General features: G+C 65.3%; 76 protein-coding genes (1 of these 76 only partly in view). 21 read left to right on the top strand and 55 right to left on the bottom strand.

Annotated features, from left to right (window positions below):
- Both VIM61_00385 and VIM61_00390 read left to right on the top strand, forming a co-directional pair.
- Positions 1–810: phosphotransferase (locus VIM61_00385; GenBank protein ID HEY8898858.1), on the top strand; the 810-nt coding region annotated here is incomplete at its 5' end.
- Between the two features lie 6 nt (positions 811–816).
- Positions 817–2025 carry an FAD-binding oxidoreductase gene (locus tag VIM61_00390; GenBank protein HEY8898859.1) on the top strand — a complete coding sequence of 403 codons (1209 nt, stop codon included), beginning with the start codon at positions 817–819 and terminating at the stop codon, positions 2023–2025.
- Here VIM61_00390 and VIM61_00395 read toward each other — a convergent pair.
- The 46 genes from VIM61_00395 to VIM61_00620 form a co-directional block, all read right to left on the bottom strand.
- Positions 2022–3116 carry a hypothetical protein gene (locus tag VIM61_00395; GenBank protein HEY8898860.1) on the bottom strand — a complete coding sequence of 365 codons (1095 nt, stop codon included), beginning with the start codon at positions 3114–3116 and terminating at the stop codon, positions 2022–2024. The two genes, VIM61_00390 and VIM61_00395, sit on opposite strands and share 4 nt — an antisense overlap.
- Positions 3117–3143: 27 nt before the next feature.
- Entirely contained in the window at positions 3144–3902 is a 759-nt protein-coding gene (locus VIM61_00400; GenBank protein HEY8898861.1) for a hypothetical protein, read from the bottom strand.
- Positions 3899–4591, bottom strand: coding sequence for a hypothetical protein (locus VIM61_00405; GenBank protein ID HEY8898862.1), 693 nt, complete (start codon positions 4589–4591; stop codon positions 3899–3901). Before VIM61_00405 ends, VIM61_00400 begins: the two co-directional genes overlap by 4 nt.
- On the bottom strand, positions 4584–6608 hold the full coding sequence (locus VIM61_00410; protein HEY8898863.1) for a LamG-like jellyroll fold domain-containing protein: 2025 nt from the start codon (positions 6606–6608) through the stop codon (positions 4584–4586). Before VIM61_00410 ends, VIM61_00405 begins: the two co-directional genes overlap by 8 nt.
- A gap of 106 nt (positions 6609–6714) precedes the next feature.
- The gene (locus VIM61_00415; GenBank protein ID HEY8898864.1) at positions 6715–7113 is read right to left on the bottom strand and encodes a hypothetical protein; all 399 of its coding nucleotides are present in this window, start codon (positions 7111–7113) and stop codon (positions 6715–6717) included.
- Positions 7110–7517 carry a hypothetical protein gene (locus tag VIM61_00420; GenBank protein ID HEY8898865.1) on the bottom strand — a complete coding sequence of 136 codons (408 nt, stop codon included), beginning with the start codon at positions 7515–7517 and terminating at the stop codon, positions 7110–7112. The genes VIM61_00415 and VIM61_00420 overlap by 4 nt, the downstream gene beginning before the upstream one ends.
- A gap of 422 nt (positions 7518–7939) precedes the next feature.
- On the bottom strand, positions 7940–8524 hold the full coding sequence (locus VIM61_00425; GenBank protein HEY8898866.1) for a hypothetical protein: 585 nt from the start codon (positions 8522–8524) through the stop codon (positions 7940–7942).
- Positions 8524–9321 carry a hypothetical protein gene (locus VIM61_00430; protein HEY8898867.1) on the bottom strand — a complete coding sequence of 266 codons (798 nt, stop codon included), beginning with the start codon at positions 9319–9321 and terminating at the stop codon, positions 8524–8526. Before VIM61_00430 ends, VIM61_00425 begins: the two co-directional genes overlap by 1 nt.
- A 2-nt stretch (positions 9322–9323) precedes the next feature.
- Entirely contained in the window at positions 9324–10922 is a 1599-nt protein-coding gene (locus VIM61_00435; GenBank protein HEY8898868.1) for a tape measure protein, read from the bottom strand.
- 36 nt (positions 10923–10958) lie between these two features.
- A complete protein-coding gene (locus tag VIM61_00440) occupies positions 10959–11120 on the bottom strand; it encodes a hypothetical protein (protein ID HEY8898869.1) in 162 nt (53 codons plus the stop codon).
- 26 nt (positions 11121–11146) lie between these two features.
- A complete protein-coding gene (locus VIM61_00445) occupies positions 11147–11659 on the bottom strand; it encodes a hypothetical protein (protein HEY8898870.1) in 513 nt (170 codons plus the stop codon).
- Between the two features lie 5 nt (positions 11660–11664).
- A complete protein-coding gene (locus VIM61_00450; GenBank protein ID HEY8898871.1) occupies positions 11665–12003 on the bottom strand; it encodes a hypothetical protein in 339 nt (112 codons plus the stop codon).
- 4 nt (positions 12004–12007) lie between these two features.
- Positions 12008–12520: a hypothetical protein gene (locus tag VIM61_00455; GenBank protein HEY8898872.1), complete on the bottom strand. Its 513-nt coding sequence runs from the start codon at positions 12518–12520 to the stop codon at positions 12008–12010.
- Positions 12517–12939 (bottom strand): phage protein Gp36 family protein, encoded by a 423-nt coding sequence (locus VIM61_00460; protein ID HEY8898873.1) that lies wholly within the window; start codon positions 12937–12939, stop codon positions 12517–12519. The genes VIM61_00455 and VIM61_00460 overlap by 4 nt, the downstream gene beginning before the upstream one ends.
- An 81-nt stretch (positions 12940–13020) precedes the next feature.
- Positions 13021–13947, bottom strand: a complete 927-nt coding sequence (locus VIM61_00465; GenBank protein ID HEY8898874.1) for a Mu-like prophage major head subunit gpT family protein — start codon at positions 13945–13947, stop codon at positions 13021–13023.
- Between the two features lie 39 nt (positions 13948–13986).
- Entirely contained in the window at positions 13987–14490 is a 504-nt protein-coding gene (locus VIM61_00470; protein ID HEY8898875.1) for a hypothetical protein, read from the bottom strand.
- A 34-nt stretch (positions 14491–14524) separates the two neighbouring features.
- A complete protein-coding gene (locus VIM61_00475; protein HEY8898876.1) occupies positions 14525–15502 on the bottom strand; it encodes a phage protease in 978 nt (325 codons plus the stop codon).
- A gap of 60 nt (positions 15503–15562) precedes the next feature.
- Complete coding sequence (locus tag VIM61_00480; protein HEY8898877.1) at positions 15563–16009, bottom strand: phage virion morphogenesis protein; 447 nt, start codon at positions 16007–16009, stop codon at positions 15563–15565.
- Positions 16009–16215, bottom strand: coding sequence for a hypothetical protein (locus tag VIM61_00485; GenBank protein HEY8898878.1), 207 nt, complete (start codon positions 16213–16215; stop codon positions 16009–16011). Before VIM61_00485 ends, VIM61_00480 begins: the two co-directional genes overlap by 1 nt.
- Complete coding sequence (locus VIM61_00490) at positions 16212–16421, bottom strand: hypothetical protein (protein HEY8898879.1); 210 nt, start codon at positions 16419–16421, stop codon at positions 16212–16214. The genes VIM61_00485 and VIM61_00490 overlap by 4 nt, the downstream gene beginning before the upstream one ends.
- Before the next feature lie 7 nt (positions 16422–16428).
- A complete protein-coding gene (locus VIM61_00495; GenBank protein ID HEY8898880.1) occupies positions 16429–16590 on the bottom strand; it encodes a hypothetical protein in 162 nt (53 codons plus the stop codon).
- Positions 16590–18149 (bottom strand): phage minor head protein, encoded by a 1560-nt coding sequence (locus VIM61_00500; GenBank protein HEY8898881.1) that lies wholly within the window; start codon positions 18147–18149, stop codon positions 16590–16592. The genes VIM61_00495 and VIM61_00500 overlap by 1 nt, the downstream gene beginning before the upstream one ends.
- Positions 18150–18151: 2 nt before the next feature.
- Entirely contained in the window at positions 18152–19153 is a 1002-nt protein-coding gene (locus VIM61_00505; GenBank protein ID HEY8898882.1) for a reverse transcriptase domain-containing protein, read from the bottom strand.
- Complete coding sequence (locus tag VIM61_00510; protein ID HEY8898883.1) at positions 19153–20058, bottom strand: DNA cytosine methyltransferase; 906 nt, start codon at positions 20056–20058, stop codon at positions 19153–19155. The genes VIM61_00505 and VIM61_00510 overlap by 1 nt, the downstream gene beginning before the upstream one ends.
- Before the next feature lie 286 nt (positions 20059–20344).
- Positions 20345–20737, bottom strand: coding sequence for a diversity-generating retroelement protein Avd (avd, locus tag VIM61_00515; GenBank protein ID HEY8898884.1), 393 nt, complete (start codon positions 20735–20737; stop codon positions 20345–20347).
- A gap of 29 nt (positions 20738–20766) precedes the next feature.
- Positions 20767–21582 (bottom strand): hypothetical protein, encoded by an 816-nt coding sequence (locus VIM61_00520; protein ID HEY8898885.1) that lies wholly within the window; start codon positions 21580–21582, stop codon positions 20767–20769.
- A 51-nt stretch (positions 21583–21633) separates the two neighbouring features.
- Positions 21634–22377: a hypothetical protein gene (locus VIM61_00525; GenBank protein ID HEY8898886.1), complete on the bottom strand. Its 744-nt coding sequence runs from the start codon at positions 22375–22377 to the stop codon at positions 21634–21636.
- A 48-nt stretch (positions 22378–22425) separates the two neighbouring features.
- Positions 22426–22986 carry a hypothetical protein gene (locus VIM61_00530; protein HEY8898887.1) on the bottom strand — a complete coding sequence of 187 codons (561 nt, stop codon included), beginning with the start codon at positions 22984–22986 and terminating at the stop codon, positions 22426–22428.
- A gap of 12 nt (positions 22987–22998) precedes the next feature.
- A complete protein-coding gene (locus VIM61_00535) occupies positions 22999–23433 on the bottom strand; it encodes a hypothetical protein (protein HEY8898888.1) in 435 nt (144 codons plus the stop codon).
- Positions 23430–23792 carry a hypothetical protein gene (locus VIM61_00540; protein ID HEY8898889.1) on the bottom strand — a complete coding sequence of 121 codons (363 nt, stop codon included), beginning with the start codon at positions 23790–23792 and terminating at the stop codon, positions 23430–23432. The genes VIM61_00535 and VIM61_00540 overlap by 4 nt, the downstream gene beginning before the upstream one ends.
- A gap of 3 nt (positions 23793–23795) precedes the next feature.
- Complete coding sequence (locus VIM61_00545) at positions 23796–24323, bottom strand: hypothetical protein (GenBank protein HEY8898890.1); 528 nt, start codon at positions 24321–24323, stop codon at positions 23796–23798.
- Between the two features lie 8 nt (positions 24324–24331).
- Positions 24332–24514, bottom strand: a complete 183-nt coding sequence (locus VIM61_00550; GenBank protein ID HEY8898891.1) for a hypothetical protein — start codon at positions 24512–24514, stop codon at positions 24332–24334.
- A gap of 2 nt (positions 24515–24516) precedes the next feature.
- Positions 24517–24681: a hypothetical protein gene (locus VIM61_00555; GenBank protein ID HEY8898892.1), complete on the bottom strand. Its 165-nt coding sequence runs from the start codon at positions 24679–24681 to the stop codon at positions 24517–24519.
- Positions 24678–24965 (bottom strand): hypothetical protein, encoded by a 288-nt coding sequence (locus VIM61_00560; GenBank protein HEY8898893.1) that lies wholly within the window; start codon positions 24963–24965, stop codon positions 24678–24680. Before VIM61_00560 ends, VIM61_00555 begins: the two co-directional genes overlap by 4 nt.
- Entirely contained in the window at positions 24962–25576 is a 615-nt protein-coding gene (locus VIM61_00565) for a DUF3164 family protein (protein ID HEY8898894.1), read from the bottom strand. Before VIM61_00565 ends, VIM61_00560 begins: the two co-directional genes overlap by 4 nt.
- The gene (locus VIM61_00570; GenBank protein ID HEY8898895.1) at positions 25573–25785 is read right to left on the bottom strand and encodes a hypothetical protein; all 213 of its coding nucleotides are present in this window, start codon (positions 25783–25785) and stop codon (positions 25573–25575) included. Before VIM61_00570 ends, VIM61_00565 begins: the two co-directional genes overlap by 4 nt.
- On the bottom strand, positions 25782–26198 hold the full coding sequence (locus VIM61_00575) for a hypothetical protein (GenBank protein ID HEY8898896.1): 417 nt from the start codon (positions 26196–26198) through the stop codon (positions 25782–25784). Before VIM61_00575 ends, VIM61_00570 begins: the two co-directional genes overlap by 4 nt.
- Positions 26195–26422, bottom strand: a complete 228-nt coding sequence (locus VIM61_00580) for a hypothetical protein (protein ID HEY8898897.1) — start codon at positions 26420–26422, stop codon at positions 26195–26197. The genes VIM61_00575 and VIM61_00580 overlap by 4 nt, the downstream gene beginning before the upstream one ends.
- The gene (locus VIM61_00585) at positions 26419–27435 is read right to left on the bottom strand and encodes an ATP-binding protein (GenBank protein HEY8898898.1); all 1017 of its coding nucleotides are present in this window, start codon (positions 27433–27435) and stop codon (positions 26419–26421) included. Before VIM61_00585 ends, VIM61_00580 begins: the two co-directional genes overlap by 4 nt.
- On the bottom strand, positions 27425–27691 hold the full coding sequence (locus tag VIM61_00590) for a hypothetical protein (protein HEY8898899.1): 267 nt from the start codon (positions 27689–27691) through the stop codon (positions 27425–27427). The genes VIM61_00585 and VIM61_00590 overlap by 11 nt, the downstream gene beginning before the upstream one ends.
- A 37-nt stretch (positions 27692–27728) precedes the next feature.
- Complete coding sequence (locus VIM61_00595) at positions 27729–29657, bottom strand: hypothetical protein (protein HEY8898900.1); 1929 nt, start codon at positions 29655–29657, stop codon at positions 27729–27731.
- A 47-nt stretch (positions 29658–29704) separates the two neighbouring features.
- Positions 29705–29899, bottom strand: a complete 195-nt coding sequence (locus VIM61_00600; GenBank protein ID HEY8898901.1) for a hypothetical protein — start codon at positions 29897–29899, stop codon at positions 29705–29707.
- On the bottom strand, positions 29896–30702 hold the full coding sequence (locus VIM61_00605; protein HEY8898902.1) for a ParB N-terminal domain-containing protein: 807 nt from the start codon (positions 30700–30702) through the stop codon (positions 29896–29898). Before VIM61_00605 ends, VIM61_00600 begins: the two co-directional genes overlap by 4 nt.
- A 3-nt stretch (positions 30703–30705) precedes the next feature.
- A complete protein-coding gene (locus VIM61_00610) occupies positions 30706–30918 on the bottom strand; it encodes a hypothetical protein (protein HEY8898903.1) in 213 nt (70 codons plus the stop codon).
- A complete protein-coding gene (locus VIM61_00615) occupies positions 30915–31091 on the bottom strand; it encodes a winged helix-turn-helix transcriptional regulator (GenBank protein ID HEY8898904.1) in 177 nt (58 codons plus the stop codon). Before VIM61_00615 ends, VIM61_00610 begins: the two co-directional genes overlap by 4 nt.
- A 291-nt stretch (positions 31092–31382) precedes the next feature.
- Complete coding sequence (locus VIM61_00620; GenBank protein ID HEY8898905.1) at positions 31383–31514, bottom strand: hypothetical protein; 132 nt, start codon at positions 31512–31514, stop codon at positions 31383–31385.
- 42 nt (positions 31515–31556) lie between these two features.
- On the opposite strand from VIM61_00620, the gene VIM61_00625 reads away from it, so the two are divergent.
- The 14 genes from VIM61_00625 to VIM61_00690 all read left to right on the top strand — a co-directional run bounded on the left by VIM61_00625 (position 31557) and on the right by VIM61_00690 (position 39210).
- Positions 31557–32084 carry a S24 family peptidase gene (locus tag VIM61_00625; GenBank protein ID HEY8898906.1) on the top strand — a complete coding sequence of 176 codons (528 nt, stop codon included), beginning with the start codon at positions 31557–31559 and terminating at the stop codon, positions 32082–32084.
- Positions 32081–32431, top strand: a complete 351-nt coding sequence (locus tag VIM61_00630; GenBank protein HEY8898907.1) for a hypothetical protein — start codon at positions 32081–32083, stop codon at positions 32429–32431. Before VIM61_00625 ends, VIM61_00630 begins: the two co-directional genes overlap by 4 nt.
- A 75-nt stretch (positions 32432–32506) precedes the next feature.
- A complete protein-coding gene (locus VIM61_00635) occupies positions 32507–32920 on the top strand; it encodes a hypothetical protein (protein HEY8898908.1) in 414 nt (137 codons plus the stop codon).
- Positions 32921–33193 carry a hypothetical protein gene (locus VIM61_00640; protein ID HEY8898909.1) on the top strand — a complete coding sequence of 91 codons (273 nt, stop codon included), beginning with the start codon at positions 32921–32923 and terminating at the stop codon, positions 33191–33193. It abuts the gene before it with no gap.
- Positions 33190–33828: a hypothetical protein gene (locus VIM61_00645; GenBank protein HEY8898910.1), complete on the top strand. Its 639-nt coding sequence runs from the start codon at positions 33190–33192 to the stop codon at positions 33826–33828. Before VIM61_00640 ends, VIM61_00645 begins: the two co-directional genes overlap by 4 nt.
- A complete protein-coding gene (locus VIM61_00650) occupies positions 33825–34091 on the top strand; it encodes a hypothetical protein (protein HEY8898911.1) in 267 nt (88 codons plus the stop codon). Before VIM61_00645 ends, VIM61_00650 begins: the two co-directional genes overlap by 4 nt.
- On the top strand, positions 34088–34624 hold the full coding sequence (locus VIM61_00655) for a CHAP domain-containing protein (protein ID HEY8898912.1): 537 nt from the start codon (positions 34088–34090) through the stop codon (positions 34622–34624). The genes VIM61_00650 and VIM61_00655 overlap by 4 nt, the downstream gene beginning before the upstream one ends.
- Positions 34625–34697: 73 nt before the next feature.
- Positions 34698–34871 (top strand): hypothetical protein, encoded by a 174-nt coding sequence (locus VIM61_00660; protein ID HEY8898913.1) that lies wholly within the window; start codon positions 34698–34700, stop codon positions 34869–34871.
- Between the two features lie 70 nt (positions 34872–34941).
- Complete coding sequence (locus VIM61_00665; protein ID HEY8898914.1) at positions 34942–35607, top strand: hypothetical protein; 666 nt, start codon at positions 34942–34944, stop codon at positions 35605–35607.
- The gene (locus tag VIM61_00670) at positions 35604–35789 is read left to right on the top strand and encodes a hypothetical protein (protein HEY8898915.1); all 186 of its coding nucleotides are present in this window, start codon (positions 35604–35606) and stop codon (positions 35787–35789) included. The genes VIM61_00665 and VIM61_00670 overlap by 4 nt, the downstream gene beginning before the upstream one ends.
- Entirely contained in the window at positions 35786–36031 is a 246-nt protein-coding gene (locus VIM61_00675; protein HEY8898916.1) for a hypothetical protein, read from the top strand. Before VIM61_00670 ends, VIM61_00675 begins: the two co-directional genes overlap by 4 nt.
- Complete coding sequence (locus tag VIM61_00680) at positions 36028–36948, top strand: hypothetical protein (protein ID HEY8898917.1); 921 nt, start codon at positions 36028–36030, stop codon at positions 36946–36948. Before VIM61_00675 ends, VIM61_00680 begins: the two co-directional genes overlap by 4 nt.
- The gene (locus tag VIM61_00685; protein HEY8898918.1) at positions 36945–37670 is read left to right on the top strand and encodes a hypothetical protein; all 726 of its coding nucleotides are present in this window, start codon (positions 36945–36947) and stop codon (positions 37668–37670) included. The genes VIM61_00680 and VIM61_00685 overlap by 4 nt, the downstream gene beginning before the upstream one ends.
- A complete protein-coding gene (locus tag VIM61_00690; protein HEY8898919.1) occupies positions 37663–39210 on the top strand; it encodes a DUF935 family protein in 1548 nt (515 codons plus the stop codon). Before VIM61_00685 ends, VIM61_00690 begins: the two co-directional genes overlap by 8 nt.
- A 123-nt stretch (positions 39211–39333) precedes the next feature.
- On the opposite strand, the gene VIM61_00695 is transcribed toward VIM61_00690, so the two are convergent.
- From VIM61_00695 to VIM61_00725, 7 genes are read right to left on the bottom strand one after another with little or no spacing between them, the layout of a single operon-like run.
- Complete coding sequence (locus VIM61_00695; GenBank protein HEY8898920.1) at positions 39334–40278, bottom strand: hypothetical protein; 945 nt, start codon at positions 40276–40278, stop codon at positions 39334–39336.
- A 1-nt stretch (position 40279) separates the two neighbouring features.
- Positions 40280–41053 carry a 3-oxoacyl-ACP reductase FabG gene (gene fabG, locus VIM61_00700; protein ID HEY8898921.1) on the bottom strand — a complete coding sequence of 258 codons (774 nt, stop codon included), beginning with the start codon at positions 41051–41053 and terminating at the stop codon, positions 40280–40282.
- Positions 41054–41066: 13 nt separating this feature from the next.
- Positions 41067–42464, bottom strand: coding sequence for an acyl-CoA dehydrogenase family protein (locus tag VIM61_00705; GenBank protein HEY8898922.1), 1398 nt, complete (start codon positions 42462–42464; stop codon positions 41067–41069).
- Positions 42461–43480: a DUF3445 domain-containing protein gene (locus VIM61_00710; protein HEY8898923.1), complete on the bottom strand. Its 1020-nt coding sequence runs from the start codon at positions 43478–43480 to the stop codon at positions 42461–42463. The genes VIM61_00705 and VIM61_00710 overlap by 4 nt, the downstream gene beginning before the upstream one ends.
- Positions 43477–44427: a PDR/VanB family oxidoreductase gene (locus tag VIM61_00715; protein HEY8898924.1), complete on the bottom strand. Its 951-nt coding sequence runs from the start codon at positions 44425–44427 to the stop codon at positions 43477–43479. Before VIM61_00715 ends, VIM61_00710 begins: the two co-directional genes overlap by 4 nt.
- Positions 44424–44963, bottom strand: coding sequence for a dimethylamine monooxygenase subunit DmmA family protein (locus VIM61_00720; GenBank protein ID HEY8898925.1), 540 nt, complete (start codon positions 44961–44963; stop codon positions 44424–44426). Before VIM61_00720 ends, VIM61_00715 begins: the two co-directional genes overlap by 4 nt.
- A 25-nt stretch (positions 44964–44988) precedes the next feature.
- The gene (locus tag VIM61_00725) at positions 44989–45459 is read right to left on the bottom strand and encodes a hypothetical protein (protein ID HEY8898926.1); all 471 of its coding nucleotides are present in this window, start codon (positions 45457–45459) and stop codon (positions 44989–44991) included.
- A 201-nt stretch (positions 45460–45660) separates the two neighbouring features.
- On the opposite strand from VIM61_00725, the gene VIM61_00730 reads away from it, so the two are divergent.
- Positions 45661–45999: a P-II family nitrogen regulator gene (locus VIM61_00730; protein ID HEY8898927.1), complete on the top strand. Its 339-nt coding sequence runs from the start codon at positions 45661–45663 to the stop codon at positions 45997–45999.
- Here the strand turns inward: VIM61_00730 and VIM61_00735 are convergent.
- Positions 45996–47063 carry an alkene reductase gene (locus VIM61_00735; GenBank protein ID HEY8898928.1) on the bottom strand — a complete coding sequence of 356 codons (1068 nt, stop codon included), beginning with the start codon at positions 47061–47063 and terminating at the stop codon, positions 45996–45998. The two genes, VIM61_00730 and VIM61_00735, sit on opposite strands and share 4 nt — an antisense overlap.
- A 104-nt stretch (positions 47064–47167) precedes the next feature.
- Here VIM61_00735 and VIM61_00740 point away from each other — a divergent pair, with 104 nt between their 5' ends.
- The gene (locus VIM61_00740) at positions 47168–47482 is read left to right on the top strand and encodes a helix-turn-helix transcriptional regulator (protein ID HEY8898929.1); all 315 of its coding nucleotides are present in this window, start codon (positions 47168–47170) and stop codon (positions 47480–47482) included.
- On the opposite strand, the gene trpS is transcribed toward VIM61_00740, so the two are convergent.
- Entirely contained in the window at positions 47479–48441 is a 963-nt protein-coding gene (trpS, locus tag VIM61_00745) for a tryptophan--tRNA ligase (GenBank protein HEY8898930.1), read from the bottom strand. The two genes, VIM61_00740 and trpS, sit on opposite strands and share 4 nt — an antisense overlap.
- A 22-nt stretch (positions 48442–48463) precedes the next feature.
- Here trpS and VIM61_00750 point away from each other — a divergent pair, with 22 nt between their 5' ends.
- The 3 genes in view from VIM61_00750 to VIM61_00760 are tightly spaced (at most 18 nt apart) and all read left to right on the top strand, a layout consistent with a single transcriptional unit that may run on beyond the window.
- Positions 48464–50908: a ligase-associated DNA damage response DEXH box helicase gene (locus VIM61_00750; GenBank protein HEY8898931.1), complete on the top strand. Its 2445-nt coding sequence runs from the start codon at positions 48464–48466 to the stop codon at positions 50906–50908.
- On the top strand, positions 50905–51555 hold the full coding sequence (gene pdeM / locus VIM61_00755) for a ligase-associated DNA damage response endonuclease PdeM (protein ID HEY8898932.1): 651 nt from the start codon (positions 50905–50907) through the stop codon (positions 51553–51555). The genes VIM61_00750 and pdeM overlap by 4 nt, the downstream gene beginning before the upstream one ends.
- A gap of 18 nt (positions 51556–51573) precedes the next feature.
- Positions 51574–52287: the 5' portion of a dienelactone hydrolase family protein gene (locus tag VIM61_00760; protein ID HEY8898933.1), read on the top strand. Its footprint extends 18 nt past the window's final position; only the first 714 of its 732 coding nucleotides appear in the window; the start codon lies at positions 51574–51576; its stop codon lies off the right edge, out of view.

Consider the following 52287-nt stretch of genomic DNA (forward strand, 5'->3'; position numbering starts at 1 on the left):
CGCGTCGAGCTCGATGGCGAAGCGCGATGGGTCGCCCGCCTCTTCGGCGCCCGCACGGGCGAACTCGGGATCGACCGCGAGGTCGAGTTTCACGCGATCTCCGCTGCCGCCGCCCAGGGTTTCGCCCCGCAGGTAGTCGCCTGGTGGCCCGACGACGGCATGCTCGTCACCACGTTCGTCGCGGGCGAAACCCTGTCCCCCCTCACCGCGAGCGAGCCCGCGGCGCTCATGGAGATCGCTGCCGCGCTTCGTCATCATCACGAGGGCCCTCCCTGCGGCGGCCGCTTTCTCGCGGCGGAAATCGTCGATGACTATCTCGGACGATGCCGCGCCGCGGGGGTGAAGCTCCCCGCCGAGATCGGGGCCGCGCTCGCCCGCATCCGCGCGATCTCCGGCGCCACCGCCGCACGACGTGAGGCGGACGGCCTGCGCTCCTGCCACAATGATCTTCTGCCGGGAAATTTCCTCCGCACGAACGACGGCGCCATCTGCATCATCGACTGGGAATACGCCGGCATGGGCGACCGATTTTTCGATCTGGGCAATCTCGCGGTGAATCTCGAGTTCGACGAGGCGGCCTGCGAGAATCTCCTCGCGGCGTATTTCGGCGAATACTCGGCCGCCGACCGCGCGCACCTTCACCTCATGCGCGTCGCCTCCGATCTGCGCGAGGCGATGTGGGGCTTTCTCCAGACCGCAATTTCCGACCTCGACGAGGACTTCGAGACCTATGGCCGCAGGCATCTCTATCGATTCCTCGCGAACGCTTCCGACCCACGCTTCGCCCGCTGGCTGGTCACCCTGCGCTGAGATCTCATGAGCCATCGTTACGACGCCATCGTCATCGGCAGCGGCATCTGCGGCACGAGCCTCGCATTTCATCTCTCCCGCCGCGGCGCGGAGCGCGTGCTGGTCCTCGAACAGGGCGCCCTCTGCAGCGGCACCACCTCCCACGCCCCCGGCCTCGCCGGGCAACTCCGCGCCGACCTCGCGCTCATGCGCATCCTGCGGGAGAGCATCGGCGTCTATGCGGAGTCTGGCGGGGGCGGCTATCAGGCCGTTGGCAGCCTGCGCCTTGCCTCGTCACCGGCCCGATTGCGCGAGCTCGAACGTCAGAAGATTGCGGCCGACGAGGCCGGGCTCGGCAACGCTTTGCTCTCCACCGCCGAGGCGCAATCGCGATTTCCGCTGCTCGATCCGACCGGCGTCGAGGGCGCACTCTGGATTCCTTCCGACGGTTCCGCCGATGCGGTCGCGCTCACGACGTCGCTCCGCCACCACGCGGAATCCCTCGACGTGGAGTTCTGCGCCGGTCTGCGCGTCACCGGCCTGCCGCCGGGAGTGGTCGAAATCGGCGCGGAACGTCTGGAAGCCCCGGTGATCGTGCTCGCGACGGGCATCTGGTCCGGCCCGCTCGCGCGTCTCGCCGGCGTGCATTTGCCGGTCGTTCCGATGCAGCATCAGGTCGTGTGGACCGAGGAGCTCGACATCCTCGATGCCGACAATCCCCTGCCGAACCTCCGCGATCCCGACCACCTCGTGTATTTCCGCCAGGACGGCCGCCGGTTTGTGCTCGGCGGCTACGAACGCAGCCCGCGTCCGCTCGATCCCGCGCTCATCGGCGCTGGCCCCAACCCCAGCGTGCGCTCCTTCGACGCCGCGCACTTTGCGCCGCTCCTCGCCGGCGGGCAGGCCCGCGTCCCGCTCTTCCGCGAACCGGCGGCCCCGTTTTCGAGGACCCTCAACGGCCTCGAGTCCTTCACGCCCGACGGGCACTTTCTCCTCGGCCGCTTCCCGCAACGCCCGGACCTCTGGGCCGCATGCGGATTCTGCGCGCACGGCGTCTCGGGGTCCGGCGGCGTCGGCAAATACGTCGCCGACTGGATCACCGACGGAGCGCCCCCCTTCCCGGCCGATCACATGGATGTCTCGCGTTACCAGGCGCAGCCGCTGTCATTCGCAGAGGCCGCGGAGGCCGTCTGCGGCATCTATTCGACCTACTACGACATCGACCGCAGCGTTTAGCCGCAGCCGCACTTCGAAATTTCCACGCTGCTCCTGGAAACCGCCGGTGGGAGGTGAATGGTGGGGTTGCGGTCGAAGAACCCCACCGGCTTGAGGTGGAAGCCGATGTAGCTGCACGGCATAACGGGCCAGTCTTCCGGGCGCGGGATGTGATGCGCGTTCAGCGTGATCCAGCAGACGACATTCGTGCTCTCGATGGAGCGCTTTTTCTCGATCCACGCAGGCAGGCCATCGATGACCTCGGGAGAACGCTGGTTCGGATAATCGCCTACGGCGTAACGCTCGGCGGCGTCGTAGGGCGTGACCCACAGGTGGTGGTCCATGAAGCCCGCGCGGCGGCGCACCGTCGCCTGTGGCGAGACGAAGGGAAAGGCGTTTTCCGCAAGCATGATCTTGTAGGCCGTCGGCTCGCCGAGAGCGTTGCGACTGCTCGGATTCACCACCTTCCAATACCGCGCGCTCTCGAGGTTCATGTCACGCGCGCATTCCGTGGTGAGCGGCATCGACTCGGCATAGAACGCGTTGCCGTAGGGGTTCGCGTCGCCAGGGGGCTCGCTGCGCGTGTTGACCTCGTGGACGGTGTTCGTCGCACCGTCGAGAAGCATGTCGAGACGCACGGAGAAAATGTGCTGGTGAATCGGCGCGTAGAGACCGGGCGCGACGAGCGTGCCGTAGGGACGCTTCTCACCGGGCGGACGCGCTCCGGTATTGATGATACCGGTGAGCTTGATCTCGTGCTGGATCGTGCCGTCGAGATAGAAATACCAGAAGAAGCCGTATTCGTAATTGCCCACCGTCGAGACGAAGGAAATGACGAGCCGGCGGGAACGGCGAAGCTCGGTCTCGTTCGTGCGCCAGTCGACGTGTTTCCACAGGAAGCCGTAGTCCTCCTCGTGGAGACAAATGGCGTTCTTGATCGTCATCGGTTCGCCCCGACTCGTGACGAGATGCGCGTCGAAATAACGAATCACCCCGAGGCAATCGCAGCCGAGCGCGAGGGAGTTCGCGAGCATGCCGATGCCGTATTCGCCACAGTCGAAGGCGTTCTTGCGGGCGTGATGTAACCGCGCGAAAAGTTTGAAATGGGTCAGCGGACCCCGCGCGAAAGGGTCGCGGCGCTATCGCGAATCTCTCGCGACTCTCGGTCGGATTTTGGTGACCGGGGTGGCGTTTGCCCCGAGGTTCATCAGGCGCTTCATGCCGTCCTCGCGGATCCAGAAGATTTGCGGGCCTTCGGGGAGGACGTCGAAGGGGGCGTAGCCGAGCCAGCTCTGCTGCCCGTAGTAGCGGGCGGGGAGGAGCACCTTGCGCCCGCGCAGGAGCACGCGCTCCTCGGGGCGATACCACAGCGCCGGCCAGGCGTGGCCGCCGCGCAGGGCGCTCGCCGGGTCGACCGTCACCTCTCCGGTCGCCTCGTCGGGAGCGTCCATCGACCGCAGCCAGGGGCCGCCGATCACGGCGGGCCCGACGAGGGCGACGCGGGCGTAAAGCTCGCGCTCCCAGAGCAGGTCGAGCGCGGGCGGGCGGGCGATGTAGCCCTTGCGTGCAAGCCAGCGGCAGGCGGTCCACACGTCGGTGCCAGCCTCGGGGTCGTTGTCGTTGCGGCGATCGGCATCGTGGCCGACGGCCCAGTCCCACAACCGATCGGCGAAGGCCTCGCCGAGGTCGCCGTAGGTGGGCGCGGGCGTGGCGCGCAGGATGTGCGTGAGGCTGTAGCCGACGCAGTGCGTCGTCATACGCTGGGAGATCGGGCGGCCTGGCTTGATGATGACGGGATTTCGCGTGCGTGGCGCGCTGGCGGCGGCGGGCTCCTGCGCCCGCGGGCTGGCCATTGGCTTGACGAGCCGCGCGAGCGGCATGAGGGGCGGGAGCGTCATGGCGTGGGCAGGGTGATGGCTGCGACTTCCTCGGGCGTGGTCGCGGCGCCGACGGCGGCGAGCGCGGCGGCGGCGCAGACCTCGAGCGCCTGGATTTGCTGGCCGTAGCTCACGAGCGCTGCGAGCAGGGCGGAGTTTGCGAGCGTGTGGAGGGTGCCGTCCTGCGCGACGAGCGGCGTCTCGGCCGCGAGGATCGCGGCCTTGGCCGTGTCGTCCGCCGCGCCCAGGAGCGCCGTCTGAATGATCGTGGCAAGCCCGGTAAATTTGTTCCGCCATGCGGGCACTCCAGAGAGCGCAAACTCCGCACCGGCGGGCGTGATGCCGGCGGCGAGGGCCTCGGAGAGCGCGGTGTTGATCTCGCGCACCTTGGCGGCCTTCGCCCTGGCAAGCTTTTGCTCGGCGCTGATCGGCGCGAGCACGTAGGCCGCGATCTCGGCGGCGACGGCCTCGGGCGTCTCGCCACTGGCTGGGCAGCCGAGCGTGCGCGAGTCGAGCGGGTAGTCGCCGGAGTCCTCGTCGGCCGGGCCGGAGGCAAGCTGGAACACGGCCTGCCCGCCCTCGACGCGGAGGATGCGCACGGCGGGCGTTTCCCAGGTGAGGACCGAGCCGACGAGCGCGGCCGTGGAGACTGGCGCGGCGAAAGCGACGGTCGTCGGGTAGAGAGGAGGAGTGGAGACGAAATCAGACATCGAAGTGGAAAATGATTTTTCCCGTGCCGCTGAAGTCGGGGATCCAGCCCCAGATCTCGCCGGTCGTGTTGCGCGGGACTGACTGGAAGCAAAAGTCGCTGCTCGGGTCTTGCGGCGTTAGAACGAAGAGGCCGAAGTAGTCGTTGGCGTAAGGCCAATTGTAAAATTGGGCCGTGCCCGAGCTGTTCCAGGCAAGTTGCATGCCCGACTCCCACTCGCCGTCGGAGAAAATCTCGATGCGCGACAGACGCGCGCCGATCGGCAGGCGGGCGAGAAGCATCGCCGAGACGCTGCCATTGAGGGCAACCTCGCAAGATCCGCGCGAAGCAGGATTGACGATCTCGACGCCGGTCGCCTGAAGATTGAGGCCGTAGGCCGTGCCTGGCCGCGGGCCGATCTGGTAGCCGGCGCATTGGTCGGCATCCATCGGCGCCGCGAGCACGCCGAGCGGGATCAATTCCGCGTCGTCAATGAGGACATCGAGATTCGCGGACGGGAACCCCACATTGAAATTGAGGACTGATCGCTGAGCGACGAACTCTAACGTGTATTTTGCCCACGCCCCGGTCAGGACAATTGTGGCGTAAGTCGTGGAGTTGATGTTGTCGCCGATCTGCACGGCGTTTCCTGCGAGCGACTTCGCCCAAAAGGTGAGGCGATACCGTTTTCCGGCCGTCAATGGGCCTGCGCCCGAGGTGCCGTAATAGGCCCACGCGCCATTGGCTCCAGAGGCCGCAGTCAGGCGCAGAGCGCGGCCGCCGGTGTGGACATCGGAGGTCGATTGAGCAACCGATCCTCCGCCATAGGTATCAGTTGACCAGCCGGTAAACGCCGCGCCGCTGCCCGTCTCGAAGCCGCCGTTGGAGAGCAGGCTCGTCATGCTCACGCCCAGCTCGCTCGGCAGAGGGAGGCCGGCGCGATTGTAGAGCGCGAGGACTTCGTCGGCTGACAGGGCGCGGTTGAAGGGGAATGGCCGCGCGAGCAGGCCGGCAAAATAGTAGCCAGAGCCGGTAGATCCCACATTCAGCGTGGCGACGCTGTAGTTGCTCGCATCGACGGTCGTCCCCGCTGCGATACGGTCGATGTAATACGTGCCCGTCGTGCCGTTTCGCACGTAAGCGACGTGGTGCCACGCTCCAGTGCTGACGGTCGCGGTCGAGGCGGTCAGATTTGCGACGCCGCTAAATACTGCCTGCACGGCTCCCGATGTCGTGAGTTTTAACCCAAACCCGTTCGCCCCGCCGGGCCACAGAATGACCGCGTCTGCGCTCGGCAGAGCGCTGATTTCCAGCCACAGCGCAACGGCGAAATCGCCTGTCCCGACCGCCGGGATGCCGCCTCCCGAAAACGTCGCATATCCCGTCCCGTCGAACGAGATCGCCTTCCCGGCGATGTGCGCGGCGTGGGCGGCGGCGCGAGCGGTGGCCTCGGCGGCGAGCGAGGCTGCCGTGGCGAGCGAGCTGGGCGCGGGATATTCGGGGCCGGCGGGGTCTGGCGCGCCCTCGCCGTTGTAGACCTGGCGACGGAGGAGGCAGGCATGCTGGAAGCTGGTGCGCTGGGTATTGTCCGCGTTCTGGATCTCGACCTCGTTGACCGTGGCGATCGTGGTCTTGGTCGAAGAAAGTGCGGTGAAAGCCGCGGCGACCTCTTCGGTGTTCGTGTCGAGGTCGGCGATGTAATACCAGCCAGCCTCATCGTTGCCCTGCTCCTCGAAGGCGTCGGAGTAATAGAGGAGGGTCGAGCCGCCGAGGACGCTGGCGAGCTTTCCCGAGAAGACGATGGTGCTGCCAGGCTCGAGGCGGACGACCTCGACGGGAGCCGAGGGGTTGCCGGTCTCCTGCACGAAGATGAGGCGCAGGGGGAAGGCGTCGTTCTGGACGAAGTCGGCCTGGCGCAGGGCCGTCAGCCCGCTTTGGCTGGCGAGCGCGGTATTCGCGCCGCGCTCGGAGAGGTTGATGATGATTTCGAGGTAGCGGTCCCAGGCCATGTCGTAAGCGGGAGATTGGTGAGTTTGCACGCCGGCCACGAACGGCCGTGCGGACGGTGCGAGCAGAGCAGGGCGCGAGCGGCGCGACTAACAAGGCTGCGGAGCCTGCAAGGACTCCAATTTGCCCGCGGCCGGATCACCAAAGGCCGCGCGGGCAGGCCGTCGAGCGCCAGGTCACTTTCCGCGGGAGGAAGCAGCCGCACGCGGCGCACGTCTTGTCTGCCTGTCGATACTGGCCGCAGCGGTCACTCTGGCAGATCTCGAGCCGCCGGGCTGCCTCGGCGCTCGAGGGTGGTCGCTGGCCCTTCACCGTGGCGCCGGCCTCGGCAACGAGCTGGCGAGCGAACGTCGCGGTCCGTTCCGGGATGCCAGGCAGCGGCGGGGTGAGGATCTCGGCCGGCGGAGCGAGCCTCCAGCGGTTAAGGGGGCAAGTTTCGAGCGGGCCGCCGAAGTCGAGCGAGCCTGCCCGGCGCGCCTCACACGGGGCGGGACAGGCCCGGCAAATGGCGGCGCGATGATCGGCAAGGGTCTTCATGCCGGGAATCCGTTCGGCCCGCCGTCCGCGACTGGGTCGTAGTCCGGGAGAAAGCTATAGGCGAGGATCGCGATGGTTCGAGCCCCCGTTTCAGCAGGGAGTTCAATATCCTCTTCGCCCGTCTCGATTGGCGTCTCCCATTCCTCGACAGGCACGCAAGGATTGCTAGTCGCCTGCCACACATAAGGAGTTAAGTTCGTGACAACAGGATCGCCATAGCCCGGGGTATACGTCTCTTGTAGCCAGACCTTCAGATAACATGTTGGCGAAGGCGGGTGGACGATTTTGTATTGAGCTTTCGTTGCCGAGAACGAAGCAATCCCGAACCTTGCAAAACTTGCACTTGCCTCCCCGTCCCCCCAAGCGCCGAAGTCTGGAAAGTGCTCCTCTGCCTCGGCCTTCACACTCGCCAAAGTCACTTCCTCGGAAAAGACGACGGATTCACTACCATAGTCGTAAGCACCAAATTCATCGCTCCAGTCCCATTCATAACCCCATGAGGTTGCGGTGACTATGCGCGGGCCTTTAATGGGAGTGGGGCCGCGGGAAGAAGTTAATGCCCCTCCGCAATCTTCGTCGCAAGTCGGCTCTTCCCCCGACCAGTCTATAGCAGTTTCACAAGTTCCGCCTCCTGAGTCGCTGTCAGAACCAGAGTCGGGTCCTCCACCGCCAAAAGCCCATGACCAGACGCCCACTTGCTTCCGGAAGGCGGCGCTTCCGTCATACCAAATGTTTCGATAATAGCACCCCGGCACATAGAGGTAGCTCGATCTCGAAAGGAGCGTCGGGACGCAGGCTGGAGTATCGCAGCAGTTACAAGACATTGTTAGCTCCCCCCCTCCGAAGTGATCGTGAACACAAATTCCATCGGATTGCTGAACCAGACCGGGCAGAGCGTCCCTTCGATCGGGCCGTAGCGCGTGTTGAATACAGTGAGCGCGGGCGAGGTGTAGTTGTATTCTCCGATTTTGAGGAAAATCGTCTCCTCGTCGTTCTCCGGCATTTCTGCCCCGTGATCGATTGCGATCTCTGTGATCGCACCCCCGTCGAGAGTCATCTCCGCCCACACGATATTGTCGCCTGCTTTCGGCGTAAGGAGTAATGGCGGGTCGTCCATTTCCGAAAATCCGGTCGGCTCGATGAACATGATCTCGCTCTTGACGACTCGGACGCGTGGCAACGGCGGGGTGCCTGGCTGCGAGGTGGCGACCAGCTCGAAACCGCGTCGCACGCGCGAAATTGGAATGGTCGCAGGCGGCGGCGAGCCGGCGAGCCGCGCGATCGTGACTCCGTTCGGCCCCTGCCGGACGCCGGTGCCGCGCACGCGCAGGCTGCGGAGGCAGCTGGTCACGCCCTGCGCCCAGGCAAGGATGTCGTCACCACGGCGGGGTGTGTCGGGGATCGAGGGCATTAGCCGTAGACGAGGCCGTAGAGAGTGGCGTCGCTGCCGCGGCGGCCCTCCCATTCCTTGGATTGCCGGAAGCGGCCGTTCTCACGGGTGGAGCGGTCGGCGGCTTTGAAATAAGTCCACCCGCCGGAAGGGACACCGCAGGACGAGGGCGGGGCCTCAACGTTCAAAATACTCGTCGCCCCGTTCGGGCGCTTTGCAGTGTAGGTGGTCGCCCGGGCGATCGGGAAGACGTGCTCGTAGTCGTTCCAGCCGGATTCCTTGAGGGACTTGTAGTTCGACAGGCTCCACGTGCCTCCGTTGACATCCTGCACATCGAGGGCGGCCCAGTGGTCCCACGTGCGCTGGGCCACGGTCTTGTCGCCGGCATCGTCGGGGGATTCGAACCGCGGGTTGCTGGTCGAGTTGTAGGCCTTGTCGGGAAACTCGTAATATGGGCGATCTTCCTTGAGATTCGGGCACTTCGGGTGCCGCTCGATCGGTCGGCTCTCGGTGCCCCAGTCGCGTTCGTAGATTGCATCGTCGCCGCCGGCCGGCGTCGCGGGGGGGCCGCTGAAGTAGAGCGTCATCTTTCCCTCGTTGGACTGGCCGGGCTCGAGCGTAATGCGGGCGATCGTAAGGCCGCCGGCGACCTTGGGATGCGCCGCCGCGAGACTCGGCAGATTGCGACGCAGGGCTTCGTAGAGGCCGGTGGCTTCGATCTTCGCCGTCGTGCCGTCGAGCGTGTAATCGTAAAAGGGCCGCTTCCATTCGATGCGGTCCTTGTTGTTGTTCTTCCCGATCTTGGTGACTGGAGGCATGGCTAGAATACGGAGCCGGCGTTCGCGCCCTGCTGGTTGATGATCTGCACGGGAATGGGCTTTTGCGTGAGCTTGCGCACGTCGCTGGCGATCGTGCTGCCGAGCTGGCCGCGCTCCGCCGTGGTGTCGAATACCTTCGGGGCTGCCGCGTAGGCGGCGCTGAATTGGTTCTTCGCCTCGAGTGCCGCGCCGGCGATCGTCTTGAGCGCCGCGCCGAAGTCGAAGCTCGTCGGCACGTTCTCCGCGACGCCGCCGAGCGCGCGGCCGATGCGGGAGTTCGAGTTGCCGAGGATGATGCCGGCCTGGATGCCCTGAGCGCTGGCGAGGTTGCGGTTGCTGCCGGCGAGGGCCTGCATCTCCTTGCCGAGCGCGCCCTTGCCGGGGATGTTCCCGAGGATCTGGCCGAAGACATCGAGCAGCTCGGCCTTGACGGCGGTGATGATGGCGAGGAACGAGACCTTGAAGCCCTCGAGCGTCTGGGGATCCGTGAGCGCCTCGAGCACGAGCGCGATGCCTTTACCGAGGCCACTGAGGATGCCGGAGAAAATGCCGGCGAAGCCTGCGCCCAGCGCCGGAAGCGCCTTGCCAAGGAAGCCGATCCCGATGCCGAGCACCTTCTGGAGCAGCGGGCCGAAGCTCGTCGTTCCGGCGGTGAAGGCGGCGACGTAGTTGTTCACCGCCTCCTTGAAGGCGATGGTGAGCGAGAGGCCGATCACCTTGCCGAGGTCGCCTCCCTTGATGACAGCGAACGCCGCAGTGAGGCCGCCGGCGAGATTCTCGCCGATGCTTCCGGCGATGGGGGCAAGCCTGCCGAGGAGGTCTGTGGCCTCGATCAGGACCGGCTTCAGCGCGCTCGCGACGGGTGCGCCGAAGCGCCGCAGGAACTCGTCCCAGGCGTCGCCGAGAGTCGAGGCGAGGCCGGCGAAGACACGGCTCTGCGCGGAGGTGTTTCCGAAGAAGCGCCCGCCGGCCGACGTGGCCGAGCGGAAAGCGGCGGCCATCATGTCGGCAGTGATGTTGCCCTTCTCCATGTCCTCGCGGAGGTCGACCATGGAGCGGCCGGTCGTGCGTGCCATCTCCTGGAGCGGGTTGAACCCGGCGTTGATGAGCTGGAGCAGATCCTGCCCCTGAAGCTTGCCGGCGCTCGTCGCCTGGGAAAACGCGAGCGTGAGGCTGTCGAGCTTCTCCTGCGACGTGCCGGCGATGTCGCCGAGCATCTTGAGCGTGGGCACGACTTGATCGCTGGCGACGCCGAACGCGAGCAATGTCTTCGCATTCGAGGCGAGCCCGGCAGTGCCGAAGGGCGTGACATTCGCGAACTGCCGAAGCTCGCCGAGCAGGGCCTTGGCCTTCGCGCCGCTGCCGAGCATCACGGCGAACTCGGCATTCATACTCTCCATGTCCGCCGCGAGCGTGATGGGCCGCTTGAGTGTGTCGACGATGCCGTCGAGGATGCCCTTCGCACTGGCGAGACCGGTGAGCACGTTCCCGGCCTGGCTGCCCACGGAGAGCAGCCCGCGCAATGCGCCCTGGGCGGCCTTGAGCGGGTTGATGAACCCGCCGGCGCCGAGCTGGAGTGTGTAGGAGAGGACGGTGGCCATCAGGTGTCGAGAGGCGAGAGTCGAGAGACGAGAGCTTTACGCGCGAAGCGCATCGAGCACGTCGAGATCGGCGTAGGTTGGCCCGCGCAGTTCGCGGCCTTCTCGGGCCATGGCCGCAGCCTCGAGGCACCACAGCTCGGCCAGCGGCACTTCCCACCAGATCTGTTCCCGAGTGAGGCTCGGGTAGCGGTGGAGCACGCGCTCATAGAGCTGGAGGATCCAGCCTAGGCCGGCGTCGCGGGGGCCAAGGTGTCCAAAGGGTCCTTCCCGGCGACCTCCGGCGCAGCGTTGAGATCCACGCCCGGCATCGTCGCGAGACCGTCGCGGATGAGCTGCGTGACCTTCGCTGTGATCTCGGCGAGGGCAGCGACCGTCATGCCCGACGTGGCCTCGAAGGCCGCGTCGTCGAACTTGTCCATGCCCTGGGCGATCAGCCCGCGCGCCTGGCGCGGGAACGCGAAGATGTAGAAGGCGCGCTGCTGATCGGCGATCTTCACCTCGCGATCCTCCTTGCCGAGCATCACGGCGATGAGCGGGTGGTCGATCGCCTCGAGCATGCCGAGGATGCCGAGGCCGCACTGCGAGACCTCGTAGCCGCAGATCGTGATGTTCGCCGGGTAGAAGGTCTTGAGCACGCGGGAGGGCGTGCGTCCGGCGCCCTTCGCGAGGGCGCCTTGCGTGTTGAGCACGAACTTTTCCTGCTCGGGCGTGAGTTTGGGAAGGTCGGTTTTGGCCATAGAATTTAGCTGAGGGCGCGGTATTTCGTGGCGCGGATGGAGACGCGCTGGGCGTCCTTGTTCGCCCAACGCAGCTCGCACTCGTCGACGAGCGCGTCGACGACGCCGGCGATGGTGATCTCGTCGCCGCGCGCGGGCAGGTCCACGCTCGACTGCATGAGCGCCTCGAACTCGCACTCGTCCTTGTCGTCGAAATAGATCACGCAGAACGTCTCGCCGTCCTCGTCCTGAAGCTCGACCTTCTCGCCGCCGAGCTTCGTGCTGGCGCTCTGAATGACGCCGAGGCCGGCGACGTCGCCGGTGCCCCACGTGATAAGATTGTTACCTTTGATGACTGCGGCCATGGGATCAGATTGCGACGGGTTGGATTTCAGGCTCGGGGAGAGCGGTGTAAATTTGGAAGGTGAGGCGGTAGGCGTGCAGTGGCGCGCCGTCGGTATCGAGCACGGCCTGCCGGCCGGTGTATTCGAAGCGCTCGCTCGTCAGCTCTGCTGGAAGCGAGAGGCCGCGGACGTGGTCGCGCACGTCCTGGCATTTCACGAGCAGGGCAGGCTTGCCGTGTTTGCCGAGCCACGCGCCGGCCTTGGCTTTGCCGGGCAGGCCCGCGCTCATCGCGGCGTAGATGGCGATCGTCTGCTTGATGATGCCGGTCTCGGGCTGGTCCTCATTCGCTGGGGCGTCGCCTTCGTCTGAAAGGACGAGGCGCAGGGCGTTCGGCGCGCTGGAGAGCATCTCGAGCACCTGAGCGAGATCGCCCGCGACGGAGATGTCGGCGCGGTCCTCGGTGCCGAGGCCGAAGCGCGCCTCGAGCGACTCGAGCAGGAGGCGGAGAAGGTCGACATTATTAATGGCGACGCTCATACCGCGAGACTCCGGCTGGCCGTGCGCGAGGGCTCGGCAATGATGACGGCGCCGAGCTTCGCGACGGTCGGGAAATCCGTGGGCGCGGGCGAGAGGTTCGAGCCGATCGCCTGGAGCTGTTTTCGCAGGGCGTTTGCCTGGGCGGCCCAGGGGTTCTTGTCGTCCTCGACCCCGCGGCGCTTGTAGATCAGCTCACACGCGAATGTGCGCGCCGCGAGCGAGACGAGCGAAGGGAGCGGCGCAGCGAACGGCACCGTGAAACGCGCGGAGAGAAGGCCGTCGATCTGCTCGCCCGCCTGGGCGGCGACGAGGTCGAAAATGCCCGCGTCCTCGGCGCCGTCGTTGTCGTCGTCGAGCGCCTCGAGCAAATGCGCCGCCGGAATGGCGCCGCGCAGATTGTCGAGAGTGAGGTAGGGCATCGGAGAAGTGGCTTGGCTGATTTGAGGCCCGCCCTTGCCCGGGCGAGCCTCCCTATCAACCGGGGTTGATTTGGTTGAGAATTAGGCGAGGGCGTCCGCGCCGGTGGAGCCGTAGGCAAACTCCGGAAGGCCGTAACCGACGTTGTAGCGGCCGTAGGCCTGGTAGAGGTATTCGCCCTTGAGGAGCACATGGCTGTCGTTGTCGTTCGTCACCATGTTGGTCGAGGGCTGCAGTTCGGTCTGCACGATCACGGGTTTGATCTGCTTGCCGGCTTCGATGAGGAACCAGGCCGTGTCGCTGTAGGAGGCCAACTCGGGAATCACGAGCGGCCGAGCCGTGCCCTTGTTCACGTTGGTCTGCGACGCGGTTCCCTCAGCATTGGGGATCGTGTCGGCGATGAGGATCTCGCGAGCTTTCGCTTCCAGGGCGGGAGGCACGACGAGCACGAGGTCCGCACCGAGACGCATCGCGCGGCCCTCGGCATTCAGGCGGCCCTTGAGATTGGCGCGGGCCGTTTCGAAGGTGGAAGCGGCGAGGACGTGCGTGTCTTTGTTCGTGAACTTAACCGCCTTCGCGTGGGCCTTCTTGTCGGTGTCGAAGAAGTTTTTGCCGGTGTAGTCCTTGCTTGCAAATCCCTCCGAGAGGAGTTTCGCGACGAGCTCGCCGGGGTGCATTCGAGCCGCCTCGCCCATCGTGGTGACGAGCGGCGTGTAGACGCCGAGCTTGTCCCGCTGGATGTCGACGCGCTTCACAGGAATGGTGTCGTGCCACTCCTTGTTTTTGATCGTCCAACCGTGGCGGACGAGGTTCTTGAGCGTGACCTCGCCCAGGAGTTCCTCCATACCCGGAATGGCGCCGAGCCAGTGGTATTCCTCCTCCGCGCCAGTGGAGGACGACTCCATGGCGAGTTGAAGGAACCAGGGGTCGGGGATGCCCTGGTAGGCTTTGTCGAAAAGTTTCTGGAACCCTTTTTTAACGGAGTTCAGTGCTGCGGTGCTGATTTCCATGGCGGTGATTGATGTCGGTGTGAGTGAGTGGGGTGAGGGTTATTTGACGAGCCCCTGCGCCTGAAGGATCGCGAGGAGAGCGGTCTTGAGCGCAGCGAGGTCGGCCGCGCCGGTAATGGTGTCGGCGCTGGGCACGCGAGCTGCGAACCGCGTATCGACCCAGACCCCGTCGCTTGCGACGGCGACCACGCGGCCGGCAACGACCTTGTGCGTGCTGGTCTCGGCGACCGTCTGAAAGTCCTCGACGAAGCAGTCCTTGCCGATGTCGTCCGCGTCGACGGCGTTCGTCGCGGAGTTCGCGTATTTGAAGATGCCCTTCTTGACATCCGCGGAGACGTCGCCAGCGGAGCCGCTGGAATTATCGACATCGGCTTCGCATCGGCCTGCCACCCGCAAGCCGGCGGTGTCTGCGGCCTGGACAAGATAACCACTGCTGTTCGTGGCGAGGAGGATCCCTGCGTAGAGCGCAGTGGCAGCGGCGACAGGAAGAGTGGTGACGAGGCCCGGACGCTCCGGGGTGTTGATGGCGGAAGTAGCAGGCATGGCGATTTAGGCGATTGGTGCTTTGAGTTGAGGGTTAGGCGGCCTTGTAGTCCGCCTCGGTGAGGCCGAGCTGCTCGGCAACGGCTTTATCTTCGGCGCTCATGGCGACGACCTTGTCGGCGGCATTGGCGAGGCCGGAGGGCGTGCGCTGGGCGAGCGGGACGACGCCCTCGGGGAGGTCGGCGATGACCTTGGCGAGGTGCTCGAGCGGCAGGTCCTTCACAGACTGCGGGACGAGCTTTCCTGCGCGGAGGGCGGCATCGAGCAGGGAGTCGCGCTGACCGGCCTCCATGAGCTTCGTAAGTTTCTCAACGGAGAGCGAAAGCGCCTCGACCTTCGGATCTGCGGCGCCCTCCTCCTTCTTGCTGAATTTCTCGGCGGCGGCGTTGATCTCGTCGTCGGTCGCCGTGGCGGGATCGAGGCCGAGGATGGTGCAGAGGAGCTTTTTGGGATCCATGGATTTTTCGGATTTGGCGGGTTCGTTGGTGATGGAGAGAGGGGCGAGGAATTGCGCGGAAAGCGCGGCGACGAAAGGGGAGGACTTCAGCTTGCCTTGCGTGCAGAGGGCGACGCTGTGAACGAGGACAACTTCGTTGTTCTCGTCGAGGAGCGGCGTGGGCGAGATGTCGGGGTAGTTGCGGGCGTTCGCCTCGCCGGAAGGAGTCCAGGCAAGGCCTGTGAAATAAACGCCGTCGCCCTCGATCACCTCGACAGCGCCGAAGGCGGCATGCTCGCGGGGGTCGGCCTTGAAGTTCGGGTGACCCTTCAGCGATTGATGATTGTAGTCGAAAACGATCTGGTCGAAGCCGAGGGCCTCCTGATTCGCCTTCAGGCTGGAAAGGGTCTTGGCGCCAACGAGAATCGGCTTGCCGTCGATCTGCTCATTCGCGCCCCAGTTGAAGAGCTTGATGCGACTCGGAAGGGTCTCTCCAGGGAGCGCGCTCTCCGCGGCGCGGCAAGGGACGAGCCGACCCTTTGCGGCGAGAGATTTGGCGAGCGCTGTGTTTGGCACGGCGCGCACCTTGGCAGAGGCCGCAGTCGGCCTCTAGTATGGCTGCGGAGCCTGCGAAAACTACGAAATGCCGAGCTTTCGACGGAGCGCCGCCTCCACGCGGTCGCGGCCGAGCGGGGTCAGGCGGCCACGTGTGTCGAATGGAAAGAACGGGCGATACATGCGCCCCTTGCCGGCCTGATGATAGACGGCGTAGGAGCGATCCGTGCCGATGGTGACGGCGCGATTCGAGAGCGATGTGATGCGCGGCGACCGCGCGAGGACGGCATCGCGAATGAGAACGGCCAGGCTCTTGCGGCGGCGGGCCTTGTCCTTGATCGTGGCCGGCGAGAGCGACGCCCAGGGCGCGGGGCGCACGGCGGACTCCCGGAAGGCCCGCTTGGCAAGACTCTCGATCACAAGCCCGGCGGCCTGGAGTGCGGGCGCGGCATCCTTCGCAGCTTTGAGCTTGCGCACGATGTCTGGCGAGATCTGGTCGCTGTCGCGGCGGAGTGTGAAGAAGGGCATCAGATCTCGATCTGTGGATAGACCTTCACAAAAACCCTGTGAATGGCCTGCCGATCGGCATATCCCGAGTCCACTTGAATCACATCCGCTGATCCGAGAAAGACGACTGTCTTGCCGGCGTGATCGGCCGCGGGAGACTCAACCCGATCTCCAGGCTTGTAGGGCGACGAAGGGCCGCGGAACGTTAACGTGAAATCCGATTTCATTTCGAGATGCGCTCAGGAGCGTCCCCATGCGTCTTCTCCAAATTGGGACCCCACTCGCCAAGAATCACGAAAACGCTCGCGCCGGCGGGCACGAAATACGCTCCAGCTTCCTCCCGGTCGTAGCCATCATCCCAAACAAAAGTGACGTCAGAGGCGCCGGAATTTTTCAACTCGTCGAGCTTTTGGATCAAGCGATCAATTTTCATTTTCAGGTTATTCCATCTCGACCACGTCACTCTCGCCGTCGATCTGGCCGAGGATCTCGGCGGCGACTTCTTCGTTGCCGTGCAGGAGCGCGAGCGCGGATAGGGCGTCGTGGCGCTCCATCTGGCCGGCGGCATACGCATTTTGAATGTCGAGGGATTGCTCGTTCATCAGGCCCATCCTTTCGCGGTGAAAAATGCGTCCATCGCCTGGGCGATCGGCGCGAAATCATGCTCGTCCCATTGCCGCCAGGATTCAAGACTCTGACTGACGGCATCGAGATCGCGGAGCAGTTCCTTGTCGCCGGAGCGCAGGGCGATCCATTGCGCGTAGGCGCGGGCGAAGATTTCGTGGCGCTGGAGGAAGTAGGCCTTCCGCTTCATCGGCAGGTGACTGGCGATGATCTCGCCGACGGCCTGCGACTTGCCGGCGGCGGCCATAATGCCGGCCAGCCCGCCCGCGTCGGAAGCGAATCGCCCGGCCTTTCCGAGCACCTGATGATCGAGAAAATGCCCGATCTCGTGCGCCGCCGTGAGGCGTGGCCACGGGCCGGAGATCCGCACGCCAATGCCGCCGGCCGAGCCGTCGTGGCGGAAGCGGTATTCGCCGAGGGCGGTCTTCCCCGTCTTCGCGTCGACCGCGATCTTCGGCAGCGCGCCGTCGTCGTGCACGGCATCGATCGCGGCGAGCGTGGTCTTCACGATCTGGCGGATCTGAGGGCCGCCCTGGACGGAGAGCGCGGCGCTCACGGGCGCGGAGCGCTGCCGGCCGGGCACGGCGCCGGGCGCCGGCGTGGCCCCGGCGGCGGTCTTTGCCAGCTTGCCGGAGGCGACCAGCGCCTTGCCGCCGAGCCACTCCCAGACGGTGGCACCCGCCTCGGGAATGCCGGTGGCCTGCGCCCACTTCTCAAACTTCGCCCACACGTCCGCATCATAGCGAGCCCGAAGCGTGTCGAGCGGGATGCGCAGTTCGCTCGGGCTCCATTCGTAACCGTCGGCCTTGCCCTTCTCGCGCTGGGTGCGGAGGTCGAAGATCTGGTTCGGACCGAGCACGAGCTTGCGCTCCTGTTCGACCTTTGCAAGGGCGGGGCCGTCGAGCACGTCGCGCTCCTCGAGCGGCCGCTTCGCCTCGGCGCGGCGCAGGTCATCGACTTCATCTTCCATCATGGGGACGACCTGGCACCGGCAGCCCCATTCCCACGGCGGGAAGTGATTCTTCCAAAACTCCGAGTTTGCTGGCAACACCTTACCGTCGAGCGCGGCGTGCGTGTCGCGCACTTTCGCGTCGCCCATCGATTGATATTTCCAGAACGGGAACACGTCGCGCTGTGCATCCATCGTGCGATAGCTGGCGGCGGCATAGGCTTGGAAGCCGTGAATCCGCAGGAGGAGCTCCGCCCGGCCCTCGGCGTGCCGGCGGGCGTCGTCCTTGGTCATATAGATCGGGTTTCCGTTCTCGTCGTAGCCGGCGCGCTTACCGACGAACGATGGCGCGATCTCGTCGACAATCTGCCGCTTTTGCTGATCCCAGTCCGCCCCCGCCGGAATCTCGGCGACGAGATCGCGAACGCGCTGGAGCGTGTCGTGATGCTCGATTCCCGCCATTGTGAAGGCGCGGGCGCGCAGCTCCGGGAGCAGCTCGCCGAAGATCTTCGCGGCGATTGCAGGCTTCGCCTTGATAAAGGCAATGGCCTCGTCGTGCGGCGTTGGCTCGAGCAGGAAATCAGGCATGGTCAGTTGAGATGAGGCTTGGCGGATTCGACGAGTCCCAGACTCCGGAAGAGGTTGCGGGCGTTGGCGTGGCCGGCGTGGCCGCGCCAGGCGGGCAGGAAGCGGTCGATGGCGGCCTGATCGCCGCGCGCGCGGAGGATGCGTAGCGTGCGTTTGGCGCGCTTCACGCTGTCGCGCCGCAAGAGGCGGTGGGTGGGCCACATGCGGAAGCCGAGGAAATTCACGCCCCGGCTGATCGGCTGAATACTCCATTTGGAGAAGCGCAGGCCCATGACGTCGGAAACGACGCGGTCGATGTGGCCCTTGAGGAAGTGCAGCTCGTCGAGGCTGCTCGCGAAGATGACGGTATCGTCCATGTAGCGCGTGGCCGTGGTGACGCCGGCTTCGTGGACGAGGAATCGGTCGAGAATGTGGCCGTAAAGATTGGCGAAAAGCTGGCTCGTGAGATTTCCGATGGGCAGGCCGCGCCCTTCGGTGGGGACGATCGCTTCGATGAGGCGAAGCGTGCGTGCACAGGTGATCTTGCGGCGAATCTCCCGGTGCAGGACGGCCCGGTCGATGGAGGCGAAGTATTTCGAGAAGTCCATCTTGAGGCAGAAGACGGGGCCGCGCTCGGCGAGGCGGCGCATGTGCATCTGGGCGCGATTCGCGCCGTAGTGCGTGCCCTTCCCTTTCCGGCAGGCGGCGGCCATCGGGAGCAGCATGGCGTCGAAGATGGGCTCGATGACGTTGCAGAGCGCGTGCTGGACGACGCGGTCGTAAAACGGCAGAGCCATGATCTCGCGGGCCTTTGGCTCGAAAACCGTGAATGTGTGGTAGGGCGGCACGACGTAAGTCTCCGCCTCCAGCGCCCAGGCGATGCGCGAGAGATTTGCCTCGGCGTGCTCTTTGAACTGGAGATGGCCGGGCGTCATGCGCTTGTCGCGACGGGCACGGCGGTAAGCCTCGCGAAGATTGTCCGCGTCGATGATCTGCTCGAAGAGATTGCGGTGTTTCTTGCCCATTACGCGGCCTTGAGTGCGTTGATAATGTCGGTCGCGACAGGCGGACAAACGGCGTTTCCGAGCATCATGAGCGCGTCCTTCTGTCGAGTTGGGAGTTTGTAGACGGCAGGGAACCCCATGGCTTTGCGGCATTCCTCTATGGAGAACATCCGCATCCGATCTCCATCAACAATGGCCCATCGATCACGGGTTGTGATTGTGCCGACAGGCCGCTGGAGCGAGCGGCCGCCACGCTCGTTCCCGTAGTAAGCAGTGAGGAACCGTGCACCATGAGTGGCGCGCCCGGCCTCGACTCGAGTGAGCGTTGCGCTTGAGCGACCCGGCTTGTCGACCGACGACCAGCGTCCGGAATTGAAATCGACGATATTTTCCGCGCCGACGTGCTGCCGAATTGGAAGCTTGAGTTGCAGCGGCGAAGCGCTGCGCGTGCCAATAATAAAGACTCGGCGGCGATGCTGCGGCACGCCGAAATCGGCAGCGTCCACAATGTGAGGTGAGAGCGAGTAGCCGAGCGCCTGCAAGGCGATGGACCATGCCGGGTAGAGAGCCCATTTTAAAAACTCGGGAACATTCTCAACGACGATGTGGTCCGGTTTGTGGAACTCGGCGCAGGATACAACAGCCCACGCGGTGGAGCGCTGTTTGTCGTGATGGGGCCGGTCCTTTCCCCGCGCGCGCGTGTGTCCTTGGCAGCATGGCGAGGCCAGAAGGACATCGTGCTTCGGAACGGCCGACCAGTCAGCTTGATGAAGATCCTGACACGAATGTCGGGCATGCGGGTGATTGGCATGGTGATATTCCACGGCGGCCGGCCAGTGGTTGGCCGCCCAGACGACTTGAACTCCGGCAGCGCTTGCGCCAGCGGTGAAGCCGCCGAGGCCGGAAAATAGATCGATCGCGGTCATTTCGGGCAAAGCGAGGCGCGAGATTCGACGACGGCTTTCGCCGCGCTACTCCTCGTTTTCCTCATGGGGTTGGGTGTTTGCCGAAGCGGGATGAACGGGCTGACCACCTGATTTTTCAGAAGTCGGCCCCGGTGGCCTGGAGTTGACCGGGCCGGGAGCGAGAGACCTGTTGACGTGGAAGTCACAGCGGCCGCGAGCGCCGATGTTGTCGTTGGAGTTGTTGGCGTTGTCGTTGTTGAGCCGGCGAGGGCCAGCGTCGGACGTCCTCCAATTGCCGCTACCCCGTTCATCCCTTTTTCGCGGCCTCCCTCGCCGTTTTGATCCACGCGCCGAGCATTTTGCCGACCTCCGCCAAGTGAACGGCGGCCGTCTTGTGCTGGTTCTGCGAAATCAATTCCCGTTTGGGAGCGGCGAGGAACCGCAAATAGAACCGCAGGAGGCCGAGGCCGGCGTCTGCGGTGTAAAGTCGTGAGAGTTGCCTGGATTTGCCGGCCTCGACGAAAAGCTCGACCTGACCGAAGGCCGCTCGCTGCACGGCGTCGCGCAAGATGGCATGCTTGCGCGGGATGCCGAGCAGGATCGGATAGACGTAGTCCAGGAACGTCTCGTAGCGCTCGACGATGGCGAGCTGCTGGTTGCAGACGTATTCGTCCTGGATGAGTCGGGAGTCGGGTTTCATTTTTCGTCGCGCTTCGCTTTCGCTACGCGCTAGGCAAGGATCAGGTGGTCACAGCGGCCGCGAGCGCCGATGCCGCCGTAGGAGACGCTGGCGAAGACGTAGAAGAGCCGGCGAGGGCCAGCGTCGGACGTCCGCCAATAGCCGCCCAGGATGGCGATCCATCCCGAGGGGCGGATGTCGCGACTCCAGGTCCACATGCAGCCGGTCACCTGTTCGACGCCGACCGTGCTGCGCAGGCCCTTGATGTGACCGGTCTTTTTCGGGTCCTTGCCGGCAGACTGATTTTCGACGACGCCGATCGCGGCCAGCTCGAACTCGGCGGCGCTGAGGAGCTGCTTGCCATGAGCGGCGAGCAGATCCCGAGCGGTCCAGAAATTGAACCGTTCAGCGCGGATGCCAGGGCCGACGAGCGGCGGATTGTCGCCGTCCGCGATGACTGCTCCGGCTCGACTGGTGCCCTCGGTGAAGGCGTTCGCGCCGGTGAGGTAGATGTCGACCCAGAACGTGTCGCCGACGAGCACCATGCCGCGCGGGTCGGGTGCGGAGGGGCGGAACGCGGCGTCCCAGATGGAAGCCTCGACGATCTTGCCGTCGAGGCCCACATGGAACCCGCCAGCGGCGTGCTCCGTGACAAAGTCCTCGTCGTAAGGCGCGGCCTCCGCCCGGAGTTTCCCGGCCTTTTCGACGAGGAGGTAGTCGGTGCCTTTGGCGAGAACCTTCGGAACGATGATCTCGGCGGCTCCGGGAATATCTTCGATTTCGACGCCGGGATTCACGGCGAGGTTGCCGCTATCGTTCACGTAGAACGCGCGGGCGTGAGTGTTTGGTTTCGTGAGTGTTTTCATGGAATTGGATTTTTGGAATTTGCGGCGGACGCGCTTCGCTTTCGCTACGCGCTAGGCAAGGATCAGGTGGTCACAGCGGCCGCGAGCGCCGATGAAGTCGTTGGAGTAGTAGGCGAAGTCGAAGTCGAGCCGGCGAGGGCCAGCGTCGGACGTCCTCCAATTGCCGCCCGAAAGGAGTGCGTAGCGGTCGCTGTCGATGTCGCGCGTCCACGTCCACATGGCGCCCGTGACCTGCTCAAGGCCTACGGTGCTTCGCAGGCCGTCGACGTGAGCAGTCAGCTCGGGGCGCTCGCCGCAGGTCTTGCCTTCGGTCGCGCCGGCCGCCGCGACCGAGAACTCGCCCGCGCTCAGGAGCTGCTTGCCCTGGGCGGCGAGCAAAGCGGTCGCGGCCCACCAGCTGATGTCTCGCGCGATCTTCGCGCCAGGGCGGCTCGTGCCGTCCTCGGCCGTGAGGTAGATGTCCACCCAGCCGACGCCGGGCACGAAGACCATGCCGCGCGGATCGGGCGCAGACGGGCGGAACTTCGTGTCCCAGATCGAGGCCGGCACGATCGCACCGTCAAGGCCGACGTGGAAGCCGCCGACCTCACCAGGGATGCGAGCCATGCTGGCCGCCAGATCGCCGGAGTCGGTGGGGTGAATCGAGTAATCGACGCCTGGCGCGAGCGCGGGCAAGGCGACGAAGGGATTGATCGGCGGGATGTCGTCGAAGGTGACGCCGTCTTTAATGACGAGGCCGCCGCCTTTGACCTCGAAGGCGGGGGTGAATGGGTCTGCTTTTGATGTGATTTTCACTGGTATGGTGTTGGTTGCTCCCGACGCACCATGCCGCCGGGAAATTGGTTACTCTCGGCAGCCTTCGCGACAGGCGCGCTGGAGCTGGCCAGGGAGTTCGTTGAAGGTTTTGTCCCGATAATCGGCAGCGTGGTCGGGGTATTGGTCTTCCAAATAGGCGCGCCACCCGGGCGGAGCGGCGTCTACTGTTTTACTGGCGCCGGCGGCTTTTCGCGCGCCCTTGCCGCGCATCATGCGTGCCTCGGCGACATCGCTCTCGAATTGGTCGGGCTGGAGGAGATTCACCAGGCGAAGCGCTCCCGGATTGCGCTTGTCGCGCTCTATCTGGCTGCGGAGATAGACGCAGACGATGCGGACATCCTCGCCGATGGCATCCGCATCGCGGCCGCGGTCGACGTAGAGATCCCACCACAGGCGTTGGAACTCGGGACGGAGCGCGAGCGGCAGGCCGGAGTAGCGGCAGAACTTCGCATGGAGCCCGGCGACGATTGCCGGGCCGTCCTCAACGTGGCTCTCGCCGCGCTTCGCCGCGGCCTGTAGCGCGTTTTCCGGCGCTAGGTGCCGCTGGACAGCGGAGGCAGCGGCTTCTGCGGAATTTCGGGGCTTCATGGAATTGTTGATTCAGCTCCAGGGCGCGCGGAATTTCTGGACGCGCTCGGGCGTCCAAAAATCGGGATCCTTGGTGGCCTCGAGATGAGCGAAGAGAGAGTCAATGCTCACAAGGATCCTCCCAGGCGAAGGCTGAGAGCCGTCGACGAAGCCGGCCGTGATGAGGCGGCGGATCGTGTCGTAGCTGATACCGACGAGCTTCAGGATCTCACTGATCGGGACCTGGGTGTCGTAGATCCGGACAACTGGCGCAAAGGTGCCGTCGCCAAGTTTCTGCCAGGTGAAGACCCCGGAGCGTCGCGACTCCGGCGCCTCGGTAAGATAGACCGCCTTTTCGCCAGGCGCGGCGGAGACAGTCGTTAGAGACTCCCCTCGCCGAAAACACGGCGTCTTCCCGGTTCCGTTGGCGCGAGCGGGCATGTTGATGATCGCGACGTCGTTCTTCATAGGAGGTTGAGCTGGCGGGGGACGGCTTCGGCTTTGCGGCGGTTGAACTCGTGACGAGCCTCGACCCACGAGAGCGCCTCGTAGGTGCCCTCCCGGCTGGAGGCATGTCGGTCGGAATCTTCGACGGGGTGGGCACTGCCGCCTGCGGCGGATCGAGGAGCGAGGGTGACAAACCCGATCTGGCAAAGCTCCGTCACGCGCGGGCGGACGTTGAGGATGTCCCAGCCCATCGCCTTCGCGAGGTCGCGCGTGGTCGCCGGGCCATGGCGAAGCAGGGCCATGTAGACGGCGTTCCGGTCTTTATTGAGCCGGCCGGCAATGTCCTCCCAGGTCGCGTTGCGGTAGTCGATGGGCTGCATGGTTCAAAACGGAATGTTGCTGTCGTCGACGTCGGAGAAGTCCTCGACAGGCGCGGGCAGCGGTGCGCGGCGAGGTGCGGCGGGTTTGCGGTTCCGGATGGTGAAGACCAGACGCCAGAGCTGCTTCTCGGAGGCGTCTTCGAGCGAGCAGCGGTATTGCGTGCGGCAGATCGCGGCGGCGTAGGCTGGCGACAGACCTTTCGCGGCGCACTCGTGCATGAGCTTGTGGAGAGCGACGCGCTGCGGCTCCGTCTCGCGACGCATGTGCGCCTGCATGGCGGCGACGGGCTTGCCGGCAAGGTCGAGGAAATGGGCCTTCAGCGGCAGGTAGTCGCCTTGCGAGGCCTCGCTGATGCGCCGTCCGCAGCATTTGATGGCTTGGGCGTGCCGCCAGAGATCGAACTTTGTCTCACCGCGGACGATCTGCGGCTGTTTCGCGAAGGCCTCGCGAGAGAGCATGGCGAGGCGCTGCTTCTGCTGGCTCGAGAGCGGGGCAGCGACGCAACTGCGGTCGACGGAATCGGCTGGCACGCGGGAGTTCACGGCAAGACTTCCTCCAGGGCTGCGGCGAAGCGCTCGTGCAGGCGACCTTCTTCGACCTGATCGAACGGGCGAGGCGTGAAGCCAGCGTAGATGCCGCCGAGCGTGCGGCTAATGCGTTGCGAACGCTCGGCGTGCCAATCGCGAAGCTCCCGCAGGACGGCGATGGTTTTCTCGTCCATGGTCAGAACCTCCGATGCGGGGGGATGTGCTGGCCGCGCTCGCGGCGTGGGCGCCAGAGAATTGCTCCGACGGCGAGGCCGGCGCCGATCTGCACGAGCGAGAGCGCGAGCATCACGGCGTAGCCGGAGAAGGTGAACTCGGTGAGAGAGTCGAGGATCTGCTTCATGGCTGGGAGGATTTCGGGTTGCACCGGGCGACCAGCCACTCGGCGAGGTCGGCTGGACCGTGGAAGTTGCGGACGTTGAAGGCGCTCTTGATCGAGATCATCGGCGACTGGAGGTCGAACCGGATGCTGACCGCGAAGTCGTTCGTGCCGGCATTGCCGAAGGCCGTGGCCTCGCGAATGAGCGCCTCCAGGACGAATTGCGTGACCTCGCGCTCCGAGAGCGGCTCGGCGGGCGGCAGGGTGAGGGCGCGGCGTGCGCGCACAGTGGCGCTGGCGGCGTTCATGCGTTTGCTAGATCGAGGTTGATCTGACGGTAGGCGCCGGCATCGTCGCGTTTGTAGATGCGGATATAGCTGCGCGTGCTGCTCACCTGAAGGCTGTCGCCAATAGCCTCCATGGCGCGTGCCCAGCGACCGTCTTTGATGTCGAGCTTTCGTAAACTCAGGATGCGAGCGGTATCGATCTTGCCCGTGCGGTCGACCTGAAAGGCGTCGCCGATGAGGGTGACGATCTCGGGACGAGCCCCATCAGCCCATTCCTTGAGACACTCGTCGATCAAGGCCTTGGCGGCTTGCAGGCGCTCGTCGAAGACGAGCTGATCGGCGATCGCGCGGTGAACCTTGATGCTGCCGTTGAAGCTCACGAGCGTGAGATTGCCCTTCTTTCCTCCGATGGTGGCCCCGTATTTCTCGGCGCTCAGTTCGGCGAAGGCCTCAACGTCGCCGAAGGCTTTTTGGCGGAAGGCACGGAGGCGATTGTTGATGTCCTCCGCGATTGCGAGGAGTTCCGCGAGCAGGCAGTCGCGCTCTTGGTCGATGGGCTTGATCTGTGCCTCGGGGATGAGGCGGCCTTTCGCGTCTTCCCGGTATCCGACGGGGAGTTGAGTATTTTTCATTTGGCTTTCGGTTTAGGTTTGCGGCGGGGGTGAATAAGGCCTGCCTCAGCCAGGGCGACGGTGGCGTTCGCCAGAGCGGGGATGCAGTCGGCGCAGACGGGGCCGAGGGCGTCGTCGACGATCGGCGCGCCGTCCTTGCCGCGAGCGGCGGGTTCGTCCTCGCAGCACAGGCAGAGCGGGACGTTGGTGCCGGGGATCGTGGTCGTCATGCCAGGCTCCTTTCCTCGGTGGCCGCGCGGGCGGCGAGGATACGGCGGTTCGCCTCGCGCACGCGGCGCTCGTGCTCGGCCCGGCAGCGCAGGGCGCGCTCCCAGGCGAGTTCCTTGCCGAGGGTGTCGATGTTGAACCGGCGTTTCTTCGCGCCTAGCTGCACGCAGAAGTAGCGGCGAGGCTTGCAACCGGGGCCTTTGCGCTCGCGGCTGTAGCTGATGCCGGCGACGCCGGTGCGCGACCGGACATCGGTCGAGCGCACGGTGCGCAGGTATGGCCCGCGCACGGCGACCCAGTGCCCGCCGGACTTCTTGCGACCGGCCTTCGCGCCGCGCAGGGCGTCGGGATCGGGCAGCTCGAACCGCGGACGCGTCGCCGCCTCGGCGCGGCGCTCGGGATCGTGAGCAGTCATGCTAGACATGTCTCAAGCCCCCCCCCCCGCACGGTTTTGCGGGCGTCGTCGACAGAGGCGACGGCCTGCTGTTTCACGAACTTCTCGACGCGTTCCTCGATCTCTTCGAGGAACGCGGGCGAGACGCGATTGGCCTTGATGCCGAACTCTGCGCAGGCCGCCAGGGCGAGCCGACGAACCTCGGAGAAGCGGAGCAGGCGTCCGGATTTGGCTTCCGCGCTCATCGGGACTCGACCTCCTGCGAGATGGCGGTAGACCAGCAATTCAGATCGGGTCCGGCGGTGCCGTCGGCGAGCTTCACGACGCGGGAGACCACGTCGCGGACGAATGCGAGATTCCCGAAGGTCTGCACCTTGCTCTTGATGAGCTTGATGGCCTCGGCGACGCCATCGACGGCGGCGACCTCTCGCGGCTGCATGCCGGCGAAGGCGGGCACGCGGCGAGCGATGAGTCGCAGGATGTCGTTTTCCCGGGCCGTGCCGAAGCGAAGGCGCTCGGCGAGGCGGTTGCCGGTGAGCTGGCGGGCCTCCTCGTAGGCCTCGCGCTGGAGGCGCTGCCAGAGGGTGCCGTAGGCGGCGGCGATGAACTCGCCGGGGGTGAGGTTGATGAGCGTCTTGAGCGTGTTGAGGCAACGCAGGCCCATGTGGTGGGCCTCGTCGATCGCCACGCACACGCGGGTCTGCCGCAGGCGCTGGATCACCTTTTCCATGCGATCGACGGCGAGCGTGGGCTGGTCCTTAATGCCAAGGGCGGTAAGGATCGCGCCGAGGAAGGCGTTCGGATTGTCGTTCCACACCTCCATCGCCTCGATGAGGAGCACCCGCGCGCCGAACTTCGCCTGGAGCGCGGCGAGCGACTTCGTCTTGCCCGCGCCGGTGTCGCCCTCAATGAGGATGAATCGGGCGTTCCCGCTCTCGCGGGCGGTCTCGGCGAAGGCCCGCTTCAGCTCGAGCACGGTGGAGAAATCCTCGTAGGTTTCGTCGGCCGTGGTCTCGCTGCTGGCGAGGCTCTCGATCACCGCCCAGACGGCGCGGTAGTTGTCGAGCTGCCGGTCGAGATCGAGCTCGAGCAGGTCGTTGTTGCAGATACGTGTGTAGGTCTTCGTCGAGCCAAGCCCGGCGAATTTCTTCACCATCGCGTTGTCGGACAGCCGCTCGGCGGTCTGGTATTCGCGAATCTGGAGGCCGAGCTTGACCAGCTCGGCGGCGTCGCGGGTGTCGAGAAGCTCAGGCGCCATGGCTGCGAGCGGAGTTGAGGGTGAAGGGAGCGCCGGTGATGAGCGCGCCCAGGCCGCGAGGCTCGATGCTCTTCGCCGGGCGCGGCGTGGCGTGGAGCCCGGCGAGTTTTTGCAGCCGGCGGGCGTCCCGCTCGAGGCGAGAGATTTCAAATTGCTCGTGACGCACGGCTCGCGCCAGGTCGCGGCGACGCTGGCGCGCCTGCCGGACGAGTCGCGCGGCGCGCCAGTTAAGGATGAGTCGGATGAGGGAGTTCACTTTTGGTTCCTTTCTTGTTGGGTTTTGGGTTGAGAAATCAGACGACGAGGAACTCGCCGTTCTCCTCGGCCTCGCGCTCCATGCGCTCGACCTCGCGGCGCAGGGCCTCGTCGGCGTCGAAATCCATGCCAGGGCGGGTGCTTCGTTTCGCTGGTTTGGTCGTCTCGGGCGCAGGCGCGATGTCGCCGCCGCGCACGGACGGGGCGCTGTCGATCTGCGCGGTGCGCCCGGCGCCGTCGCTAGCGCGGGAGGCCTTCGCGATCGTGCGGCCGCCGGTGCCGAGGGCTCGGTAGTCGCTGCGCACGGCATCTTTGAAGCCTTTCTGCCGGTCGAGCGCGCCGAGCATGGCGGTCGCGCCGCGACCATTTTCCATGTCCACGCCGAGCGCGAACTGCGGGCAGCCGTCGACGTGCGCGGCATGGCCGAGCACCTGGTTCGCCCGGCGGCCGTCGGCATGAACGAGCGTCGCGCCGGCCTGGGCGGCCTCGCGGTCGAAATAGACGGCGAAGCGCTCGCCCTCGTGCCGCCAGAGGTCGGGATGGTGAAACCACCAGGCGCCGCGGCTCTTGTCCGGCCGGGTGAAGCGCACCATCACGTGCCCCTTGCTGGCGGTGATCTGCGTGCGGTTGCGGGAGAAAAGGTGGGTCTGCTCGGGGGTGAGGCGGCGCAGGCGCTGCTCCGCGCCGGAGGCACGCCACATCTCTTCGGGCACGCCGTGGTAGAGCGTGCCCTCGACGGGCTCGCTGTTGATGTCGTGGAGCGAGGCCTCGAGGCGGGCGAGGATTTGCTCGTGGCTGAGGAAGTAGTCGCGCGGATCGCGGTGGCCGTTCCGGCACGCAGTCCAGATCTTGTTCGTGGCCTCAAACTCGCCGCGCTTGCGCCCGATCTGGCCCTCGATGTCGCTTTGGAGCGTCTGGAGAAAATTGAAACGGTTCTCGATGATCTTCGTTGTCGGCGACTGCGAGATAATCATCTTGAGGCCGAGGGCATGCAGGCCGCCGAGGCGCTGCTCGAAGGGCGTGTGCCCCTGCTCGATCGGCTCGCCCTGGAGCTGGTGCGATTGCCAGGTGCCGCGCTCCCAGCGCTCGCCGATCATTGGCAGGCCGATGTCGCGATACGACCGGCCGACCCATTGCCAGAGGTCATCCGCACGATAGCTGTCGCGCAGACGCACGAGCAGCTCGAAGGAAAGGAACCGCAGCGAGCCGACGTCGATCTGCGGCAGGAACTGGCCGCGCGCCAGGCGCACGCCGAAGCGGTCGCTGCACGGGTCGCCGCCCCACGGCCAGTCGATCCAGAACAGAAAGTTGGCCGACATGTCGTCGCGCTCGAAGAGGTCGCCGGGCTCGATGCGGCGCTCGCGGCCGGTGGCGTCGAGGTAGGTAAGCGTGCGCGGGCACACGAAGCTCTCGCGCACGGTGCGCGTGGGGCTGCGGTGGAAATCCATCACCGCGCCAGGAACGCGGGCCTTGAGCTGGTCGCGCAGGGTCTTTGTGAGCGTGTGCTTGCTCGCGCGCTTTTTGAGGATGGCGTCGGCCACCTCCGGCCGGCAGCGCGGATCGCGGGCCAGCTTGCGCAGGGCGGTCGTGCCGCTTTTCGTCTTCACGTAGGCCTGCCCGGCGATTTGCAGCTCCTCGGGATTCAGCACTGCGAGCGGCTTGCGCCCACAGTTCGCATAGTTCTCCTCGAGGGCCTCGGGACCGAACTTCTCGACCTTCGTCCGCCAACGCAGCTCCGTCGCGGCATCCACGCCGACCTGCCGGCAGGCCGCCGCGCGGCTAATGCCGTAGTCGCGCATGGTGTGCTCGACGGCGGCGAGGATGGAGAGCTTCGTCTCGGCCAGGGGAGAAAGGCCGACAGCCGGGTTGGCATTATCCCCCCCGAAACTCGCCTCCCCGGCTGCCGGTGATTCTGAAAAAGCCGCGGAGGGAGCCGCGCATGGCGTCTCGCCATCGGATCGGCCCAAGCTCTCGGGTTGGGGACGGCCCCCTCCGCAAATTTCGACGGCGCCGATCATGGCCGGCCTCCGATCCGCAAGGTGTCGATGCGGTTTTTGATCCAGCGCACGAGACCCTTTCGCGCGGCCTTCTTGGCCGACTCGACCGCGAGGACGCACCGCAGGAAGGCGATGTCGGCCTCGTCGCGGAGCTGGCGCTTCGCGGTGGCGACATCCCAGCGCAGGATCTTGCGCGCGGCGGCCTCGCTCATGCCCGGCCTCCCGCCTTGATGGCTTTTGCGATGGCCTGCTGCACCTCTTCCGGCCACGCGAGCACGGCGCTCGCCGCCTCTTCCTGCACGGCCAGACGGGCGCTGCCCTCGAGCTTTTCCCAGCGCTGGTCGAAGCGCTTGTTCAGCGCGGAAAATGTGTCGGTGATGAGTTGGTAGGGGCTGCGGTCCTGCCGATCGCTGCCCGTCGTGGCCTCGCTGCTCGCGAGCCCGGCGACGCAGGCGCCGAGGCCGATCTCGCCGGAGAGAATGCGCGGTTCGAATTTCTCGCGGAGGTCGGGACGGCGGGTAAAAACTTCCCACACTTTGCCGGCCTGAAAGAACAGGTCGCGCGAAAACCCGAGACGGACAGCGATCTCCTCGACAGAAATCAGAGTCGACTGAATCGACGCTGATTTTCGATCACCGCCATTTTTGGGACGGGACGAGGCCGCCAGCGGGTAGGCCAGATAGGCAAGCGCGCCTTTCCCGTAGTGGCGACGATGGACGAGTGTGGCAAGGATGATGCCCGGCGCGTCGACCTCCTCGACTTCCTCGACGGTCACCTCGGTGAGGCCGGCGGCACGCGCCGCACGGAAGCGGTTGCGCCCATCGACGAGGTAAACATAGCCGGGCGCGCCGCCACCGTTTTCGAGAGCGGTGACGATGAGCGGCTGGTCGATGCCGCGGTCGGCAATGTCGTCAGCCAGCGCTGCGAACTCGCGAGAGTCCTCCGGCATGAGGCCGGGCAGGCCCTGCACGAGCCGGTGAAACAAAATGTGGTCGATGGGGATGGTGCGAGTCATGACTTAGTTGGCAAAAAGCTGGTCGAGGCGGAGCTGCTCGTGCTCGGCGCGCTGGAGGTGGAAAATGGCCTGCGTGGCGGTCTCGTGGAGTTCACCGCCTTCTTCGGCCAGATCGGCGACACCGCGGAGCACGCGGAGCTGATTGCTGGGAGAAAGGTCGTGCCGCGTCGCAAGGGCGCGGGCGATGACGTAGTCAATGTCCGGGGAGCGAGTCATGTGAGCTGGAGTTCTTTTTCGATGGCGGCGCGCACTTCCCGGAAACGACCCTGGTTGATGGCGACCGACACCGTCGGGCGGGGGCGGTTGATGCGGCGGGCCAGCTCGGCAATGGTCATCCGATTCCGGCGGAGGAGGGCCAGAAGGACCTTGTCCCGGAAATCTTCTTGCATGCCTGAGGCAATTTGGTTAACGCCTGTCATCGCTTACGAGCGTCAACCTTATGACCAGTCACAACTCAGTCAAACAAAAAGATGTCTGAGGGAGAAAAAATTTCTGACCGAGTCCGCGAGGTCATGGAAAAGTATAACCTCAATCAGACTGAGACCGCCCAGCAACTCGGTCTGACGAGCGGCTCGTATGTGTCTCGAATCCTGTCTGGAGAAAGGAAAAATCTTTCACGCCCGTTGCTGGAGCGGCTGGAAATCCTGGAGAAACGCGGACCTGCCCAGACAATGACGCAGTCACAATCCGTGCGCGACGTTCGAGCCGACGCTATGACTCGCAGTGCCCGCTCCCGGCTGGAACATCGTCGCGTCGAGGCGGGGTTCTCCCGACAGGCGCTCGCGGAAGCGATCGGCTCGACCGTTGGGCATATTCAGGCCCTTGAGGAAGGGAGCGCGCGAATTTCTCAACGCATGGCAGAAGCCATCGTGAAGGCCATCCCCGCCCTCGCGCTCGAGGACCTGCTCGACGGCAGCGACCATCCGCCCACGATCGGCGGAAAGGTCGGCGGTTTCGGACGGAAGCCGGATGTCGCGACACCGCCGGACGTGGTCGCCCGCTACGTGCCGCTGATCTCCTGGGCGCAGTGCGGGCACCTCACCGACTTCGAAGACATCTACGACTATGAAGGTTATGTCGCCTTCAACGTGCGCGACACCAAGGCCATCGCCGTCACACTCAAGGGCGATTCGATGGAGCCGCGATTCCGCGAGGGCGACGTGGCGATTCTCTATCCCTCGCGCAAGCCGCAGACTGGCAATCTCGTGATCGCGAAGATTCGCGACGAGGGCGTCGTCTTCAAAAAATTCCAGATCCTTTCGCGCCAGCCCGCGCGGTTCCGCTTCATCTCCGAAAACCCAAAATACGAACCCATCGAGCGCGCCGAGGAGGAGATCGAGTGGATCTACCCCGTCGCAAACGTCGTCAACAACACGCTATGAAAACCGCCTTCGCAGTCATTACTCTCGCATTTGCCGCCGCCGCTCCGCTGTGGGCCGCCAACCCGCTCGCTCCTGGCACTCGACTGAAGACGCAACCAAGTTCCGTATTGACGGTTAAGCAGGTCATTCCCGGTGAGGGGGTTTTGGCGGTCGTCTCTCTCAACAAGGATATTCACGGGAATGTCTCGACAAGCGGGCTGATCTTCATCGCGTGCTCGACGAACGGAGTCATCGACGGACAGACACTCAAGCCTGTTCCGCCCATCGTGGCGACGGCGGAGAGCTTCTCCTACGAGACCGTCGGCGCTGGCACGAAGACGGTGCAGAAATTCGCCTTCGCGCGGTAGCGCTTGAAAAGTCTCTCCCGCTGGCTCCGCTGCCTTAAATGACGGCGACGGTCGGGTCGGGCAGCGTGGCGGGCGATGTTCGCCCACCTTCTTTTCGCCCAGGCCATCGGGGCGCAATATAACCTCGACGCGAACGGCGCGGTGCTCGTCGCCGTCTCGGTCGTGGCGACCCTTTCCATCGCCGGAGCCGGCGCGCTGATCCTTGCCGCCTTCCGCCGCAAGCCTTCTCCTGACAAAGAGGTCTCCGACGAGATCGCCGAGGCAATCTCCGCCCTCGAAGTCCGCGTCGAGAAGCGCATGAGCGACATGGTCGCGGAGGTGCATCGGCTCAATGCCGAGAGGCGCACGACGATCGCGGGTTTGTTCACCAAATTCGACGAGCTGCGCACCGACACCGACGACCGCCTGCGCATCCAGGCAACGACGATGAGCAAGGGCTTCGAGGATCTGCACCGGTCCCTCGGCCGCATCGAAGGAAAGGTGGGCTAAATGAGCGACGCTGCCCTTGCTCGCAAAGAAGAGTGCCGCCACGCGGTGCTCGCGTTCCTGGTCGATCGGCCGGTCGTTAGCCATTCCGTTGCCGCCATTCGTCGCGGCATCAATCGCGAGGGCGGCGACTTTACCGAGCCAGAGACTCGCGAGGGCGTCGAGCTGCTCGTTGGCCTCACGCTGGCGAAAGACGTTCCGGATCCGCTCGGCTCCACGCGCTACTACCAGGCAACCTCCGCAGGCGTCCTCGCGCACGAAAGGGGGCGGGCGTGATTCTTCCGAAAGGCCGCCTCCGCCGAGTGGTGGAGATCAACGTGAACGGCATCCTCGCCAATCCCGGCACGGCCGACGGCTGGTGCGACCGCGCCGTTACGCTCGCGCACACGAAGTTCGGCATCCACGGCGAAAAGTGGGAGCACTGGAGCGGCCTGCTCACCCGGCACGTCTGGCAGGAGAAGCGCGCGATCGGCGTGGCCGCCCTGGCGGACAAATACCTCGCGAGCGGCTGGCAGGTCTTCCTCCGTGGGCACTCGAACGGCTGCGACGTGATCTGCCGCGCGCTGCCCTACCTGCGCCACGGCGCCATCGCGGGCGCGCAGCTCGTCGCCGCCGCGTGCGAGGCGGATTTTTCCAAGAACGGGCTGAACGACGCGCTTGTCTCCGGTCGGCTCTCGCGAGTGGTGCTCTGCTGCTCTGCTGACGATCGCGCGCTGTGGGCGGCGCGCATTACTCACCCCCTCCTCAATCTAGCCGCCAATGGCTACGGCAGCCTTGGATTCACCGGCCCGCTCGCCGTGGCCGACGCGATCGAGCACCGCGTGCGCACGCACTGGCGCCCGGGCTTTGACCACGGCACCTGGCTCAACGCCGAAAACCTCTTCGGCACGATGACGCTGCTTCACGCATGAACTCGCGTCTCTTCGCCCTCATTTGCCTGCTCGCAATGGTCGTGATGTTCGTCGTCCTCTGCTTCGGCGGCTGCTCGAACCTCGACGACTACGACCGCAGTTACTCCCTGCGCTACGCCGACGGCGACGAAAGCATTGGCGCCAGCATGACTCTCCACCCGCGCAAACCCTACGCCGACGCCCTGCGAGTGCCGCTCCCGCGGCCGACGCCCTCGCTCGATTGGAAGAATCCCGACTTCTACCCCGACTTCGCCACGCCATGACGCTCAACCCTCGATCCATTCTTGTCGACATCGCTGCCGCCGAGCTGGGAGTGCGCGAGACCTCGCGCAACCACGGTGAGGGCATCGCGAAATACTGGCTGGAAACGAGCTACGGCGGCGACGGCTACCTGAACCGCGAGCCCTACTGCTCCGCATTTGCCTGCTACCTCGTGGCCGAAGCAATTCGTCGCGGCGCAGCGCTCGGCGTGACCGCAGCCACCCGCCCGGAGGAGGCCGCGGTGCGGAACTTCGTCGCGTGGGCGCGCAAGCCTGCCAGCGGTTGTAAGGTCTTCGCCCCGCGCGATGGGCAATTCTTTCCGCAGGCCGGCGACTTCGTCTGGTTCAGCTTCGGCGGGGATCACCCGGACCACATTGGCCTCGTCGAGGACTTCGATGGTGCGCTCGTTCGCACGATCGAGGCCAACACCGGGCCGGATGGAGGTCGCGACGGCGACGGCGTCTATCGGAAACGCCGCGCGCTCGCCCTTTGCCGCGGTTTCATCCGCCTGGCATGGAAAGCGAGGTCCGCATGATCGAGATCGCCCAGCTTGTCGCCGGCCTCGGCATTGTCGGCTTCCTCCTTTGGCTCGGCCACGTCCCGCGCGCATGAACCTCGAGGCGCTCCAGGCCATGTGCGAGTCGAAAAACCGCTACCCGACGAAGAAGGCAGCCCGCACGGCGATCAACGCCGCCCTGCGCCGCCGCCGCAAGCGCCCCGAGCACCTTCGCGAATACCAATGCCCCGTTTGTAACGGCTACCACCTCACCCACAAATCATGAACTGGCCCGAATCCTTCGCAATGGTCGCCGCAAACATCGCGGCCGTCGTCATCTTGTGGCGCATCCTTAAATGACCGATCCCGCCCCAACGCGCACCGGCAAGATTGCCTCGCTGCCTGCCCGCATCCGCGAGCAGGTGAACCAGCGCCTGCACGACGGCGCCAGCGGGCCGCAGATCCTTGCCTGGCTGCACACGCTCCCTGAAGTGCTTACTGTGCTCGACGAGAAATGGAGCGAGCAGCCGATCAGCCCGCAAAATCTCTCGGAGTGGCGCGGCGGCGGCTATCAGGACTGGCTACGCAAACGGGAGAATATTGCCAACATCAAGCTCCTCTCCGACTACTCCCTCGAGATCGCAAAGAGCGCCGGCACGTCAATCTCGGACGCTGCCGCCGCCATCGCGGGCGGCCAGATCCTTGAGGCGCTCGAAAAAATCGGCGACGCGCCCGACGGCGAGGAGCGCCTCGTCGGTCTCTCGCTCGCCATCGCGAAACTCCGCGACGGCGACAGCAAGATCCTGCGCGCCCGCATGAGCGAACGCGCCGCCGAGCAGAAGGACCGTCAGCTCGACCTCGACGAGCAGAAGTTTCGCTACCGTGTCGCCGAAGAATTTGTGAAGTGGGCGAAGACTCCCGAGGCGCAGGCTATTCTCAACTCCGCCGACACGGAGGCCGTGCAAATGGAGAAACTCGTGCAGCTCGTCTTCGGCGAGCGGCCGGAAACCACGATCGAATGAAGACGATGCCTCTGAGCCCGCCCGCGACCGAGGCCGAACTCGATCGAGCCTCAACGATCTGGACCGCTGCGCAAGACGCGATGGTCGAGCGCGGCTTTGGTCGCCACCTCTGGGGCGCCCAACAGCAAGCAGGGCACGAGTTCGTCGTGCTGATGCTGAGGGAGGCGGCAAAGACGCCATGAGTGACGCCCTCTCCAATCCCATCGCCGGGATGCATTGGCAGATCGCCATCAATGGCCGTCGCTCCGCAAACGGCCGGCCGCTTTCGGAAAATCACCGAGGCGATATTGCCGAGGCCGATCAGAGCCTCTCCATCTTCGACGCCGCGCGCTCGCTGCTCGACTACGCAGAGCGCGATACATCCGTCGCGTATCCCACCGCGATTCAAATCACTCTTGGTCGGCCGGAGGATTTTTCATCATGAACGCCCCGCTCATCAACCTCCGCGAATATGCGAAAGAGCCATTCTGGAAGGACGACCTTGGCATCATGTTCTGGATCTGGCGCCGGCAGGCGGGGAAGTCGTTCACCGCTGCCGCAAAAGCGCTCCGTCGGATGATGGAGATCCGCGGGCTCCTCTCGGTTTTCTGTTCGGCCTCAGTGAATCTCGGCGTCGAGTTCGTTCGAAAGGAGGCGCAGATCTGGGCTCTAATGCTCGACACCTATCGCAAGGCGGTCGCCGCGCAGGGGCTGATGTTGACGAGCTCGGCGGACAATGATCGGGGCGAGCTGCTCGACATCGACGCCATTGCCGATCTCTTCGAACACCAGAAGCTCGAAACGAAGATCTGGCACGATCGCACAACATACTCGCGCTCGATCGTCGTAGCGCCGAATCCCGATACCGCCGTAGGCTGGACCGGCGACATCTGGTTCGACGAGGTCGGACGCATGCCGGAGTTCAAGGATGTGCTCGAGGCTTGCCTGCCCTTCATGTCGAGCAACCCGCAATTCCGACTGCTCGGCATCACGACTCCGCCGCCCGACGACCAGCACTACTCCTGGGAAATCACGATGCCGGGCGAGCAGGAGTTCAAGACGAACCCTCGCGGAAACTGGTATCGCAGCCAGGCCGGCTACCTTTGCCATCGCGTGGATGCCTGGGATGCCCACGCGGCCGGCGTGCCGATGTATGACGACCAGACCCGCGAGCCGATCACACCCGAGGAGCATCGCCAGCGCGCTTTCGACAAGACAGCCTGGGACCGCAACTTTGGGCTGAAGTTTATCACCGGCGGCCAGGCGGCCGTGAGCCTCGGCGCTCTACAACTCGCCATGGCCGGCGGCCGCGGCCAGTGCCTCGGCATCGACGTGACGGAGGAAATCAACATCGCCGCATGAGCAAGACCCGCCGCAGCGTCCCACTTTCGGACATCCTTCCGCGCGATCTGCCGGCTTTGCTCCACGAGCACAGCCGTCTCGGGATGGGCTACGACATCGCGACCACGACGAAGGAGAAGAGCAACCCTTCCTCGCTCTCCGTGGTCGAGCAGATTGGCCTCGACTACTACGTGCGACTCATCCTGCGCTGGAAGACGGCGGACCCTGCCGTTGCGCGCGCGGTCATTACCGCCGTCCTCATGCTCATCGCCCCGCGCCGGCCGGTGAAGCTGTGCGTCGATGCCTCGAACGAAAAATACTACGCGGCTGACCTCAAGCGCGATCTCGCCGGAATCGTCGTCACCGACCTCGTTGTCTCCGGCGAGGCGACCGAATACCTCGGCGAAAAAATGTCGTTCAAGACCTACCTCGGCAACCTCCTCGTGCATACGATGGAGGAAGGGCACCTCTTCCTGGCCGATCACGTTTGGATCAAGAACGACTTCCGCCTCGTGACGCGTGATCGCGGCGGGTTCGTCACCGAGGTCGATGCTGGCGGCAACCACGGCGACACCTTCGACAGCACGAAGCTCGCGCTGCACGCTCTGATCGGGCCGGGCGGCCCGGTCACAGCCGCCGCGGCGGCAGTTGGAAACTTTGCCCGCCCGTCGACGGGCGGTCGCGTGCTCCGAAATCCCTACGCGCACCTCTTCAACCGTCAAACATCCCGAGTCAATGCCTAGCCTCCGCGAGCGTCTTGCCACCTATTTCACGAGCCTCCTGCCCGTGCGAGTGCTCACTCGTTACAACATGCGCAACGAGCCCGCTTTCGTTGCGAATCAGCTCGATGTCGACCGTCTGCACGACATCCTTCGTCAGGCGGAGGGTGGGGATACCCGCGCGCTCTTCGCGCTCTACCGCGACGTGCTCCTTTCCGACTCGCACGTGCAGACGGAGTTCGCGAAGCGCAAGCTCGCTGTGCTCGGCGAGGCCATGTCGATCACCCCTCGCGACAAGAAAGTGCCGGCGGAAGTCGAGGCAGCCAAGTTCATCGAGGGATTTCTCGACGGCATTCCAGGCTGGCTGAAGGCCTGCTCGCATCTCCTCGACTCAGTCCTCTGGCCCGTCGCGATTCTTGAAAAGGTCTATCGTGTCGAGGGTGGCGCCTACGTGCTCGACCGCCTCGTCGTGGTGCCAGACCAACTCCTCGACTACTCGACCGGAAGCCTGCGCATCCGAGACACGGATGATGCCGGCAATGTGCTCGGCACGACTCACGAACCGGACCGCACACGCTATATCATCCATCGCGGGCACCTTCTGACGACGGCAGACAACTGGGGCGGCCCGATGCGCTCAATCCTTTTCTGGTGGCTCCTTGGCAACATGGATCGCGATTGGTGGGCGCGGTTCCTCGATCGCTACGGCTCACCCTTCCTTGTCGGCCGCTACGACGTGGGCGACAATGATTCCCGGTCGGTGCTCGAGCGGGCGTTCTCGCTCGCGACGAAGCTGGGCGGCCTCGTCGTCACGAAGCAGACGTCGGTCGAACTACAGCAGGCGAGCACGCAAAGCGCTGGCGATGCCTTCGAGAAATTCCACGCCGTCAGCCGGCGCGAAATTTCGAAGCTCATTCTTGGACAGACCCTCTCCGCCGACGCGCAGGCCACCGGGCTCGGGAGCGGCGTCGCGAAGGAGCAGGGGAGCGTGCGGAACGACTTCAAGCAGTTCGACGCGCGGATGTTGTCGGAGACCCTCGAAGATCAGCTCATCAAACAGGGCCTGAAGATTAACGGCCGTGCCGGCGTGCGCGTGCCGCGGGTAAGCTGGGGCGGCGAATCCGCCGACGAAGCGAAAGCAACGGGCGAATTGCTCCAGAACCTCAGCCAGGCAGGACTCGAAGTTGACGACTCCGGCATCGAGACTGTCTCCGATCGGGTCGGCATTCCTCTTCGCCGGGCGAGCCGGCCGCAGGCTCCCGTTGCATTGCCGCTTACCGCGCTTTCCGCGGCGAGTCCACTTCTCGTTGCCTCCCACGATGCGACCGACGCCATCGCCCGCGCCGGTTCCGCGCCCCTTGCGCTAGCCTTCCGCGGCAGCCTCGCGCCGATCCGGCGAATGATTGAGGAGAGCACGAGCCCGGAGGACCTGAGTCGACGAATCCTGGAAAACTACCCCGATTGGCAGGCAGGCCGAGTCGCGGCATTGGCCGAGCAGGCGCTGATCGCTTTCGCCGCCAACGGATGCGCCCGCGCGGCGCGCGACGTAACGACATCGACCTGACGGCCGGTGGCGGAGCGGACGTCGACCGGGCAGGCCCGAGTGAGCCAGATCTCTTTCATGTCCGTGGACGGTATCAGCCGCCCTTGAACATTAGCGGGCAACAACCCTTTCAATCGACCCTTTTCAAACTTTATGCGTCTGATCCGGCTCGCGGTGCATCAAACCAAATCGCACTCTGTAAGGGCATTTCAAACTTAATGCCGGGTCACAGTGATTCGGGTGCGGGTCACCGTAGGGGACGATCATGTCGACCATCGAGGCCCGGTGGAAGATCGGGCGCACCCTGCCATCGTCGTCATACGCGACCTGGTGCAGGACGAGCCCCTCTCGGGGAGTGAAGCCAACGCGAAACGACCAGCCCTGCCACTCGACGCGGTGATCGTCGACGACGAATCCCGGCCCCTCGGGCTGCGCGATCTCCAGCGGCTTTGTGCCGCAGCGCAGGCGATCGAGGAAACGCGGGGCGTAGTTGCCCGGCTCGGGCGGCAACGGCACGACGCCGGTGTCCTCAAGGTGGACGAGTTTCATCTCATTGAGGTCAAAAAGCGCCAGCACTCCTTCGACGGGATGCGCGTAGCCGTTCTCGCCTTCGCCACCGCGCACCCACGTAAGCGCGCGCACGAGCCGACGGCCCGCGTGGGCGGGATCGTCGCTGTGATACGAGCCGGCCGACCAGGGATCGATCATGAGCAGGCCGAAATCGGTGATGCCACGCCGGCGCATCGCATCCTGAAATCGCGGATCCTTGCGCAGCTCCTCCTCGCACTCGAAAAACTCATCCAGCATCACCGGCGGCTGCACTCCGGGCCGATGCACCCAGCCAGTGACGAGGCCCAGCCCGAGATCAACCGCCGCCTCGTAAGTCTGCGCGGTGGCATTGTCGAGCAGGATGGCGAAGGCTTCTCGCGGCATCGCCTCGCCGGCGAGCAGGGAGGCTTTGTCCGGCTCGCGGAGAGTGACCATTACGAAACGTGTCGTCGGCGTGACGTGACCCGACTCCCGCAGGATGGTGACGGCCTGCGCGATCTCCCCGGCACTGAGCGGCGTGAGCGGATGAACCGTTCTCATCTCAGAGGATCGCGGCCTCGGTCTCGGGAATGACCTGCCCGCCGTCCACGACGAGCGTCTGCGCGGTGATGAACTTTGCCTGCGGCGAAGCGAGGAACAGCGCCGCGTAGCCGATGTCCTCGACGTCGCCAAGTCGCTTCGCGGGAATGGCCTTCGACATCGCGGCGGAATACTCCGGTCCAAGCGCGGCAATCCCCTCGGTCACGATGTTTCCTGGCAGCACGGCATTCATCGTGATGCCGAACGGCGCAAGCTCGAGCGCGGCGGTGCGCATGAAGCCGAGCTGCGCGGCCTTTGTCGCGCCGTAGTGCGACCAGCCGGGATAGCCGGTGATCGGTCCCGTGATCGACGACGTGAGCACGATGCGACCGTAGGTTGCTTTCTTCATCTCGGCGGCGGCGGCCTTTACGCAGAACGCGGTGCTGCGAACATTCTGCGCCATGAGCGTGTCCCAGGATTCCTCGGTCATTTCCGCGAGCGTGCAGGATGGAAACGCGCCGGCGTTCGCGCAGAGGATATCGAGTTTTCCGAAGAGTTTCACCGCTTCGACGACGAGCTCCTCGCAGGTAGCCGCATTCGAGACATCGGCCGCGAAAAAAGCCGCGTCTCCGCCCTCGGCGCGAATCTCCGCAGCGCAGGCTTCGCCTTCCGTGACGGTGCGGGAAGCGATGAGGACACGCGCGCCGGCTGCCGCAAGCACCCGGGCGATGCCTTTTCCGATGCCCCTGCTTCCGCCGGTGACGATCGCCGAATGACCTTTGATCGAGATGCTCATGACGGCGGATCGTTCAGGCGGCGGCCTGCTTTGCCTCGGCGGTCGCCGCCTCGACGAGGAGTTTTTCGGCGAGGGCGCGTTTCGAGTCCGCGTCCATTTTTCTGATCTCGTTGTGAAGCACGCGCTCGTTGACATTCTGGTTCCAGTAATCGAGCGAGTCCATGCCGAGCAACGCGAGCTTGCCGACGAATTGGCGGAGCACCTCGTTCGTCGGCCCCATCACCCAGCCAGCCTTGCCGTCACGAAGCAGGCGCTCGAGCTGGAGATCCTTCTTGAAGCCAGTGCCGCCGCAGGCGTGCAACATCTTGTCGCAGACGTGCGCGACGTTTTTCGCCGCCTCGAACTTGATCTGCCAATACCACGGCAGATAACCGGCCCGCGGCAGGGCGCCGAGGTCCGCATGGAGCGACCAATCGCAGTCGTTCGAAACCTGGTCCATCAGGCGGCCCATCTGGAAGGTGAACGCGCGACAGGCATTTGTATCCATGATCGCTTCGCCGACGTAATCCTGGATCGTCGGGTAATCCGCGACGCGCATGCCAACGTCGACGTGCTTCTTCTTCGTCGTGTGGGCCTTCGCGATGTCGATCGCGCCGAGGGCGATTCCGTTCCAGCAGGCGGACGAGCAGAGCAGAAAAAATGGATCGACGATCTCGTCGTTCGACGCGGTGCCATCGCCCTTCGGGCCGATCATGCGCTCGAACGGCAGGGCGACGTCGGCGACCTCGAGGGTGCCGGATTGGTTGCCGCGCAGGCCGAGGGCATCCCACTTCGAAGGTTCGGCCCTGATCTCGTCCTTGAAGATGAGGAAGCACGAAAGATCGGCATAGTTGCCATCAAAATCGGGACTTGTCGTCTGAACGACATACCAGTCGGCAAAGCCCGCCGAGGTGGTCCACGACGCCTTTTTGCGGACCTTCCAGCCCTCGGGCGTGCGCTCGGCGCCGGAGGAAATCGGATACCAGAAATGCGAGCCGGTCTCGGGGTCGGAATACGAGAGCGTGCCGATGAGCACCTCGGCGTCGATCCGCGAAAGGAGATCCTGATAGAGCGGGCTCTCGTGCATGCGGAAGAGAAGCGCGGCGGTCGCTCCGAGGTGCATCACGTAGCACATCGCGGTGCTCGGGCAGCCGTAGCGCGCGATGGTTTCGACGACCGCGGCGGCAAACGTGTGGCTCTCGCCGAGCCCACCCAGATTCTTCGGAACGAACAGGCCGAGCAACCCGAGCGAGGCGAGCGCCTCGAAGTTCTTGCGCGGATAAACGAGGCCGGCGTCGCTCTCCAGGGCATTCGGCCGCAGCGTCGTCCCGCACAGCACGCGAAGCTGCGCGAGGAGCTCGCGCTGCCGCTCGGAAAGCAGCCAGTGCGGGTCGAACTGGTCGCTGAGGCCGTCGGCGATGGGGTCGATCATGGTTGTCCGTCCTCGTAGGGTTCCAGGAAATCGATGACCGTCTGCCGATAGCGCGAGAGGCCCTTGTAATCGGCGATCTCGGGGGGCAGCGACTGGAGCACGCGACGCAGGCGGTTCGCCCAGGCCGGGTTCGTGACGAGCTCTTCGAGGCTGATCAGATACGTGCGAATCTGAAACAGCAGGCCGTTGCTGCGCGGCAGGCGCGGGAGCACCTGCACTTCGACGCGCAGGTGCACCTTTTCGCCGACGTTCTCTGGCGTGATCGTCGTTCGGTCGATGCCCCACTGGTCGTAGGTCTCGCTCGACGTGTCCCAGCGCCGGCCGACCGTCATCGTCCAGTTGAAGCGCTGCCACGGCTCCTCCGGCGTGATGCGGAGCAGGAATTGCTTCGCCCGCTTGAAGACGCCGGCCTCGTGCGCCATCGGCACGGGGCCGTGCCATTCCTCGAACGACATGCCCATGTCGAACTTGAGCGACCAGTCGGCAGGAAAAGTGAGCATGCCGGCGTCGAGCCAGAGGTCGCCATCGCGCACGTCCAGCGCCACCCAGTCGCCCTGCGCCTGCCGGGCGATGTAATCGAGCGGCTCGCGCGGCAACGTGCGCGGATCACCGAAGGTGAAGGTGTCGCGCAGGCCGAGCAGGCGATTTTCCCACGTCCACAGGTCGCCGTCGCGCGTGAGCGAGAAGTGCTCCGGATAATCGGCGGCGTAGTGCTCCATGATGAGTTCGAGCACGTCCCACTGGTGCTCGATCATGTGGGGCAGCGAGAGGTAGCGGTCGGGATCCTGCTCGAGCACGAGGGCCCGCAGCTCCATCTCGGCGACGTAGTGCTCGTCGATGTCGAACCAATGCTCGTCGAACGCACCCGGCGCGCCCTGCCCGGCCTTCACGAGATTGACGGTGTATTCGTAGCTGTCGCCGGTGAACGGGAACGGAAATCGCGCAATGGCGACCGCGCTGTTGCGGAAGCGTTCCGCCATCGGCGGCGGTGGTGCGGAGGCGAGTTCGGAGTTCATAGGTCGAGGACGAGGTGGCCGTTTTTGGCCCGGGAGATGCAGGCGAGGATGCGGCGGTCGCCGGCGCGATCTTCGTCGGTCCAGCAATGGTCGCGGTGATCGACTTCTCCTTCGATGACAGCCACCTCGCACGTGCCGCAACCGCCGATCCGGCAGGAATACGGCACCGCGTGGCCGGCGGCATCAAGCGCGTCGAGCAGCGAACTTCCCCCCGAAACGGAGACATCCTGTCCGGAGCGCGCCAGCCGCGCGACAAACGGCCTCGTGGGCGCCTGCGGCCCGGCGGAAAACCGCTCGAAATGGACGTGATGGCGCGGCCAGCCAAGGGTGCGGGCGGCCGCGACCACGGCATCGATCAATCCTGCGGGACCACACACGTAGACATGCGCGCCCGTCACCTGCGCGCGGAGCAGGGCGACGAGGTCGGGACGCGCGCCGCGGCTCGTATCGTAACCGTGAAACCGGGGGCCGAGGCGCTCCCGCAATTCCGCGAGGAACGGGGCGTTCTCCGCGCCGCGATAGCAATCGTGCAACTCGAAGGAATGCCCCCAGCGCTGCAGCGACTCGATTTGCGAGAGGAACGGCGTGATGCCGATGCCGCCGGCGATGAGCAGATGATGCCGCCCCGTATTCGCGAGCGGGAACTGGTTCACCGGCGCCGCGATCTCAAGCCGCGAACCCTCGCGCACGGACTCGTGCAGGTAGGCCGAGCCGCCGCGCGAGGCCGGCTCGCGCTTCACCGCGATCTGGAAAAACGAACGCTCATAGGGCGAGCTCGTGAGCGAATACGAATTCCGCCTCGCCGCGCCGGCGTCCGGCAACATCACCCCAATGTGACTGCCACCCGAGAAGGCCGGCAGGGCTCCTCGCTCCGGCACGAGCGTGAACCGCCGCACGCCGGGCGTGAGTTCCTCCACGCGCCCCACTCGCACGGGTTGCGCCGTCATGCGAAGAGCTCCTCCGTTTCCGGAACGTCGCCCGGAGTTTCCGCATCGATGCGCACGCCGGCGAAGGCGACCATCAGCCGGGAAAAGTGGTCGCGCACCAGCAATGCCTGGCCGCAGCTCGCGCAGCGCACGGGATTCGTCGTGACGCCCGGCGTGATCGCCTTGCAATGCACGCAATACACCGACCGCGCCGCGCTGCCGGCCAACTCCGCCAGCATCTGCTCCCGACTCATCCCGCACCCGCGGCCCACGCGGCAGCATTCCCAGACGAACTGCTCGGGGCCGGCCACCGCGAGCACCGTCGAGGCCGGGCTGACGCGAAGTTCCTCCCCGAGGCGCAACAGCAACCCGGCCTGATCCGCCATCGCGACCGCTTCCAGAGGAGTCTCGCCGCCACCGTGCAGGCAGACCCATTCGCCGGAGAGAGGGAGCGCGCGCCCCACAGCACGCGCTCCCGATTCACCCCAACTCACCAAAACATGCCGCTCCGCGCCAGCCACCGGGGCGAGCGGCGCGTAGACCGGTTTGCTTCGCACCCAACCCATCGCATTTACCGAGGGCTCAGGCCGAAACGAGATCCGTCTTCCACCACGTGCGAACCTTCTCGGGAATCGGCGTGTCGACCAGGCCTTCGAAGCCGGGCAGGAACGACGGCTCCTTCGGCCGGTGGCCAAGGTAAACGGCGGTGCCGTCGCTCTCCGCGCAGAACATCACGAGATGCGGCGGGGTGAAAATGAAGACATCCCCCGGCTCGGCCTCGTATTTCACGCCATCCTCGTCGCGCACGACGATTTTGCCCGTCACGATCGTCTTCACCTCGAGGTATTCGTAGAAGAACGGGAAGTCGACCGATGGCCGCATCTCGAAGCGGCCCAGCGTGAGCGGCCGCGCCTCGCCGCTCACCGGCAGGTCGATGATGGAACTCTTCAACCCCGGGCACTGGTAACTTTTCTCCAGATCCACCATTTCGACAGATCCGTATTTGAGAAGCTGAATGCCAGGGGTGCTGGAAAGAAAGGTCGGCTCGGACATGATTATGAAGGATTTAAGGTCGATTCCACAAGCAACCGCAGTTGCACTTCAGGAAACAACGAAGCATCGGGCATGCCACCAGCCGACGGTTTTTATCCTTTGCGCGCGGGAACATTGGCACCGCCGCTGCTCTCTTCGACCTCGCCGGGTTGCCTGGGAGGCAACTCTTCGCCAAAAACTGGAAATCAGGGAAGGGAAGCCATGAAGAAGATCGAAGCCATCATCAAGCCATTCAAGCTCGATGAAGTGAAGGAGGCCGTCGCGAGCCTCGGAATCGAGGGAATGACGGTGACCGAGGTGCGTGGATTCGGCCGCCAGAAAGGGCAGACGGAAATCTACCGCGGGAGCGAATACTCGGTGGATTTCATGCCGAAGATCAAGGTGGAGGTCGTCGCTCCCGACGCCGTGGCCGACGACCTCGTTACGGCGATGGCCAGCGCCGCGAAGACGGGAAAAATCGGCGACGGAAAAATCTTCGTCTCCACCATCGACGCGGCGGTGCGCATCCGCACTGGCGAAACCGCCGAAGCGGCGGTTTAGGCCGCCGCCGGCTCGAGCGTGGGATAATCGAGATATCCCACTTCGGTTCCCCCGTAGAAAAGCTCAGGGCGAGGCTCGTTCAACGGCGCGCCGTCCGCGAACCGCCGGGGCAGATCGGGATTTGCGATGAACAGCTGGCCCCATGCCACGGCATCCGCGCCGCCGGACTCGATCGCAGCTTCCGCCGCGGCCTGCGTGAAAACCTGGTTCGCGATATACACGCCGCCGAACTGCCGCTTCAGCTCCGGGCCGAGCTCCGCGCCATCGTAGGCCTCTCTCGAGCAAATGAAGGCGATGCCGCGCCGGCCAAGCTCGCGCGCGACATGGCCGAAAGTCTCAGCCGGATTCTCGTCGCCCATGTCGTGCGAATCACCACGCGGCGCAAGATGCACGCCGACCCGATCCGTCCCCCAGACGGAGATCGCGGCATCCGTGGCCTCGAGCAGCAGACGGGCGCGATTCTCGACCGGGCCACCATAGTCGTCGGTGCGGTGATTGGTGCTCGTCTGGAGAAACTGATCGAGCAGATAGCCGTTGGCGCCGTGGATTTCCACGCCGTCGAAGCCGGCCCGCTTCGCGTTCTCGGCCCCGCGTCGATACGCCTCGACGATGCCTGGAATCTCCGCGCGCTCGAGCGCGCGCGGCGTCACAAAATCCTTCATCGGCCGGACGAGGCTGACATGGCCGGCCGGGCGGATGGCGCTGGGCGCAACGGGTGTCTGGCCATCGAGGTAGAGCGGATCCGAAATGCGGCCGACGTGCCAGAGCTGGAGCAGGATCGTGCCACCGGCCCCGTGAACGGCATCTGTCACCAGCCGCCAGCCCGCGACCTGCTCCTCGGACCAGATGCCCGGCGTGTCCGGATAGCCGACGCCCGTCGGGTCGACGCTCGTCGCCTCGCTGAGGATCATTCCCGCCGAGGCCCGCTGGCGATAATACTCGGCCATCATGGCATTCGGCACACGGCCGGCGCTGGCGCGGCAGCGGGTGAGCGGGGCCATGACCACGCGGTTCGAAAGATGGAAAGCACCGGCGCGAAGCGGGGTCTGCAGGATCGATGACATGGGAATTATTGTTCGGTTATTTTCGAACATCACCGCATTTTCCCGGGCGTCAAATTGGAATGGGCATTTTCGTCCGCGACTTCCGTGCTATGTTGGGAAGTTCGATGAAAAGCTACCGTCATCCCCCGCTCCGCTCCATCACGCTCCCCACCGTGATGCAGGCCCTGTCGGACCCCTGGCGGCTGAAAATCGTGCGTCAGTTGCTCGACGCGGGCGAGCGGGAGTTCACCTGCAGCGATTTCCCGATGGATGTGAGCAAGGCGACGCGCTCGCACCACTTTCAGGTGCTGCGCGAGGCCGGGCTGGTGCGGATGCGCAGTGCGGGAAATACCTGCCGCACGTCGCTCCGTCGCGAGGACGTCGACAAGCGGTTCCCCGGCCTGCTGGAGATCGTCGGGGCCGAAAAAGTCGGAAGCTAGGCGAGACCGACCGCCTTGCGCACGCGCGCCATCACCTTCCCGGCGATGGCGTTCGCCCTCTCCGCACCGGCGCGCAACACGTCGTCCACGAAGGCGGGATCGGCGACGATCTCGGCCCGACGCTCGCGCATCGGCGCGAAATAATCCCACGTCGCGGCGAACAGCGTCTTCTTGAAATCGCCGTAGCCCGTGCCGCCAGCCTGGAAAGCCGCGACCATTGCCGCGTAATCCGAATCCGACGCGACCAGCTTGTAAAGCGCGAGGATGACGGAGTCGTCGGTCGGTTTCGGCGCCTCGACCGGCGTCGAATCCGTCTGAATGCCCATGATCTTTTTGCGGAGCGGCTTCTCCTCCGTGAAAATCTCGATCGTGTTGTCGTAACTCTTGCTCATCTTCGCGCCGTCGAGGCCGGGCACCGTCGCGGTGTCGGCGCGAATGCTCGGCTCGGGCAGCTTGAAAACATCGCCGTAGAGCTCGTTGATCTTGATCGCGATGTCGCGCGTGACCTCGAGGTGTTGCTTCTGATCCTTGCCGACCGGCACGAGATCGCTGTCGTAGAGGAGGATGTCCGCCGCCATCAGCACGGGATACGCGAAGAGCCCGTGCGAAGCCCCGAAGCCACGCGCCGTCTTGTCCTTGTAGGAATGGCAACGCTCGAGCAGGCCCATCGGGGTGACCGTGCTGAGGATCCACGCCAGCTCGGTGACGGCTTTCACGTCGGACTGCCGGAAAAAGCACGCCCGCGCCGGGTCGAGGCCGCAGGCCAGAAAATCGATCGCGAGTTCGCGGGAATGCGCCCGGAGCGCCGCCGGGTCGCGAACCGTGGTGAGAGCGTGATAATCCGCAATAAAGTAAAAGGCTTCTCCCTGATCCTGCAGCTCGATGGCAGGGCGCATCATCCCGAAGTAGTTTCCGAGATGGAGTTTTCCCGAGGGTTGAATGCCGGACAAAATACGCATGGCGACTGAGGAATTAATCACAGTGCCCAAAGGCGGCACAGGGGAAAGTCCCGCCGCCCGCGTAGAGGCCTGGTTTGCTGCCCGGGGCTGGGAAATCTTTTCCTTCCAGCGCGAGGTGTGGGACGCGTTCGCTCGCGGAGAATCCGGCCTTCTCCATTGCACGACGGGCGCAGGCAAGACCTATGCCGTGTGGTTCGCCGCGCTGAGGGACGCCCTCGCGGAGCCCGGCGCCGGTCTGCAGGTGCTGTGGATCACGCCGTTGCGCGCGCTCGCCGCGGATACCGAGGCCGCTCTCGCTGCTCCGCTCGAAGAGCTTGGCCTGTCGTGGACCGTCGCCCGTCGCACCGGCGACACCTCGAGCCACCAGCGCCGCAGGATTCTCGAACGCCCTCCCCACGCACTCGTCACCACGCCGGAGAGCCTCGCGCTGCTTCTCAGCCAGCCGGCCTTCCTGCCGCACTTCACTTCGTTGCGGCTGGTCGTGGTGGACGAATGGCACGAGCTACTCTCGACCAAGCGCGGCGTGCTCACGGAGCTGGGACTCGCCCGGCTGCGAAGCCTCGCGCCCGCCGCTCCCGTGTGGGGACTTTCCGCAACGCTCGGGAATACCGAGGAAGCCGCCGCGACCCTTGGCGGCGTCAGCCGTCCGATGCGGATCGTTCGCGGAAGAACGCCGAAACGCGTGCAGATCGAGACGCTCCTTCCGCCGGCGGACAGGCATTTTCCCTGGGGCGGCCACCTCGGCCTGCATCTCCTCCCGCAGGTCGCCAAACGGCTGCGCGCGAATCGCACGAGCATCGTTTTCACGAACACGCGCTCTCAGGCGGAGCTATGGTATCGCGCCCTCGTCGAGGCGATGCCCGACATTCCGCTGGGACTCCATCACGGCTCGCTGTCCGACGAAGTTCGCCACGCGGCCGAGGAGGGATTGCGCACCGGATCGCTGCGGGCCGTCGTCTCGACCTCCAGCCTCGACCTCGGTGTGGACTTCGCGCCCGTCGACGGCGTCTTTCAGATCGGCAGCCCGAAAGGCGTGGCCCGCTTGCTCCAGCGTGCCGGCCGCAGCGGCCACCAACCCGGCGCGGAGAGCGCCATCTTCTGCGTGCCGGCAAATACCTTCGAACTCGTGGAAATCGCCGCAGCTCGCGACCTCGCCGCCGCCGGCACCGTGGAATCGCGCGCGCCCTTGCGCGCGCCGCTCGACGTCCTTTGTCAGCACATCGTCACCGTTGCCGCCGCGGGCGGATTCCGCGCCGACGCGCTGTTCCGCGAGGTCCGCACCAGCCATGCCTACCGTGATCTCGCGGAGGACGAATGGCGCTGGGCGCTGGAATTTGCGGCGACCGGTGGAGAAACGCTGCGGGCTTATCCCGAGTTTGCGCGGCTCGTGCAGACGGACGGACTCTACGCTCTCCGCGAGGAACGCGTCGCGAAGCAGCACCGGATGAATATTGGCACGATCACGAGCGACGCCTCGGTCACGGTCGCCTTCCAAAACGGCGCGCGCCTCGGCTCCATCGAGGAATCCTTCATCGCAAAGCTGCGGCCCGGCGATCGCTTCCTCTTCGGCGGCCGGAATCTCGAACTCGTCCGCGTGCGCGATCTGCGCGCGATCGTTCGTCTTGGCGGCAAACGCCCCACGACCGTTCCGCGCTGGATGGGCGGCAAGATGCCGCTCTCGAGCTGCCTCTCCCTCGGCGTGCGCCGCCGCCTCGACGCGGTCGAACGAAACGCGCCCGCCGATACCGAGGAAATGCGCCGCCTCGCCCCGATTCTCGCCGTGCAGAAGCGACTCTCCCGCGTTCCCGCCGCCGGCGAACTCCTCATCGAGCGTCTGCGCACCCGCGAAGGCCACCACATCTTCTTCTATCCACTCGAGGGACGCCTCGTGCACGAGGGACTCGCCGCGCTCTTCGCGTTTCGCATCGCCCGTCGCGAACCGCTTACTTTCTCCCTCGCCGTGAACGACTACGGATTCGAGCTGCTCTCGGCAAAGCCCGCCCCGCTGGAGGACGCCCTCACCGGAGGCCTCTTCGCGGAGGAAAATCTGCTCGCCGACATCCTCGGCAGCATTCATTCCGCCGAGATGGCTCGCCGCCGTTTCCGGGAGATCGCCCGCGTCGCCGGCCTTGTGAACGAAGGCGTCGGCCGCGCCCGCAAATCCGCCCGGCAGCTTACGATTTCCTCGTCGCTGCTTTACGACGTCTTCGCCAGATACGATCCCGGGAACCGCCTCCTCGCCCAGGCCACGCACGAAGTCATGGAGAGCGAGCTCGAGCAGACCCGTCTCCGCGAGACTCTCGCCCAGCTCCGCGAGCGCGCCCTGGTGATCGTCGACGCCGAAGCGCCCACCCCCTTCGCTTATCCACTCTTCGTTGCCCGGTTTCGCGAACAATTATCCACCGAGGAGCTCGCGACGCGCGTGTCCCGCATGGAGGCCGCCATGGAAAAGGTGGTCGCATCATGATCGTCGACCTCGCCGGCGAATCCGTCACCCTCGACGCGGACCGCGCCCTCGTCTGGCGCGACATCGTCGTCGTGGCCGATCCGCATTTCGGCAAGGACGCATCTGCGCGCGCCCACTCCATTGGGATCCCACCCGGCACCACGAGTGATGATCTGGTGCGGCTCGACGCCCTGCTCGCTCGGCACACCGCCCGAGAACTCTGGCTGCTCGGCGACGTCTTCGACTCCGAATTCGCCAGCGAACCCGCAACCATCGACGCCCTTGCCGCATGGAGGACGAGGCACGACCGCATCGCGATGCGCATGGTCGCGGGAAACCACGATCGCCGCGCCCTTGCGCTGACGGAAGCCGCTGGATTCGAGCTGCTACCGGACCTTGCCGCGATCGGTCCGTGGCGACTTTCCCATCACCCGCAGGAGGCCCCGGCCGGGCACGTGCTGTGCGGTCACATTCACCCCGGTCTGCTGCTGAAAGGCCCCGGTCGCGAGCGGCTACGACTCCCCGCATTCATCCTCGGAACTCGCCGCAGCATCCTGCCGGCCTTCGGAGGAATGACGGGGCTCGCCTCCTGTGAACTCAAAAAAGATGAACGCGGATTCGTCATCGCCGGTCGAATACTAGGTCCGCTTCACACGTCTTGGACGTAGATTCTAGGGGAGGACATTATGAACGAGACTTTGCTCATCGCGGCGCTGGCCTTCACTCCGCTCACGGCAGTGACCGCCACGAACGCCCGCCGCACAACCGATCACCTGCGCCTGGGGCAGCGCGAAATTCGCGTGGAATTCTTCGCGCCGCACGACGCGCCCGCCTCGCGCACCGTCCTGCTGTTCCACGGAGTCGGCGGCCTGCTCGGGGATGGCGCACTCATGCGCCGGACGGCGCGCGCCCTCGTGGCCATGGGCTTCCGGGCCGGCATCGTCCACTACTTCAACGCCACCGGCACGCTCTTCGCAACACACGCAAATGTCCGTGATCATGCCGGCGACTGGCGGACCGCCATCGAGTTCGTTGCCCGGCACTACGCGGCCGAGGACGGCGCCCCGGTGGGCCTCTTCGGGTATTCGCTGGGCGGCTTTCTCGCCGTCGGCGCCGCGCCGGAGCTGCCGCAGGTCGGCGGCATCGTCGTGCTGGCGGGAGGGATTCTTTCCGAACACGAGTCCGCCGTGCCCGGTCACCTGCCGCCGCTGCTCATCCTGCACGGCGGGGCGGACACCCGCGTGCCGCCGGAACGAGCCGAAGCCCTCGCCCGCCTCGGGCGACTGGCCGGCGCGCCGGTCGAGGCCGTGATTTATGCCGGAGAAGGCCACACGTTCAGCACGCGGGCGGAACGCGATGCCCTCGAGCGGAGTGGCCGGTTCTTCGCCGAGCGGCTTCAA

Source organism: Chthoniobacterales bacterium (assembly GCA_036569045.1).
GTDB lineage: Bacteria > Verrucomicrobiota > Verrucomicrobiia > Chthoniobacterales > JAATET01 > JAATET01.

Bases quoted from the DNA above. Each gene is read 5' to 3' on its own strand.
- VIM61_00485 (HEY8898878.1), bottom strand. From the start codon at position 16,215: ATGAAATCGGATTTCACGTTAACGTTCCGCGGCCCTTCGTCGCCCTAC.
- VIM61_00445 (HEY8898870.1), bottom strand. From the start codon at position 11,659: ATGGCCAAAACCGACCTTCCCAAACTCACGCCCGAGCAGGAAAAGTTC.
- VIM61_00555 (HEY8898892.1), bottom strand. From the start codon at position 24,681: ATGAAGCAGATCCTCGACTCTCTCACCGAGTTCACCTTCTCCGGCTAC.
- VIM61_00535 (HEY8898888.1), bottom strand. From the start codon at position 23,433: ATGAAGAACGACGTCGCGATCATCAACATGCCCGCTCGCGCCAACGGA.
- VIM61_00540 (HEY8898889.1), bottom strand. From the start codon at position 23,792: ATGCAGCCCATCGACTACCGCAACGCGACCTGGGAGGACATTGCCGGC.
- VIM61_00465 (HEY8898874.1), bottom strand. From the start codon at position 13,947: ATGGAAATCAGCACCGCAGCACTGAACTCCGTTAAAAAAGGGTTCCAG.
- avd (HEY8898884.1), bottom strand. From the start codon at position 20,737: ATGAAACCCGACTCCCGACTCATCCAGGACGAATACGTCTGCAACCAG.
- VIM61_00455 (HEY8898872.1), bottom strand. From the start codon at position 12,520: ATGAGCGTCGCCATTAATAATGTCGACCTTCTCCGCCTCCTGCTCGAG.
- VIM61_00565 (HEY8898894.1), bottom strand. From the start codon at position 25,576: ATGAAAAATACTCAACTCCCCGTCGGATACCGGGAAGACGCGAAAGGC.
- VIM61_00415 (HEY8898864.1), bottom strand. From the start codon at position 7,113: ATGAAGACCCTTGCCGATCATCGCGCCGCCATTTGCCGGGCCTGTCCC.
- VIM61_00495 (HEY8898880.1), bottom strand. From the start codon at position 16,590: ATGAACGAGCAATCCCTCGACATTCAAAATGCGTATGCCGCCGGCCAG.
- VIM61_00460 (HEY8898873.1), bottom strand. From the start codon at position 12,939: ATGCCCTACCTCACTCTCGACAATCTGCGCGGCGCCATTCCGGCGGCG.
- VIM61_00580 (HEY8898897.1), bottom strand. From the start codon at position 26,422: ATGAGCGCGGAAGCCAAATCCGGACGCCTGCTCCGCTTCTCCGAGGTT.
- VIM61_00510 (HEY8898883.1), bottom strand. From the start codon at position 20,058: ATGACCGCGATCGATCTATTTTCCGGCCTCGGCGGCTTCACCGCTGGC.
- VIM61_00685 (HEY8898918.1), top strand. From the start codon at position 36,945: ATGAGCAAGACCCGCCGCAGCGTCCCACTTTCGGACATCCTTCCGCGC.
- VIM61_00640 (HEY8898909.1), top strand. From the start codon at position 32,921: ATGAGCGACGCTGCCCTTGCTCGCAAAGAAGAGTGCCGCCACGCGGTG.
- VIM61_00680 (HEY8898917.1), top strand. From the start codon at position 36,028: ATGAACGCCCCGCTCATCAACCTCCGCGAATATGCGAAAGAGCCATTC.
- VIM61_00690 (HEY8898919.1), top strand. From the start codon at position 37,663: ATGCCTAGCCTCCGCGAGCGTCTTGCCACCTATTTCACGAGCCTCCTG.
- VIM61_00675 (HEY8898916.1), top strand. From the start codon at position 35,786: ATGAGTGACGCCCTCTCCAATCCCATCGCCGGGATGCATTGGCAGATC.
- VIM61_00735 (HEY8898928.1), bottom strand. From the start codon at position 47,063: ATGTCATCGATCCTGCAGACCCCGCTTCGCGCCGGTGCTTTCCATCTT.
- VIM61_00610 (HEY8898903.1), bottom strand. From the start codon at position 30,918: ATGACTCGCTCCCCGGACATTGACTACGTCATCGCCCGCGCCCTTGCG.
- VIM61_00570 (HEY8898895.1), bottom strand. From the start codon at position 25,785: ATGACGACCACGATCCCCGGCACCAACGTCCCGCTCTGCCTGTGCTGC.
- VIM61_00490 (HEY8898879.1), bottom strand. From the start codon at position 16,421: ATGAAAATTGATCGCTTGATCCAAAAGCTCGACGAGTTGAAAAATTCC.
- VIM61_00715 (HEY8898924.1), bottom strand. From the start codon at position 44,427: ATGACGGCGCAACCCGTGCGAGTGGGGCGCGTGGAGGAACTCACGCCC.
- VIM61_00390 (HEY8898859.1), top strand. From the start codon at position 817: ATGAGCCATCGTTACGACGCCATCGTCATCGGCAGCGGCATCTGCGGC.
- VIM61_00670 (HEY8898915.1), top strand. From the start codon at position 35,604: ATGAAGACGATGCCTCTGAGCCCGCCCGCGACCGAGGCCGAACTCGAT.
- VIM61_00635 (HEY8898908.1), top strand. From the start codon at position 32,507: ATGTTCGCCCACCTTCTTTTCGCCCAGGCCATCGGGGCGCAATATAAC.
- VIM61_00650 (HEY8898911.1), top strand. From the start codon at position 33,825: ATGAACTCGCGTCTCTTCGCCCTCATTTGCCTGCTCGCAATGGTCGTG.
- VIM61_00710 (HEY8898923.1), bottom strand. From the start codon at position 43,480: ATGAACTCCGAACTCGCCTCCGCACCACCGCCGCCGATGGCGGAACGC.
- VIM61_00405 (HEY8898862.1), bottom strand. From the start codon at position 4,591: ATGTCTGATTTCGTCTCCACTCCTCCTCTCTACCCGACGACCGTCGCT.
- VIM61_00560 (HEY8898893.1), bottom strand. From the start codon at position 24,965: ATGAACGCCGCCAGCGCCACTGTGCGCGCACGCCGCGCCCTCACCCTG.
- VIM61_00600 (HEY8898901.1), bottom strand. From the start codon at position 29,899: ATGAGCGAGGCCGCCGCGCGCAAGATCCTGCGCTGGGATGTCGCCACC.
- VIM61_00665 (HEY8898914.1), top strand. From the start codon at position 34,942: ATGACCGATCCCGCCCCAACGCGCACCGGCAAGATTGCCTCGCTGCCT.
- trpS (HEY8898930.1), bottom strand. From the start codon at position 48,441: ATGCGTATTTTGTCCGGCATTCAACCCTCGGGAAAACTCCATCTCGGA.
- VIM61_00660 (HEY8898913.1), top strand. From the start codon at position 34,698: ATGAACCTCGAGGCGCTCCAGGCCATGTGCGAGTCGAAAAACCGCTAC.
- VIM61_00500 (HEY8898881.1), bottom strand. From the start codon at position 18,149: ATGCCTGATTTCCTGCTCGAGCCAACGCCGCACGACGAGGCCATTGCC.
- VIM61_00435 (HEY8898868.1), bottom strand. From the start codon at position 10,922: ATGGCCACCGTCCTCTCCTACACACTCCAGCTCGGCGCCGGCGGGTTC.
- fabG (HEY8898921.1), bottom strand. From the start codon at position 41,053: ATGAGCATCTCGATCAAAGGTCATTCGGCGATCGTCACCGGCGGAAGC.
- VIM61_00740 (HEY8898929.1), top strand. From the start codon at position 47,168: ATGAAAAGCTACCGTCATCCCCCGCTCCGCTCCATCACGCTCCCCACC.
- VIM61_00450 (HEY8898871.1), bottom strand. From the start codon at position 12,003: ATGGCCGCAGTCATCAAAGGTAACAATCTTATCACGTGGGGCACCGGC.
- VIM61_00725 (HEY8898926.1), bottom strand. From the start codon at position 45,459: ATGTCCGAGCCGACCTTTCTTTCCAGCACCCCTGGCATTCAGCTTCTC.
- VIM61_00575 (HEY8898896.1), bottom strand. From the start codon at position 26,198: ATGACTGCTCACGATCCCGAGCGCCGCGCCGAGGCGGCGACGCGTCCG.
- VIM61_00530 (HEY8898887.1), bottom strand. From the start codon at position 22,986: ATGAAGCCCCGAAATTCCGCAGAAGCCGCTGCCTCCGCTGTCCAGCGG.
- VIM61_00520 (HEY8898885.1), bottom strand. From the start codon at position 21,582: ATGAAAACACTCACGAAACCAAACACTCACGCCCGCGCGTTCTACGTG.
- VIM61_00630 (HEY8898907.1), top strand. From the start codon at position 32,081: ATGAAAACCGCCTTCGCAGTCATTACTCTCGCATTTGCCGCCGCCGCT.
- VIM61_00730 (HEY8898927.1), top strand. From the start codon at position 45,661: ATGAAGAAGATCGAAGCCATCATCAAGCCATTCAAGCTCGATGAAGTG.
- pdeM (HEY8898932.1), top strand. From the start codon at position 50,905: ATGATCGTCGACCTCGCCGGCGAATCCGTCACCCTCGACGCGGACCGC.
- VIM61_00400 (HEY8898861.1), bottom strand. From the start codon at position 3,902: ATGACGCTCCCGCCCCTCATGCCGCTCGCGCGGCTCGTCAAGCCAATG.
- VIM61_00605 (HEY8898902.1), bottom strand. From the start codon at position 30,702: ATGACTCGCACCATCCCCATCGACCACATTTTGTTTCACCGGCTCGTG.
- VIM61_00430 (HEY8898867.1), bottom strand. From the start codon at position 9,321: ATGCCTCCAGTCACCAAGATCGGGAAGAACAACAACAAGGACCGCATC.
- VIM61_00480 (HEY8898877.1), bottom strand. From the start codon at position 16,009: ATGCCCTTCTTCACACTCCGCCGCGACAGCGACCAGATCTCGCCAGAC.
- VIM61_00655 (HEY8898912.1), top strand. From the start codon at position 34,088: ATGACGCTCAACCCTCGATCCATTCTTGTCGACATCGCTGCCGCCGAG.
- VIM61_00695 (HEY8898920.1), bottom strand. From the start codon at position 40,278: ATGAGAACGGTTCATCCGCTCACGCCGCTCAGTGCCGGGGAGATCGCG.
- VIM61_00615 (HEY8898904.1), bottom strand. From the start codon at position 31,091: ATGCAAGAAGATTTCCGGGACAAGGTCCTTCTGGCCCTCCTCCGCCGG.
- VIM61_00425 (HEY8898866.1), bottom strand. From the start codon at position 8,524: ATGCCCTCGATCCCCGACACACCCCGCCGTGGTGACGACATCCTTGCC.
- VIM61_00705 (HEY8898922.1), bottom strand. From the start codon at position 42,464: ATGATCGACCCCATCGCCGACGGCCTCAGCGACCAGTTCGACCCGCAC.
- VIM61_00470 (HEY8898875.1), bottom strand. From the start codon at position 14,490: ATGCCTGCTACTTCCGCCATCAACACCCCGGAGCGTCCGGGCCTCGTC.
- VIM61_00505 (HEY8898882.1), bottom strand. From the start codon at position 19,153: ATGGGCAAGAAACACCGCAATCTCTTCGAGCAGATCATCGACGCGGAC.
- VIM61_00550 (HEY8898891.1), bottom strand. From the start codon at position 24,514: ATGGACGAGAAAACCATCGCCGTCCTGCGGGAGCTTCGCGATTGGCAC.
- VIM61_00585 (HEY8898898.1), bottom strand. From the start codon at position 27,435: ATGGCGCCTGAGCTTCTCGACACCCGCGACGCCGCCGAGCTGGTCAAG.
- VIM61_00620 (HEY8898905.1), bottom strand. From the start codon at position 31,514: ATGCCCAACGGTCGAGCCGATCGCTTCCGCGAGCGCCTGTCGGGAGAA.
- VIM61_00625 (HEY8898906.1), top strand. From the start codon at position 31,557: ATGGCAGAAGCCATCGTGAAGGCCATCCCCGCCCTCGCGCTCGAGGAC.